General features: G+C 70.3%; 54 protein-coding genes and 1 pseudogene (1 of these 55 cut by a window edge). 21 read left to right on the plus strand and 34 right to left on the minus strand.

Features of this window, described 5'->3' with window-relative positions:
* Window positions 1-938 (plus strand): biotin/lipoyl-containing protein (locus tag AQJ27_RS12435; RefSeq protein WP_159064349.1); only part of this gene is annotated, 938 nt, incomplete at its 5' end.
* A gap of 174 nt (window positions 939-1,112) precedes the next feature.
* On the opposite strand, the gene AQJ27_RS12440 is transcribed toward AQJ27_RS12435, so the two are convergent.
* The 3 genes from AQJ27_RS12440 to AQJ27_RS12450 form a co-directional block, all read right to left on the minus strand.
* Window positions 1,113-2,279 (minus strand): AI-2E family transporter, encoded by a 1,167-nt coding sequence (locus tag AQJ27_RS12440; RefSeq protein ID WP_079064932.1) that lies wholly within the window; start codon window positions 2,277-2,279, stop codon window positions 1,113-1,115.
* Window positions 2,280-2,519: 240 nt separating this feature from the next.
* On the minus strand, window positions 2,520-3,482 hold the full coding sequence (locus tag AQJ27_RS12445; protein WP_079064933.1) for a DeoR/GlpR family DNA-binding transcription regulator: 963 nt from the start codon (window positions 3,480-3,482) through the stop codon (window positions 2,520-2,522).
* Window positions 3,483-3,649: 167 nt separating this feature from the next.
* A complete protein-coding gene (locus tag AQJ27_RS12450; RefSeq protein ID WP_067366501.1) occupies window positions 3,650-5,098 on the minus strand; it encodes an NAD(P)H-quinone dehydrogenase in 1,449 nt (482 codons plus the stop codon).
* A 143-nt stretch (window positions 5,099-5,241) separates the two neighbouring features.
* On the opposite strand from AQJ27_RS12450, the gene AQJ27_RS12455 reads away from it, so the two are divergent.
* The 4 genes from AQJ27_RS12455 (at window position 5,242) to AQJ27_RS12470 (ending at window position 10,106) form a co-directional block, all read left to right on the plus strand.
* A complete protein-coding gene (locus AQJ27_RS12455) occupies window positions 5,242-5,679 on the plus strand; it encodes a gamma-glutamylcyclotransferase family protein (RefSeq protein ID WP_054233631.1) in 438 nt (145 codons plus the stop codon).
* 163 nt (window positions 5,680-5,842) lie between these two features.
* A complete protein-coding gene (locus AQJ27_RS12460) occupies window positions 5,843-6,667 on the plus strand; it encodes a purine-nucleoside phosphorylase (protein ID WP_067367767.1) in 825 nt (274 codons plus the stop codon).
* Between the two features lie 387 nt (window positions 6,668-7,054).
* The gene (locus AQJ27_RS12465) at window positions 7,055-8,686 is read left to right on the plus strand and encodes a phospho-sugar mutase (protein ID WP_067366503.1); all 1,632 of its coding nucleotides are present in this window, start codon (window positions 7,055-7,057) and stop codon (window positions 8,684-8,686) included.
* 175 nt (window positions 8,687-8,861) lie between these two features.
* Complete coding sequence (locus AQJ27_RS12470) at window positions 8,862-10,106, plus strand: glycosyltransferase family 39 protein (RefSeq protein ID WP_067366506.1); 1,245 nt, start codon at window positions 8,862-8,864, stop codon at window positions 10,104-10,106.
* Window positions 10,107-10,346: 240 nt separating this feature from the next.
* On the opposite strand, the gene AQJ27_RS12475 is transcribed toward AQJ27_RS12470, so the two are convergent.
* Window positions 10,347-10,988: a PH domain-containing protein gene (locus tag AQJ27_RS12475; protein ID WP_067366509.1), complete on the minus strand. Its 642-nt coding sequence runs from the start codon at window positions 10,986-10,988 to the stop codon at window positions 10,347-10,349.
* Between the two features lie 171 nt (window positions 10,989-11,159).
* Here AQJ27_RS12475 and deoC point away from each other — a divergent pair, with 171 nt between their 5' ends.
* Genes deoC through AQJ27_RS12490 form a run of 3 tightly spaced genes read left to right on the plus strand, consistent with a single transcriptional unit; the run spans window position 11,160 to window position 14,459 of the window.
* Window positions 11,160-12,110 (plus strand): deoxyribose-phosphate aldolase, encoded by a 951-nt coding sequence (gene deoC, locus AQJ27_RS12480; RefSeq protein ID WP_067367770.1) that lies wholly within the window; start codon window positions 11,160-11,162, stop codon window positions 12,108-12,110.
* Window positions 12,111-12,115: 5 nt separating this feature from the next.
* Window positions 12,116-13,558, plus strand: a complete 1,443-nt coding sequence (locus AQJ27_RS12485) for an aldehyde dehydrogenase family protein (protein WP_054233636.1) — start codon at window positions 12,116-12,118, stop codon at window positions 13,556-13,558.
* Window positions 13,551-14,459 (plus strand): aldehyde dehydrogenase family protein, encoded by a 909-nt coding sequence (locus AQJ27_RS12490; RefSeq protein WP_067366512.1) that lies wholly within the window; start codon window positions 13,551-13,553, stop codon window positions 14,457-14,459. The genes AQJ27_RS12485 and AQJ27_RS12490 overlap by 8 nt, the downstream gene beginning before the upstream one ends.
* 55 nt (window positions 14,460-14,514) lie before the next feature.
* Here AQJ27_RS12490 and AQJ27_RS12495 read toward each other — a convergent pair whose 3' ends face one another.
* Window positions 14,515-14,931, minus strand: a complete 417-nt coding sequence (locus tag AQJ27_RS12495; protein ID WP_067366515.1) for a hypothetical protein — start codon at window positions 14,929-14,931, stop codon at window positions 14,515-14,517.
* A gap of 222 nt (window positions 14,932-15,153) precedes the next feature.
* Here AQJ27_RS12495 and AQJ27_RS12500 point away from each other — a divergent pair, with 222 nt between their 5' ends.
* Window positions 15,154-15,780 (plus strand): uridine kinase family protein, encoded by a 627-nt coding sequence (locus tag AQJ27_RS12500; protein ID WP_079064934.1) that lies wholly within the window; start codon window positions 15,154-15,156, stop codon window positions 15,778-15,780.
* Window positions 15,781-15,989: 209 nt separating this feature from the next.
* Here AQJ27_RS12500 and AQJ27_RS12505 read toward each other — a convergent pair whose 3' ends face one another.
* The gene (locus AQJ27_RS12505) at window positions 15,990-16,742 is read right to left on the minus strand and encodes a SigE family RNA polymerase sigma factor (RefSeq protein ID WP_075028321.1); all 753 of its coding nucleotides are present in this window, start codon (window positions 16,740-16,742) and stop codon (window positions 15,990-15,992) included.
* A 310-nt stretch (window positions 16,743-17,052) separates the two neighbouring features.
* Here AQJ27_RS12505 and afsQ1 point away from each other — a divergent pair, with 310 nt between their 5' ends.
* The 5 genes and pseudogenes from afsQ1 (at window position 17,053) to AQJ27_RS12530 (ending at window position 21,084) form a co-directional block, all read left to right on the plus strand.
* The gene (gene afsQ1 / locus AQJ27_RS12510; protein WP_054233761.1) at window positions 17,053-17,730 is read left to right on the plus strand and encodes a two-component system response regulator AfsQ1; all 678 of its coding nucleotides are present in this window, start codon (window positions 17,053-17,055) and stop codon (window positions 17,728-17,730) included.
* Window positions 17,727-19,308: pseudogene (locus AQJ27_RS12515) on the plus strand (ATP-binding protein). Before afsQ1 ends, AQJ27_RS12515 begins: the two are co-directional and overlap by 4 nt.
* Complete coding sequence (locus tag AQJ27_RS12520) at window positions 19,305-19,952, plus strand: hypothetical protein (protein WP_067366518.1); 648 nt, start codon at window positions 19,305-19,307, stop codon at window positions 19,950-19,952. Before AQJ27_RS12515 ends, AQJ27_RS12520 begins: the two are co-directional and overlap by 4 nt.
* A gap of 249 nt (window positions 19,953-20,201) precedes the next feature.
* Window positions 20,202-20,753: a VanZ family protein gene (locus AQJ27_RS12525; RefSeq protein WP_067366521.1), complete on the plus strand. Its 552-nt coding sequence runs from the start codon at window positions 20,202-20,204 to the stop codon at window positions 20,751-20,753.
* Between the two features lie 130 nt (window positions 20,754-20,883).
* Complete coding sequence (locus AQJ27_RS12530; RefSeq protein WP_054233643.1) at window positions 20,884-21,084, plus strand: PspC domain-containing protein; 201 nt, start codon at window positions 20,884-20,886, stop codon at window positions 21,082-21,084.
* Between the two features lie 103 nt (window positions 21,085-21,187).
* Here the strand turns inward: AQJ27_RS12530 and AQJ27_RS12535 are convergent, their stop codons facing one another.
* Entirely contained in the window at window positions 21,188-21,541 is a 354-nt protein-coding gene (locus tag AQJ27_RS12535) for an ATP-binding protein (RefSeq protein ID WP_067366524.1), read from the minus strand.
* Between the two features lie 141 nt (window positions 21,542-21,682).
* A complete protein-coding gene (locus AQJ27_RS12540) occupies window positions 21,683-22,837 on the minus strand; it encodes an adenosine deaminase (protein WP_067366528.1) in 1,155 nt (384 codons plus the stop codon).
* Window positions 22,838-22,949: 112 nt separating this feature from the next.
* On the opposite strand from AQJ27_RS12540, the gene AQJ27_RS12545 reads away from it, so the two are divergent.
* Complete coding sequence (locus tag AQJ27_RS12545; protein ID WP_067366531.1) at window positions 22,950-23,711, plus strand: dienelactone hydrolase family protein; 762 nt, start codon at window positions 22,950-22,952, stop codon at window positions 23,709-23,711.
* A gap of 99 nt (window positions 23,712-23,810) precedes the next feature.
* On the opposite strand, the gene AQJ27_RS12550 is transcribed toward AQJ27_RS12545, so the two are convergent.
* Window positions 23,811-24,773 carry a LysR family transcriptional regulator gene (locus AQJ27_RS12550; protein WP_067366534.1) on the minus strand — a complete coding sequence of 321 codons (963 nt, stop codon included), beginning with the start codon at window positions 24,771-24,773 and terminating at the stop codon, window positions 23,811-23,813.
* 62 nt (window positions 24,774-24,835) lie between these two features.
* Here AQJ27_RS12550 and AQJ27_RS12555 point away from each other — a divergent pair, with 62 nt between their 5' ends.
* The 3 genes from AQJ27_RS12555 (at window position 24,836) to AQJ27_RS12565 (ending at window position 28,519) form a co-directional block, all read left to right on the plus strand.
* Window positions 24,836-26,125 (plus strand): MFS transporter, encoded by a 1,290-nt coding sequence (locus AQJ27_RS12555; protein ID WP_067366538.1) that lies wholly within the window; start codon window positions 24,836-24,838, stop codon window positions 26,123-26,125.
* A gap of 98 nt (window positions 26,126-26,223) precedes the next feature.
* Window positions 26,224-27,417 carry a DNA polymerase III subunit beta gene (gene dnaN, locus AQJ27_RS12560; RefSeq protein ID WP_067366542.1) on the plus strand — a complete coding sequence of 398 codons (1,194 nt, stop codon included), beginning with the start codon at window positions 26,224-26,226 and terminating at the stop codon, window positions 27,415-27,417.
* A 112-nt stretch (window positions 27,418-27,529) separates the two neighbouring features.
* Window positions 27,530-28,519, plus strand: a complete 990-nt coding sequence (locus AQJ27_RS12565; RefSeq protein WP_067366545.1) for a sigma-70 family RNA polymerase sigma factor — start codon at window positions 27,530-27,532, stop codon at window positions 28,517-28,519.
* Here AQJ27_RS12565 and AQJ27_RS51990 read toward each other — a convergent pair.
* On the minus strand, window positions 28,421-28,807 hold the full coding sequence (locus AQJ27_RS51990) for an STAS domain-containing protein (protein WP_079064935.1): 387 nt from the start codon (window positions 28,805-28,807) through the stop codon (window positions 28,421-28,423). The two genes, AQJ27_RS12565 and AQJ27_RS51990, sit on opposite strands and share 99 nt — an antisense overlap.
* A 145-nt stretch (window positions 28,808-28,952) precedes the next feature.
* On the opposite strand from AQJ27_RS51990, the gene AQJ27_RS12570 reads away from it, so the two are divergent.
* On the plus strand, window positions 28,953-29,873 hold the full coding sequence (locus AQJ27_RS12570) for an AEC family transporter (protein ID WP_067366548.1): 921 nt from the start codon (window positions 28,953-28,955) through the stop codon (window positions 29,871-29,873).
* Window positions 29,874-29,990: 117 nt separating this feature from the next.
* Here the strand turns inward: AQJ27_RS12570 and AQJ27_RS12575 are convergent, their stop codons facing one another.
* The 6 genes from AQJ27_RS12575 to AQJ27_RS12600 all read right to left on the minus strand — a co-directional run bounded on the left by AQJ27_RS12575 (window position 29,991) and on the right by AQJ27_RS12600 (window position 37,206).
* Complete coding sequence (locus tag AQJ27_RS12575) at window positions 29,991-31,274, minus strand: thymidine phosphorylase (protein WP_067366551.1); 1,284 nt, start codon at window positions 31,272-31,274, stop codon at window positions 29,991-29,993.
* Window positions 31,275-31,358: 84 nt separating this feature from the next.
* Complete coding sequence (locus tag AQJ27_RS12580) at window positions 31,359-31,772, minus strand: cytidine deaminase (protein ID WP_079064936.1); 414 nt, start codon at window positions 31,770-31,772, stop codon at window positions 31,359-31,361.
* Window positions 31,769-33,031 carry an ABC transporter permease gene (locus AQJ27_RS12585; protein ID WP_067366554.1) on the minus strand — a complete coding sequence of 421 codons (1,263 nt, stop codon included), beginning with the start codon at window positions 33,029-33,031 and terminating at the stop codon, window positions 31,769-31,771. Before AQJ27_RS12585 ends, AQJ27_RS12580 begins: the two co-directional genes overlap by 4 nt.
* Window positions 33,028-34,155, minus strand: a complete 1,128-nt coding sequence (locus tag AQJ27_RS12590) for an ABC transporter permease (RefSeq protein WP_067366557.1) — start codon at window positions 34,153-34,155, stop codon at window positions 33,028-33,030. Before AQJ27_RS12590 ends, AQJ27_RS12585 begins: the two co-directional genes overlap by 4 nt.
* Window positions 34,152-35,813: an ABC transporter ATP-binding protein gene (locus AQJ27_RS12595; RefSeq protein WP_079064937.1), complete on the minus strand. Its 1,662-nt coding sequence runs from the start codon at window positions 35,811-35,813 to the stop codon at window positions 34,152-34,154. The genes AQJ27_RS12590 and AQJ27_RS12595 overlap by 4 nt, the downstream gene beginning before the upstream one ends.
* A gap of 337 nt (window positions 35,814-36,150) precedes the next feature.
* On the minus strand, window positions 36,151-37,206 hold the full coding sequence (locus AQJ27_RS12600) for a BMP family lipoprotein (protein ID WP_067366563.1): 1,056 nt from the start codon (window positions 37,204-37,206) through the stop codon (window positions 36,151-36,153).
* Between the two features lie 297 nt (window positions 37,207-37,503).
* On the opposite strand from AQJ27_RS12600, the gene AQJ27_RS56355 reads away from it, so the two are divergent.
* On the plus strand, window positions 37,504-38,004 hold the full coding sequence (locus tag AQJ27_RS56355; protein WP_159064350.1) for a sensor histidine kinase: 501 nt from the start codon (window positions 37,504-37,506) through the stop codon (window positions 38,002-38,004).
* Between the two features lie 173 nt (window positions 38,005-38,177).
* Here the strand turns inward: AQJ27_RS56355 and AQJ27_RS12610 are convergent, their stop codons facing one another.
* The 3 genes from AQJ27_RS12610 to AQJ27_RS12620 form a co-directional block, all read right to left on the minus strand.
* Entirely contained in the window at window positions 38,178-39,266 is a 1,089-nt protein-coding gene (locus tag AQJ27_RS12610; protein ID WP_067367778.1) for a BMP family lipoprotein, read from the minus strand.
* Between the two features lie 281 nt (window positions 39,267-39,547).
* Window positions 39,548-40,834, minus strand: a complete 1,287-nt coding sequence (locus AQJ27_RS12615; protein ID WP_067366569.1) for an amidohydrolase — start codon at window positions 40,832-40,834, stop codon at window positions 39,548-39,550.
* Window positions 40,835-41,370: 536 nt separating this feature from the next.
* Window positions 41,371-41,571: a hypothetical protein gene (locus AQJ27_RS12620; RefSeq protein ID WP_067366572.1), complete on the minus strand. Its 201-nt coding sequence runs from the start codon at window positions 41,569-41,571 to the stop codon at window positions 41,371-41,373.
* Between the two features lie 529 nt (window positions 41,572-42,100).
* Here AQJ27_RS12620 and AQJ27_RS12625 point away from each other — a divergent pair.
* Window positions 42,101-42,277 (plus strand): DUF397 domain-containing protein, encoded by a 177-nt coding sequence (locus AQJ27_RS12625; RefSeq protein ID WP_067366575.1) that lies wholly within the window; start codon window positions 42,101-42,103, stop codon window positions 42,275-42,277.
* A gap of 10 nt (window positions 42,278-42,287) precedes the next feature.
* Here AQJ27_RS12625 and AQJ27_RS12630 read toward each other — a convergent pair whose 3' ends face one another.
* From AQJ27_RS12630 to AQJ27_RS12700, 15 genes are all read right to left on the minus strand, one after another.
* Window positions 42,288-42,785: a hypothetical protein gene (locus tag AQJ27_RS12630; RefSeq protein WP_067366578.1), complete on the minus strand. Its 498-nt coding sequence runs from the start codon at window positions 42,783-42,785 to the stop codon at window positions 42,288-42,290.
* Window positions 42,782-43,477: a contact-dependent growth inhibition system immunity protein gene (locus AQJ27_RS12635; RefSeq protein WP_067366581.1), complete on the minus strand. Its 696-nt coding sequence runs from the start codon at window positions 43,475-43,477 to the stop codon at window positions 42,782-42,784. Before AQJ27_RS12635 ends, AQJ27_RS12630 begins: the two co-directional genes overlap by 4 nt.
* 32 nt (window positions 43,478-43,509) lie before the next feature.
* Window positions 43,510-43,809, minus strand: coding sequence for an RNase A-like domain-containing protein (locus AQJ27_RS12640; protein WP_067366584.1), 300 nt, complete (start codon window positions 43,807-43,809; stop codon window positions 43,510-43,512).
* Between the two features lie 27 nt (window positions 43,810-43,836).
* Window positions 43,837-44,571 (minus strand): hypothetical protein, encoded by a 735-nt coding sequence (locus AQJ27_RS12645; RefSeq protein ID WP_067366587.1) that lies wholly within the window; start codon window positions 44,569-44,571, stop codon window positions 43,837-43,839.
* A 70-nt stretch (window positions 44,572-44,641) separates the two neighbouring features.
* Window positions 44,642-45,316: a hypothetical protein gene (locus AQJ27_RS12650; protein WP_067366590.1), complete on the minus strand. Its 675-nt coding sequence runs from the start codon at window positions 45,314-45,316 to the stop codon at window positions 44,642-44,644.
* A gap of 132 nt (window positions 45,317-45,448) precedes the next feature.
* Window positions 45,449-45,997, minus strand: a complete 549-nt coding sequence (locus AQJ27_RS12655) for a hypothetical protein (RefSeq protein ID WP_159064351.1) — start codon at window positions 45,995-45,997, stop codon at window positions 45,449-45,451.
* A 45-nt stretch (window positions 45,998-46,042) separates the two neighbouring features.
* On the minus strand, window positions 46,043-47,932 hold the full coding sequence (locus tag AQJ27_RS56360) for an RNase A-like domain-containing protein (protein WP_067366596.1): 1,890 nt from the start codon (window positions 47,930-47,932) through the stop codon (window positions 46,043-46,045).
* Entirely contained in the window at window positions 47,932-48,246 is a 315-nt protein-coding gene (locus AQJ27_RS12665; RefSeq protein ID WP_067366598.1) for a WXG100 family type VII secretion target, read from the minus strand. The genes AQJ27_RS56360 and AQJ27_RS12665 overlap by 1 nt, the downstream gene beginning before the upstream one ends.
* 42 nt (window positions 48,247-48,288) lie before the next feature.
* Window positions 48,289-48,723, minus strand: coding sequence for a WXG100 family type VII secretion target (locus AQJ27_RS12670; RefSeq protein WP_067366600.1), 435 nt, complete (start codon window positions 48,721-48,723; stop codon window positions 48,289-48,291).
* A gap of 65 nt (window positions 48,724-48,788) precedes the next feature.
* Entirely contained in the window at window positions 48,789-49,388 is a 600-nt protein-coding gene (locus AQJ27_RS12675) for a hypothetical protein (protein WP_067366602.1), read from the minus strand.
* Window positions 49,389-49,428: 40 nt separating this feature from the next.
* Complete coding sequence (locus AQJ27_RS12680; RefSeq protein ID WP_067366604.1) at window positions 49,429-50,271, minus strand: poly-gamma-glutamate hydrolase family protein; 843 nt, start codon at window positions 50,269-50,271, stop codon at window positions 49,429-49,431.
* A gap of 29 nt (window positions 50,272-50,300) precedes the next feature.
* The gene (gene pstB, locus AQJ27_RS12685) at window positions 50,301-51,113 is read right to left on the minus strand and encodes a phosphate ABC transporter ATP-binding protein PstB (RefSeq protein ID WP_067367781.1); all 813 of its coding nucleotides are present in this window, start codon (window positions 51,111-51,113) and stop codon (window positions 50,301-50,303) included.
* Between the two features lie 137 nt (window positions 51,114-51,250).
* Window positions 51,251-52,159, minus strand: coding sequence for a sortase (locus AQJ27_RS12690; protein WP_079064938.1), 909 nt, complete (start codon window positions 52,157-52,159; stop codon window positions 51,251-51,253).
* Between the two features lie 80 nt (window positions 52,160-52,239).
* Window positions 52,240-54,231 carry an Ig-like domain repeat protein gene (locus tag AQJ27_RS12695; RefSeq protein ID WP_079064939.1) on the minus strand — a complete coding sequence of 664 codons (1,992 nt, stop codon included), beginning with the start codon at window positions 54,229-54,231 and terminating at the stop codon, window positions 52,240-52,242.
* A 377-nt stretch (window positions 54,232-54,608) separates the two neighbouring features.
* On the minus strand, window positions 54,609-56,050 hold the 3' portion of the coding sequence (locus tag AQJ27_RS12700; protein ID WP_067366610.1) for a hypothetical protein. 1,207 nt of this gene lie beyond the right edge of the window; 1,442 of the gene's 2,649 nt are visible here — the last part of the coding sequence; the start codon falls outside the window, past its right edge — the gene reads right to left on this strand; it ends in the stop codon at window positions 54,609-54,611.

The following is a 56,050-nucleotide window of genomic DNA, read 5'->3' on the forward strand; positions in this document are numbered from 1 at the left end:
CGGACGGCACGATCTCCTTCCTGGAGGTCAACACCCGCCTCCAGGTCGAACACCCGGTCACCGAGGAGGTCGCCGGCATCGACCTCGTCCGCGAGATGTTCCGCATCGCCGACGGCGAGGAACTCGGCTACGGCGACCCCGCCCTGCGCGGCCACTCCTTCGAGTTCCGCATCAACGGCGAAGACCCGGGACGCAACTTCCTGCCCGCCCCCGGCACGGTGACGCTGTTCGCCCCGCCGTCCGGTCCGGGCGTGCGCCTGGACGCGGGTGTCGAGTCCGGCAGCGTGATCGGGCCGGCCTGGGACTCCCTGCTCGCCAAGCTGATCGTCACCGGCGCCACCCGCGAGCAGGCGCTCCAGCGCGCCGCCCGAGCCCTGGAGGAGTTCCAGGTCGAGGGCATGGCGACGGCGATCCCGTTCCACCGCGCGGTGGTCCAGGACCCGGCCTTCGCCCCCGAACTCACCGGTTCCGCCGACCCGTTCACGGTCCACACCCGCTGGATCGAGACCGAGTTCGTCAACGAGATCCCCGCGTTCACGGCCCCCGCGGACACGGACACCGACGAGGAGCCGGGCCGCGAGACGGTTGTCGTCGAGGTCGGCGGCAAGCGCCTCGAGGTCTCGCTGCCGTCCTCGCTGGGCATGTCCCTGGCCCGCACCGGCCTCGCGGCCGGCGCCAAGCCGAAGCGCCGCGCGGCCAAGAAGTCCGGCCCGGTAGCCTCCGGTGACACCCTCGCCTCGCCCATGCAGGGCACGATCGTCAAGGTCGCGGTCGAGGAGGGCCAGGAGGTCAAGGAGGGCGACCTCGTCGTCGTCCTGGAGGCCATGAAGATGGAACAGCCCCTCAACGCCCACCGCTCCGGCACCATCAAGGGCCTGAGCGCGGAGGTCGGCGCGTCCATCACGTCCGGCGCCGCGATCTGCGAGATCAAGGACTGACGACACGGTCGTACGACATCCGAAGCGCCCGCCGAACCGAGCAATCGGTCCGCCGGGCGCTTCGGCGTCTGCGGCAGACGGCATCGCCTTCCCCACGCCGAGCCACAGCCCGTCCCTCCGGGCCGGGGACCGATGGCCGGGGACCGGGGACCGGGGGCCGGACAATTCGTCACCTCAGCCGGGTGAGCGGCCGGGATGTTCCGGGTCGGGGTGGGTTCGGATCTCGCTGATCACGGACCAGGCGACCGACACCATCGGGACGGCGACGACCGCGCCGATCACACCGGCGAGGATGCCGCCCGAGATGACGGACAGGGCCACGACCACCGGGTGCAGCCGGACCGCCCAGCTCAGCACGAGCGGGTGCAGGACATGGCCCTCGATCTGGCCGACGACCACGATCATGGCGAGCACCACGAGCGCGATGACCGGCCCCCGTGACGCCAGCGCGACGACCGTGGCCACGGCCAGCGCGATGGGCGAGCCCACCAGCGGGATGAACGCGGCGAAGAACTCCAGCAGGGTCAGCGGCAGGGCCAGCGGCACGCGCAGCGCGAACAGGGCGATCCCGACCAGTACGGCGTTGGTGGCGGCCACGATGATGATGCCGCGGGTGTACCCGGCGAACGTCCGCCACGCGGCCCGTCCCCCGCGGCCCCAGGGATCCCGGGCGCCCTCGGGCAGCAGGCCCTGGAACCAGTGCCAGAACCTGTCCCCGGAGTGGATGAAGAAGAGCGAACAGAACAGCGCGAGCACCGCTCCGGTCAGCACCTCCACCGCCCGCCCGACGCCGCTGAGGGCGCTGCTGATCAGCGTGGAGCGGTGCTCCTTGACGTACGTCGTCACCTTGCCCTGAAAGTTCGACAGCACAGTGTGGCGGACGCGGAAGGGAGGGCCCTCCAGCCACCGCTGGATCCGCCCGATGCCCCCGGCGAACTGCTGCCCCAACTGGTCCCACTCGCCCGCGACCAGGCCGCCGACCAGCGCCAGCAGCCCGAGCATCAGCACCAGACTGCCCATCACGCTCACCACGACGGCCAGGGACCGTGGCATGCGCCGCGCCAGCAGATCGGCCAGGGGACGCAGCACCGAGGTCACCACCAGCGCGAGGAACAGCGCCACGGCGACCAGTTGCAAGCGGCCCAGGATCTTGAAGGCCGCGTACACGGCCACCCCGAGCACCAGCAGCCGCCATGCGTACGCCGCGGCCACCCGCAGCCCCTGGTTCACCGGCACGTCGTCGCGCTCCGCGGCACGCCGGATCGCCGTCCTCGCCGTACGGGCCCGTGCCACCGACTTCACTCCACGGGCGGGCCGACTCCCCAGGGCGACGTACCGCATCCGTCGCCGGTGCGAACGGCGCGATCCGTCGTTCACCTGTGTGTCACCGCCTCCCGTCGCCGTGTCAGGGACAGGTTGCGGGTGGACGAGGAGTCATCGCAAGCCGGGATGCATGCGGACAAACCGCACCCGTACGCCGTGAGCTGCGCCGCTTCCCCGTAGCGCGGCCGGGGGACGGCCGAGTGGGGCGTGCCCGGCGTACGCCATACGGCCCATGGGGGTGCACGCCGGTCGAGTCGGTCAGCGGCGGCGCAAATCCGCCACTCGCGCCCGCTCTCCCGGGGACTGCTCGCCCAGGACGGTAGCGCTGCGCAACTGCGGTCCCGCACCGGGCACCTGGCCGCGGCGCGGACCGGGGAGGGGCATGTCCCGGCGCGGCTGGCGCCCCGCCGGGACGGTATCCCCTCCCGCGCCGCCGCCCGACTGTCCGGCCACCGCGATCTGTACGCCCTGGTCCGCCAGGGCCTGCAGTTCGGTGACCGCGCGGTCGTCGTGCGCGGGCGGCTCGTCCGTGACCAGGCGGGTGATCAGATCGGTCGGCACCGTCTGGAACATGGTGTCGGTGCCGAGCTTGGTGTGGTCGGCGAGGACGACGACCTCCGCGGCGGCCTGCACCAGCGCGCGGTCGACGGACGCCGACAGCATGTTGGAGGTGGAGAGCCCGCGCTCGGCGGTGAGCCCACTGCCGGAGAGGAAGGCCCGCGTGACCCGCAGCCCCTGGAGGGACTGCTCGGCGCCGCTGCCGACCAGAGCGTAGTTGGAACCGCGCAGGGTGCCGCCGGTCATCACGACCTCGACGCGGTTGGCATGGGCCAGCGCCTGCGCCACCAGCAGGGAGTTGGTGACGACGGTCAGCCCGGGCACCCGCGCGAGCCGGCGCGCCAGCTCCTGCGTAGTGGTGCCCGCGCCCACCACGATGGCCTCGCCCTCTTCGACGAGACCCGCGGCGAGATCGGCGATGGCCGTCTTCTCGGCGGTCGCGAGATGCGATTTCTGCGGAAAGCCGGACTCCCGCGTGAACCCGCCCGGCAATACCGCACCGCCATGCCGGCGGTCGAGGAGTCCTTCTGCCTCCAGTGCGCGCACGTCCCGCCGTACGGTCACTTCGGAGGTCTGGACGACGCGGGCGAGCTCACGGAGCGACACGGCCCCGTTCGCTCGCACCATTTCGAGGATCAATTGGCGACGTTCTGCAGCGAACACGAAACTGACAGTAACCCCAACGACCGTCTGCTTTCAGCAGTTTGCGCCGAATAACAGAAGTTGTTCGCATGGCAGTACGTGAAGTGGTATACGCGCCTAGTCGCGCCGCCTATGCCGTACGAATGGTCGACAACTCCCCGTGACCAGCGGGAAGTCGGGACGGGACGTCAGCCTTCGTCGCCCGCCTTGCGGGTGTGCAACTGCCGTGCCACCTCGGCGATCGAGCCCGAAAGGGAGGGGTACACGGTGAACGCGTTCGCGATCTGTTCGACCGTCAGATTGTTGTCGACCGCGATCGAGATGGGATGGATCAGTTCCGAGGCGCGCGGCGCGACGACCACGCCACCGACGATGATCCCGGTACCGGGGCGGCAGAAGATCTTGACGAAGCCGTCCCGGATGCCCTGCATCTTGGCGCGCGGGTTGCGCAGCAGGGGCAGCTTGACGACCCGGGCGTCGATCTTGCCCGCGTCCACGTCGGCCTGCGAGTAGCCGACGGTGGCGATCTCGGGGTCGGTGAAGACGTTGGACGAGACGGTCTTCAGGTTCAGCGGAGCGACCGCGTCACCCAGGAAGTGGTACACGGCGATACGTCCCTGCATCGCCGCGACGGAGGCGAGGGCGAAGACGCCCGTCACGTCACCGGCGGCGTACACGCCCGGGGCGGTGGTCCTGGAGACCTTGTCGGTCCAGATGTGCCCGGAGTCCCTGACCCTGACCCCGGCCTCCTCCAGACCCATGCCGCTGCTGTTCGGGATGGCGCCGACGGCCATCAGACAGTGCGAGCCGCTGATGACCCGGCCGTCGGAGAGCGTGACCTCGACCCGGTCGCCGACCCGCTTGACGGACTCGGCGCGGGAGCGGGCCATGACGTTCATGCCACGGCGCCGGAACACGTCCTCCAGTACGGCGGCGGCGTCCGGGTCCTCGCCCGGCAGCACGCGGTCGCGGCTGGAGACGAGCGTGACGCGTGACCCGAGCGCCTGGTAGGCACCGGCGAACTCGGCGCCGGTGACACCGGAACCGACGACGATGAGCTCCTCCGGGAGCTCGTCGAGGTCGTAGACCTGCGTCCAGTTCAGAATCCGCTCGCCGTCCGGCTGCGCGTCGGGCAGCTCACGCGGATGCCCGCCGGTGGCGATCAGCACCGCGTCGGCGACGAGCGTCTCCTCGGTCCCGTCCGCGGCCCGTACGACGACCTTGCGCGAGCCGTCCAGGGACTGCATGCCCTCCAGTCGCCCACGCCCGCGCAGCACCCGCGCGCCGGCCCGCGTCACGGAGGCCGTGATGTCGTGCGACTGGGCGAGCGCGAGCCGCTTCACACGCCGGTTGACCTTCCCGAGGTCGACGCCGACGACCCTGGCCGCCTGCTCCGCGGGAGGGGTGTCATCGGCGACGATGATCCCCAGCTCCTCGTACGACGAGTCGAAGGTGGTCATCACCTCGGCCGTCGCGATAAGGGTCTTCGACGGCACGCAGTCGGTGAGCACCGACGCCCCGCCCAGACCGTCGCAGTCGACGACGGTCACCTCCGCGCCGAGCTGGGCGGCAACCAGCGCCGCCTCATATCCGCCGGGTCCGCCACCGATGATCACGATCCGAGTCACGTACTCCATTGTCCCGCACGCTTCAAGATGCTTCCGCCCGGGGGCCGCGCCCGCCCGCATCCGAGCCCCATCCGTTATGCGCTCATCCGTTATGCGCTGATGCGTTCTGTTACGCAAGAGGCTCCTGTGTTCCCTGCCGTACCCTCGACCTCATGTCGCTCTACGCCGCCTACGCCGGCAATCTCGACCCGCGGCTCATGACGCGCCGCGCCCCGCACTCGCCGCTGCGCGCCACGGGCTGGCTGAACGGCTGGCGGCTGACGTTCGGGGGCGAGCACATGGGCTGGGAAGGCGCGCTGGTGACCCTCGTCGAGGCGCCCCGCTCGCAGGTCTTCGTGGCGCTGTACGACATCGCCCCCCTGGACGAGGACTCCATGGACCGCTGGGAGGGCGTGGGCCTCGACATATATCGCCGGATGCGCGTACGGGTGCACACGCTGGAGGGCGAGGAACCCGCGTGGGTGTACGTACTGAACGGATACGAGGGCGGACTCCCCTCCGCGCGCTACCTCGGTGAGATCGCCGACGCGGCGGAGTCGGCGGGCGCGCCCCACGACTATGTGATGGAGCTGCGCAAGCGTCCCTGCTGAGGGGCCCTTCCGCGCCCCGGGCGACCCTGCCGACGACGCCCCTCGTGGGAAACGCCGGTCCACCCCGTTCCCACCCCTTCGTTGGAAACGACAAGACAACGATCGCAAGACCGTGACCTCTGTCATCTACGCGCGTAGGCCCAGACCGGCTACCCTCATGCGCGTGAACGCATCTCTTCTTCCGGACGACATCCAGGGCGACCCCCACGCCGCCGCTGACGCCGCGGCCACCCGCCTGCGGGAGCTCACGGGCGCCGAGACCCACGACGTCGCGCTCGTGATGGGCTCCGGCTGGGCTCCGGCCGTGGACGCCCTCGGCACCCCCGAGGCCGAGTTCCCGGTCACCGAGCTGCCCGGGTTCCCCCCGCCGGCGGTCGAGGGGCACGGCGGCAAGATCCGCTCGTACAAGGTCGGTGACAAGCGGGCCCTGGTCTTCCTCGGCCGCACCCACTACTACGAGGGCCGCGGGGTCGCCGCCGTCGCGCACGGCGTGCGTACCGCCGTCGCCGCGGGCTGCAAGACCATCGTGCTCACCAACGGCTGCGGTGGTCTGCGCGCGGACATGCGCCCCGGCCAGCCGGTGCTGATCAGCGACCACATCAACCTGACGGCGACGTCCCCGATCGTCGGGGCGAACTTCGTCGACCTCACCGACCTGTACTCGCCGCGGCTGCGCACCCTCTGCAAGGAGGTCGACCCCACCCTGGAGGAGGGCGTCTACGCGCAGTTCACCGGGCCGCACTACGAGACGCCGGCCGAGATCCGGATGGCCCGTGTCCTCGGCGCGGACCTCGTCGGCATGTCGACGGTTCTCGAAGCGATCGCCGCGCGTGAGGCCGGTGCGGAGGTGCTCGGCATCTCCCTCGTCACCAACCTCGCCGCCGGTATGACGGGCGAGCCCCTCAACCACGAAGAGGTCCTCCAGGCCGGCCGCGACTCCGCGACCCGCATGGGCGCCCTCCTCACCCAGGTCCTGGACCGCCTGTAGGGGTCCCGTCCCCCACCTGGGGTGCGTTCTTCGACTGCGGGGCAGTGGGGGCCGGCCGCGCAGTTCCCCGCGCCCCTGGGGCACGGGGCTGCGCCCCGGCGCCCCATCGGCCTGGAGGCTTTTAGGGGCGCGGGGAACCGCGCGACCGGCCCCCACCGGCCGTCGGCCAAAAGACGACGGCGGACGGGGGATGCGGGGCGAAGCCCCCGCCCCAGGGGCGCGGGGAACTGCGCGCCCGGCCCCCACCCACCCGCAGCCGACGGTCGCACCCAGGGGGTCCGGGGGCGGAGCCCCCGGGGATGGGTCGGGTAGGGGCGGCGGGGGCGAGAGAAGGCACCCTGGCCGGGTACACAGCAAGGGCACCACAGACAGAGAGGTTCACCCGACGTGCAGGACGAACTCATCGCACGGGCCGAGACGTGGCTCGCCGAGGACCCCGACCCGGACACCCGCGAGGAGCTCGCCGAGCTCATCGCCGCCAAGGACGTCCCCGAGCTCACCGCACGCTTCAGCGGCACCCTCCAGTTCGGCACCGCCGGCCTGCGGGGCGAACTCGGCGCGGGCCCGATGCGCATGAACCGCGCGGTCGTCATCCGCGCCGCCGCCGGCCTCGCCGCGTACCTCAGGAAGCAGGGCGAGACGGACGGCCTCGTCGTCATCGGCTACGACGCCCGCCACAAGTCCGCCGACTTCGCCCGCGACACCGCCGCGGTGATGACGGGCGCGGGCCTGCGCGCCGCCGTCCTCCCCCGCCCCCTGCCCACGCCCGTCCTGGCGTACGCCATACGGCATCTCGGCGCCGTGGCCGGCGTGGAGGTCACCGCCAGCCACAACCCGCCCCGCGACAACGGCTACAAGGTCTACCTGGGCGACGGTTCGCAGATCGTCCCCCCGGCGGACGCCGAGATCGCCGCCGAGATCGCCGCAGTCGGCGGCCTCGCCGACGTCCCCCGCCCGGACTCCGGCTGGGAGACCCTCGACGAGGGCGTCCTGAACGCCTACCTGGCCCGTACGGACGCCGTCCTCGCCCAGGACTCCCCCCGCACCGCCCGCACGGTCTACACGGCGATGCACGGTGTCGGCAAGGACGTCCTGCTCGCCGCCTTCGCCCGGGCCGGCTTCCCGGAGCCCGTGCTCGTCGCCGAGCAGGCGGAACCGGACCCCGACTTTCCCACCGTCGCCTTCCCCAACCCGGAAGAGCCCGGCGCGATGGACCTGGCCTTCGCGAAGGCCCGCGAGACCGACCCCGACCTGATCATCGCCAACGACCCGGACGCGGACCGTTGCGCGGTGGCCGTCAGGGACGGTGCCGACTGGCGCATGCTGCGCGGCGACGAGGTCGGCGCGCTGCTCGCCCAGCACCTGGTGAACCGCGGCGCGCGCGGCACCTTCGCGGAGTCGATCGTCTCCTCCTCCCTCCTCGGCCGGATCGCCGAGAAGGCGGGCCTCCCCTACGAGGAGACCCTCACCGGCTTCAAGTGGATCGCCCGGGTGGAGGGCCTGCGCTACGGCTACGAGGAGGCGCTCGGTTACTGCGTCGACCCGGACGGCGTACGCGACAAGGACGGCATCACGGCGGCCCTGCTCATCACGGAACTCGCCGCCGAGCTGAAGGAAGCGGGCCGCACCCTCCTCGACCTCCTCGACGACATCGCCGTGGCGCACGGTCTGCACGCCACCGACCAGCTCTCGGTCCGCGTGGAGGACCTGTCGGTCATCGCGAACGCGATGGGCCGGCTGCGCGAGCAGCCCCCGACGGAGCTGGCTGGTCTGTCCATCACCAGGTCCGAGGACCTGACGAAGGGCACGGACACGCTGCCGCCGACCGACGGGCTGCGCTACACGCTGGACGGCGCCCGCGTCATCGTCCGCCCCAGCGGCACCGAGCCGAAGCTGAAGTGCTACCTGGAGGTCGTGGTCCCGGTCGGCTCGCACGCCGAGCTGCCCACGGCCCACGCGAAGGCCGCCGAGCTGCTCGCGGAGATCAAGCGGGACCTGTCGGCGGCGGCCGGCATCTGATCCCGCGGCCTCCGATCCCGCATCTCGGATCCCGCGCCCCCGCGAGGGCCCAAGTCCAGGACTCAGCCACGTACGGGTGATTTCCGCCCGGCAGTTGACGCAGCGCTCCGGTGCGCCACCATCCGACCGAGGAACGGTTGGCGGTAGCGCACCGCCGAGCCCCTGGAGCTGCCGCGTGTCCTCGACCGCTTCCCGGCCGACATCCTCCCCACCCCGGAACGCTCCCGGCGAACTCCCCGCGACCACGAACACGAACACGAGTACGGGCACGAGCACGGGTGCGGGGACGAGCAGGAGCACGGACATCCTGTGCTCCCTCCGCACCCAGCTGCGCCGGGCGGCCCCCGCCCTGCTCGCCTACGGGGCCGTACGCCTCGTGAGTCTGCTGGTCCTCACCCTGTGGGCGCACCATCAACACCACGGCGTGTGGCCCGTCCTGGCCACGCAGTGGGACGCGGACTGGTACCTGGGCATCGCCCAGCACGGCTACGCCCACCACCTGGGCACCCGGTACGACGCGAACAACCTCGCGTTCTTCCCGCTGTACCCGATCCTGGTCAAGGCGGCCGCGGTCCTGACCCCGGGTACGCGCGCCACGACGGGCCTGGCGATCTCGATCGTCGCCTCCTTCCTCGCCGCGTGGGGGATCTTCGCCGTCGGCCACCATCTCCATGGCCGGCGCGTGGCCCTGCTGCTGACCTTCCTGTGGGCGGCTCTCCCGGTCGGCCAGGTCCAGTGGATGGGTTACACGGAGTCCCTCTTCACAGCGTTCGCCGCCTGGTCGCTGTACGCGGTGCTCACCGGCCGCTGGCTCTGGGCGGGCGCCTTGGCGTCGTTGTCGGGCCTGACCCGCCCGACGGGCATCGCGACGGCGGCCGCGGTCACCGTCACGGCCCTGCTCTCCCTGCGGCGCCGCTTCTCGCCCCGCGTCCTCGCGGCCGCGGCCCTCGCCCCGGCGGGCTGGTTCGCCTACGTCGGCTGGGTGGGCGTGCGCCTGGGCCGATGGGACGGCTACTTCGCCGTGCAGCGGCTGTGGCACAACGACTGGGACGGCGGCGCGGAGACCCTGCGCCGTATGCGGGAGGTCCTCGCGCAGGACTCCAGACCGGAGCTGTTCCTGGTGATGGTCACGCTCACGCTGATCGTGTCGGTGGCCCTCTACACCCTGGGCGCCTGGGACCGGCAGCCGCTCCCTCTGCTGGTCTTCACCGGCGTCCTGCTGCTGATCGTGCTGGGCAGCGGCGGCGTCTACTTCCCCCGCGCCCGCTTCCTCCTGCCCGGCTTCCCGCTCCTGATCCCGCTGGCCCTCCATCTTTCCCGGGCCTCACCCCGCTTCCGGGCCCTCGCCGTGACCACGGCGCTACTGGGTTCGGCGTACTGGAGCGCGTACATGGCGCTGGTGTGGCCGAGCGCACCCTGAGCGGGCGTCCGTACAGCACCGCCCCTGGATTCGAACGTCTCTCGATTCACGGGGAATTGGGCTGTCGCATGCTCCTCGGCTGCCTGCTCCGTCCCCGCGCGTCTCACGCCGGAGGCAAGCGCGGATGTGCTCCTCACCCCGGGCGGCCTGATGCCGTACGGGGCGAGGGGGCGACGGGTCAGGGCCCGCAGGGCCCGCCCTGCGCGACGACGGACACCGGTCCGCCGCACCGCCCCGGTGTCACCCCACCGCCAGCAGGATCGCCAGGACCACGGCCCCCGCGACCGCGGGACCGATGACCTCGTACGCCCACCGCACGCTCACCTCGCCCTGCGCGCCCTCCGCGGCCGCCCGGGCCTCGGCGAGTTCGCGCAGGTCGTCCATGGCCTGGTCGGAGTGCGAACGGGTGGGCCCGCTCGCCACCGAGGAGGTGCGGCCGCTGCTGTCGGCGGCGGCGTTGCGCGCCTGCCGTCGGGCCGCGGCCTTGCGGCCGCGCAGGGAGACGGGGATCGCCCAGAGCTGGAACTTGGCGCCCTCGGCGTCGACCACCTCGTTGGAGTACCCGGAGCGCAGTGAGGCGACCTTGCTCCAGGGCAGCACGACGACACGGAACGGGTTACGGACGCGCAGCCGGTCCTCGTTGGCGTAGACGGCGGGGCGCAGCGTGAAGGCGGCCACCAGCGGAACCAGGAGGATCAGCGCGGCGAGTGCCAGCCAGGGGGTGCGGCCGTGGCCGGAGACCAGCGCGTCGATGCCGAGCCAGCCCGTGATGGCGAGCAGCAGTACGCCGCCCGCGATACCGGCGTGCGACCGGTAGATCCGGTCCTGCGACTCGGGTCGCGAGGCGTCCGGCACGGGTGGCTGGTCATCCGGGGTCGTCATGCCTCCGATTCTGCCCGACGCCCCCTGAACACTTCCTTCACCCCCGCCCCACGCCGCCGCTTCGTTACAGGCAGCGGGGGCCGCGCCCCGAATCCCCCGGCGTGGGCTCCCCCACACCCACCCCCGGGGCTGTACAGCCGCTACGCGCGTAGATATGCTCAGCTCGTGACCATGCCCACCACTGCACCCGCACTCGGCGACGTAACCGCGTCGGACAGCACGCTGCGCCGCTTCCTCCACGGGCTCCCCGGCGTCGACACGGTCGGCCTGGAGGCGCGCGCCGCCTCGCTCGGCACCCGTTCCATCAAGACGACCGCGAAGGCGTACGCCATCGACCTCGCCATCTCGATGGTCGACCTGACCACGCTGGAAGGCGCGGACACCCCGGGCAAGGTCCGGGCGCTCGGCGCCAAGGCGGTCCACCCCGACCCCACGGACCGTACAACACCCAGCACCGCGGCCGTCTGCGTGTACCCCGACATGGTGGCCACCGCCAAGGACGCCGTCGCCGGCTCCGGCGTGAAGGTCGCCTCGGTCGCCACCGCCTTCCCGGCCGGCCGCGCGGCCCTCGACGTGAAGCTCGCCGACGTACGCGACGCGGTCGCCGCCGGCGCCGACGAGATCGACATGGTCATCGACCGCGGGGCGTTCCTCGCGGGCAAGTACATGAAGGTGTACGACGAGATCACCGCCGTGAAGGAGGCCTGCGGGACCAGCGCCCGTCTGAAGGTCATCTTCGAGACCGGCGAGCTCTCGACGTACGACAACATCCGCCGCGCGAGCTGGCTCGGCATGCTGGCCGGCGCGGACTTCATCAAGACCTCGACCGGCAAGGTCGCCGTCAACGCGACCCCGGCGAACACGCTCCTCATGCTGGAGGCGGTCCGCGACTTCCGCGCCCAGACCGGCGTCCAGGTCGGCGTGAAGCCCGCCGGCGGCATCCGCACCACCAAGGACGCCATCAAGTTCCTGGTCCTGGTGAACGAGACCGCGGGCGCGGACTGGCTGGACAACCACTGGTTCCGCTTCGGCGCGTCCTCGCTCCTGAACGACCTGCTGATGCAGCGTCAGAAGCTGGCCACCGGCCGCTACTCCGGCCCCGACTACGTGACGGTGGACTGATCACCATGGCATCCGCATCCGCTTTCGAGTACGCACCGGCGCCCGAGTCCCGCTCCGTCGTCGACATCGCGCCCTCCTACGGCCTGTTCATCGACGGCGAGTTCACCGAGGCCGCGGACGGCAAGGTCTTCAAGACCGTCTCCCCCTCCACCGAAGAGGTCCTGTCCGAGGTCGCCCAGGCGGGCGCGGAGGACGTGGACCGCGCCGTGAAGGCCGCCCGCAGGGCCTTCGAGAAGTGGTCGGCGCTGCCGGGCTCCGAGCGCGCCAAGTACCTCTTCCGCATCGCCCGGATCATCCAGGAGCGCAGCCGCGAGCTCGCCGTCCTGGAGACCCTCGACAACGGCAAGCCGATCAAGGAGACCCGCGACGCCGACCTCCCCCTGGTCGCCGCGCACTTCTTCTACTACGCGGGCTGGGCCGACAAGCTCGACCACGCCGGTTTCGGCGCGAACCCCCGCCCCCTGGGCGTCGCGGGCCAGGTCATCCCCTGGAACTTCCCCCTCCTGATGCTGGCGTGGAAGATCGCCCCGGCGCTGGCGACCGGCAACACGGTCGTCCTCAAGCCCGCCGAGACGACCCCCCTGTCCGCCCTGTTCTTCGCGGACATCTGCCGCCAGGCGGGCCTGCCCAAGGGCGTCGTCAACATCCTTCCGGGATACGGCGACGCGGGCGCCGCGCTCGTCGAGCACCCCGACGTGAACAAGGTGGCCTTCACCGGCTCCACCGCCGTCGGCAAGGCGATCGCCCGCCAGGTCGCGGGCACGGACAAGAAGGTCACCCTCGAACTCGGCGGCAAGGGCGCGAACATCGTCTTCGACGACGCCCCCATCGACCAGGCCGTCGAGGGCGTCGTCACCGGCATCTTCTTCAACCAGGGCCAGGTCTGCTGCGCGGGCTCCCGTCTCCTCGTCCAGGAGTCGATCCACGACGAGCTGCTCGACTCGCTCAAGCGCCGTCTGTCCACCCTCCGCCTCGGCGACCCCCTGGACAAGAACACGGACATCGGCGCGATCAACTCCGCCGAGCAGCTGTCCCGCATCACCTCGCTCGTCGAGCAGGGCGAGGCCGAGGGCGCCGAGCGCTGGTCCCCGGCCTGCGAACTCCCCTCCTCCGGCTACTGGTTCGCCCCGACGCTCTTCACGAACGTCACCCAGGCGCACACCATCGCGCGCGACGAGATCTTCGGCCCGGTCCTGTCCGTCCTCACCTTCCGGACCCCCGACGAGGCCGTCGCCAAGGCCAACAACTCCCAGTACGGCCTCTCCGCCGGCATCTGGACCGAGAAGGGCTCCCGGATCCTGGCCGTCGCGAGCAAGCTGCGCGCGGGCGTCATCTGGTCCAACACGTTCAACAAGTTCGATCCGACCTCGCCGTTCGGCGGTTACAAGGAGTCGGGCTTCGGCCGCGAGGGCGGTCGCCACGGCCTGGAGGCGTACCTCGATGTCTGAGAAGACCGACAAGACCGAGCAGCAGCGACTGAGCGTCTTCAAGACCTACAAGCTGTACGTGGGCGGGAAGTTCCCGCGTTCCGAGAGCGGCCGGGTGTACGAGGTGACCGACTCCAAGGGCAAGTGGCTGGCCAACGCGCCCCTCTCCTCCCGCAAGGACGCCCGTGACGCCGTGGTCGCCGCCCGCAAGGCGTTCGGCGGCTGGTCCGGTGCGACGGCGTACAACCGCGGTCAGATCCTCTACCGCGTCGCGGAGATGCTGGAGGGCCGCAGGGACCAGTTCGTCCGTGAGGTCGCGGACGCGGAGGGCCTGTCGAAGTCCAAGGCCGCCGCGGTCGTCGACGCGGCCATCGACCGCTGGGTCTGGTACGCGGGCTGGACCGACAAGATCGCCCAGGTGGTGGGCGGCGGCAACCCGGTCGCGGGCCCCTTCTTCAACCTGTCCACCCCGGAGCCGACGGGCGTCGTCACCGTCCTCGCGCCCCAGGAGTCGTCCTTCCTGGGCCTGGTCTCGGTGATCGCCCCGGTGATCGCGACCGGCAACACGGTGGTCGTGATCGCGAGCGAGAAGTCCCCGCTCCCGGCGCTGTCGCTGGGCGAGGTGCTGGCCACCTCCGACCTTCCGGGCGGTGTCGTCAACGTCCTCTCCGGAAAGACGGCGGAGATCGCGGCGCCCCTCGCCGCGCACCAGGACGTCAACGCGATCGACCTCGCGGGCGCGGACGACGTACTGGCGAAGGAGCTGGAGATCGCCGCGGCCGACAACCTGAAGCGCGTCGTCCGTCCACAGGCTGTGGATTACTCGCGGACGCCCGGCATCGAGCGCCTGACGGCCTTCCTGGAGACGAAGACGGTCTGGCACCCGACGGGCGCGCTCGGCGCCTCCGGCTCGTCCTACTGAGCGGTTCCCCGCGCCCCGTCCGGGGCGCGGGGAAGCTCACGCACCTCCCGGCGACTCACGCGCCCCCCAGCAGCCCCAACGCCTGTCCCACCACCGGCACGCCCCCCAGCGACGACGCCTGCGCCAGCGGCCCCGTCAGGGCCTTCGAGGTCAGCGGCTTGAAGTCCGCGAGCTGGGTGCCCACCCCGTTGTCGAGCGGGTCGGCCCCCGTGCCGGCGAGCGGGTTGGGCTTGAGGCCCGCGATCGGACCGGTGGCATATCCCACCGTGCCGGTCAGGGCCCCCAGGCCCGCCTGCGGGTCGAGGTTGCCCAGCGAGGTGGGCCGGGCGCGCACCGGATCCACGACGGGGGCCGTGTCCGCGACGGCCGGACTCGCGGCGGCGGCCGCACCGGCGGCGACCACTCCGAGCGCGACGGCGACGCGCGCGGTGGTGCGGGCCAGGGGGGTCTGCTGGTGTGCGTGTCGCGCCATCGGATGTCCTCTTCGGTGAGCGTGAGCGAGTGCGGGCGGAGAGCAACGGGATTCGCACGCAGAGTAGTTGAACCAGATGCCGCCGCGGGCGGCGATGGCGGCGGATTCCCCTGTGCGGGTCAACAGACATACGGACGTAACCCCGATAATCCTTCGGGATAATGTTCCGGAGGCCTGCCGAAGCGCGGCGTGGCCCGGCCGAGTCACAGAAGGTACAGAGAATTGGGTTCCCATCCTCCGATACCCACCCGTGTGGTGCTGCTCTGCGGCCCCTCCGGCTCTGGAAAGTCCCTTCTCGCGGCCGACTCCGGACTCCCCGTGCTCCGCCTCGACGACTTCTACAAAGAGGGCACCGACCCGACGCTCCCCCAGGTCGAGGGCAGCTCCGACATCGACTGGGACCATCCGCAGTCGTGGGACGCGGACATCGCGGTCGCGGCGATCGAGGAGCTGTGCCGTACGGGACGTACGACCGTTCCCGTCTACGACATCTCGCTGAGCGCCCGTACCGGCGCGGAGGCGCTGCACATCGAGCGGACGCCGCTGTTCATCGCGGAGGGCATCTTCGCCGCCGAGATCGTCGAGCGCTGCCGGGAGCTGGGGATCCTGGCCGACGCGCTGTGTCTGTCGCGCGGCCCGCTGACCACGTTCCGCCGCCGCTTCCTGCGGGATCTGCGGGAGGGCCGCAAGTCGGTCCCGTTCCTGCTGCGCCGCGGCTGGCGCCTGATGCGATCCGAACGTTCGATCGTGGCCCGGCAGAGCGCGCTGGGCGCCCACCCCTGCGACAAGGCCGAGGCCCTGGGCCGACTGGCCGCGGCGGCCGCCGGACGCTGCACGACACCGGCGTAGTCAGGGGCCCTGCGCAAGGACACGCGAAGAGGCCACTCTCCGAAAAGTGCCACCACACGAAAAGAGGCCCAGGCGAACCCCCCGTCCGCCCGGACCTTTTCTCGTTTCCCCCGTGCTCCTCAGGGGTCCCCCGACCCCGTTGGTTTTCCCCCCGGTACCGCTCCCCCGTACCAACCGGTACTACCGGTTGCCCGCTCCCCCACAGACCTTCAGGCGACGAGCTCCCCGAAGGACTCCTCCTCGTCACGGCCGAAGCTGAGGACCTCGTCCTCACGCATCCGGCGCAGCGACCGCCAGATGCTCGACTTCACCGTGCCGACACTGATGTCGAGGATCTCCGCGATCTCCGGGTCCGTGCGGCCCTCGTAGTAACGAAGGACCAGCATGGTGCGCTGGAGTTCGGGCAGCCGGGCCAGCGCCTGCCACAGCACGGCGCGCAGCTCGGTGCCGCGCATCGCGTCCGTGTCACCGGCGGTCTCCGGCAGTTCCTCGGTCGGGTACTCGTTCAGCTTGCGGCGGCGCCACGCGCTGATGTGCAGATTGGTCATGGTGCGGCGGAGGTAGCCCCCGACCGCGGCCTTGTCACTGATCCGGTCCCAGGCCCGGTACGTCGAGAACAGCGCGCTCTGCAGCAGGTCCTCGGCCTCGAAGCGGTCCCCGGTCAGGTGGTAGGCGGTTGCGTACAGGGAGGCGCGGCGCTCCTGGACGTAGGCGGTGAACTCCGCCTCCGACACCGAGCGACGTTCCCCCGTGGCCTCCCTGTACGCGGCTCCCCCGTGAGCTCCCCCGTTACCGCCGTTCTCCCCCGTGAAGGCGTCAACCACCGTCATGTACGTGGTGTGCTGACGCCCGGTGCCGCGAGCGCACCCCCGCCCGCTCACGGCACCGGACTTCTCCGAACCCCTGACGTCGTGGAGCCGCGTGACAACTGCGCTAGTGCTGGTGCTGTGCAGCGTGTTCATCTCGCGCCCCCCGTCGTGGAGTTCCGGTTCTTCGGTTCGTTCCGTCGTGCTGTGCTGCCGTCTTGCCGTCGTGCTCTCTTGCTTGTGTCGAAAAGCTTGCCCGGGCCACTTCATGGCCGTGTCCGCCGACTGTCACAGACCTGTCACAGGGCCCCTCCCCAGGCGCGTCACGGCACGATCACAGCGCGGTCACAGAGGAGAGCGGTACGGCTACGCGGACGCCCTTCGGGCGCCCCTCTTCTGTGCGGGAGATGGGTGGGAGCGCTCCAACTGTCGAAAGAGTCCCTCACCATGGGCCAGAATGACGTTCGTGCCTTCCCTGTTGCTGATCGAGGACGACGACGCCATCCGGACGGCCCTGGAGCTCTCTTTGACGCGCCAGGGACACCGGGTGGCCACCGCTGCCACCGGCGAGGACGGTCTGAAACTGTTGCGTGAGCAGCGGCCGGATCTGATCGTGCTGGACGTGATGCTGCCCGGCATCGACGGGTTCGAGGTGTGCCGGCGCATCCGGCGCACGGACCAGCTGCCGATCATTCTGCTGACCGCGCGCAGCGACGACATCGACGTCGTGGTCGGACTCGAGTCCGGCGCCGATGACTATGTCGTCAAGCCCGTCCAGGGGCGGGTGCTCGACGCCCGTATCAGGGCCGTGCTGCGGCGCGGGGAGCGCGAGGCCAACGACTCGGCGACGTTCGGTTCCCTCGTCATCGACCGTGCCGCCATGACGGTCACCAAGAACGGCGAGGATCTGCAGCTGACACCCACCGAGCTGCGGCTGCTCCTGGAGCTGAGCCGCCGGCCCGGACAGGCGCTGTCCCGCCAGCAGTTGCTGCGACTGGTGTGGGAGCACGACTACCTGGGCGACTCGCGGCTGGTGGACGCGTGTGTCCAGCGGCTGCGCGCGAAGATCGAGGACGTTCCGTCCTCGCCCACCCTGATCCGTACGGTCCGCGGAGTCGGCTACCGACTGGACACTCCTCAGTGACCCCACCGCACGACGAGCTCCGCGGCTGGGCCGCGGCGCGCCGGGCGATCCTGGCGGGGTTGCGCTTCACGAGCCTGAGACTGCGGCTGGTCGTGGTGTTCGGACTCGTCGCGCTCACGGCCGCCGTGTCGGCGTCGGGCATCGCGTACTGGCTCAACCGCGAGGCCGTGCTGACGCGTACGCAGGACGCGGTGCTGCGCGACTTCCAGCAGGAGATGCGCAACCACGCGAGCATGCTGCCGGTGCACCCGGCGCAGGACGAACTGCAGCGCACGGCGGGCCAGATGGCCAACAGCAGCCAGCGCTTCAGCGTGCTCCTCGTCGCCCAGGACGGCGACGGCAGGACGGTCATCGGCAACTCCGCGCTGGACACCTTCACGCTGGACGACGTACCCAAGTCGCTCCAGAAGGCCGTGAACAAGGAGCAGCCGCTCTCCTCGAACAACAAGTCGGCCTATCACCTGTACTGGCAGCGCATCACCGACCACGACAAGCCGTACCTGGTGGGCGGCGCGAAGGTGATCGGCGGGACGACGACCGGCTACATGCTCAAGTCCCTGGAGCCCGAGGCCAAGGACCTCAACTCGCTGGCCTGGTCGCTGGGCATCGCGACCGGCCTGGCCCTGATCGGCTCGGCGCTGCTCGCGCAGGCCGCCGCGACGACGGTCCTCAAGCCGGTGCACCGCCTCGGTATCGCGGCCCGCCGCCTCGGTGAGGGCAAGCTCGACACCCGGCTGCGCGTCTCGGGTACGGACGAACTCGCGGACCTCTCCCGTACGTTCAACCACACCGCGGAGTCCCTCGAGAAGCGCGTGGACGACATGAGCGCCCGCGAGGAGGCGTCCCGCCGCTTCGTGGCGGACATGTCCCACGAACTCCGTACGCCGCTCACCGCCATCACCGCCGTGACGGAGATCCTGGAAGAGGAGCTCGACGCGGAGACCGGCAGCGTCGACCCGATGATCGAACCGGCCGTCCGGCTGGTCGTCAGCGAGACCCGCCGTCTCAACGACCTCGTCGAGAACCTCATGGAGGTCACCCGCTTCGACGCGGGCACCGCCCGGCTGGTCCTGGACGACGTGGACATCGCCGACCAGATCACCGCGTGCATAGACGCGCGCCTGGCTGGACGCCGTCGACCTGGACGCCGAGCGCGGCATCATGGCGCGCCTCGACCCGCGCCGCCTGGACGTGATCCTCGCGAACCTCATCGGCAACGCGCTCAAGCACGGCGGCAGCCCGGTCCGTGTCTCGGTCCGCGTAGAGGCCGACGACCTGCTCATCGAGGTCCAGGACCACGGGCCCGGCATCCCCGAGGACGTCCTCCCGCACGTCTTCGACCGCTTCTACAAGGCGAGCGCCTCCCGCCCCCGCTCCGAGGGCAGCGGTCTGGGTCTGTCCATCGCCCTGGAGAACGCGCACATCCACGGCGGCGAGATCACCGCGGCCAACGCGCCCAAGGGGGGCGCCGTCTTCACGCTCCGCCTCCCCCAGGACGCGTCGGAGCTGCTCGCCGACGACGAGCGCGAGCGGGAGCGCGGACGGCACGGGAACGGTACGGAGGGCAGCGCCGGATGACGACCTTGGTACGAGGCCGAGGCGGGCGCCGACGGACGCCTCTCGCCTCCCTCTCCCTGCTCTCCCTTCCCCTCCTCACCGTCCTGCTCGCGGGCTGCGGGATCCGCTCCACCCAGGTCCCGACGGACTTCGGCCCGGCGCCGTCCCGGGTCCCGTGCGCGCTGTCCGGCCAGGACATCACCACCCAGTCCTCCCGTGGCATCCCGGTCCAGGTCTTCCTGATCTGCTCCGGGCAACTGGTGACGGTCGACCGGTCCGTGCGGATTCCTGACGGTACGGCGGAGGGGGCGCGGCGGGTTCTGGTGGCGCAGGGGCTTCTCGACCAACTCGCCGAGACGCCCTCCACGCCCGAGCAGCAGGCCGGCTACACGACCGACGTGCGGGGCGGGATGACGGTGAGCGGGCCTCGGCCCAAGGACCCCGAGGACGCGCTCCGCCTCAGCACCCCTCCCCAGGACCTGACCTCGGCCGCCCTCGCCCAGATCATCTGCACCTTCTCCGACTCCGCCGCCGCGCAGGACGACGGTTCGGTCATCCTCGGCGGCCCCGACGCCACCCCGCTGCGCAGCTACGAGTGCCCCACCGACGTCCGCGCCAACCCCACCACCAAGTCCCCGCCGTCCACGACGGTCGCCGGCGCGTAGTCAGGGGCGCGGGGATCCGGGGCGAAGCCCCGGGCTCAGGGGCGCGGGGAACTGCGCGGCCCGCCCCCACCGGCCCGCGGCCGAACCCCTCCGCGCGCCGCCGAACCCGTGCGCGCGCCGCCGAACCCCTACGCGCGGCGCCGAACCGTTCCCGCTTCGCACCGCAGGTGTGGCGCATCCCTCACTCCTCATCCCCAAGCTCACCAACAACCCGGAACCGATCCTGCCGACCCCCGCGTCTTGGGAGGCGTGCAACGTCAAGGCGAAGGCGGCGGCAGCGCCGTGACCCGCGTCCGTGCGACAGGAGCTCTCCTCCTCGTCGCACATCTCGCGCTCGTCGCCTGGATCACCCTGCGTCCCCTGGACGTCCCCTGGGTGAGCCCCGCCAACCTCCGTCCGTTCGCCGGCATCAGAGCCGATCTCGCGCTGGGCCCGGCGGAAGCCGCCCGCCGGATGGGCGCGGGCCTCGGCCTGCTCGCCCCACTCGGCGTCCTGCTCCCCATGGCCGGCGGCAAGCTGACCGCGTCCCCGCTCGGCTCCCTCGTCCGCACGGTCGCCGCCGGCGCTCTGATCTCGCTGGGCATCGAACTGCTGCAGACCGGCGTCCCCGGTCAGGTCGTGGACGTCGACTCGCTGCTGCTCAACACGGTCGGCGTCGCCCTGGCCCATCTCGCGATCGTGCCGGCCGCCAGGGTCAGGCTCCGCCGCCGGGCCGAGACCCGGCGCCGCGCGGCCCTCCCCCGGGAGGACACGGCTCAGGGTCGGACCCCGACGATTCCCAGGGTCGGCATCGCCCCGTAGAGCGACGCTTCGCCCCCTTCGTCACCGTAGCGTTGAAGACATCGAAGCCGGAGACATCGCGGAAGACGCCGAAGAAGGCGTCGATGTCCCAACACCCCGGCATCCCGCCACGGTTCACGAAGGAGCCATCATGACCGCCCTTGCCCGCCCCACCAACGGCCGCATGATCGGCGGAGTGTGCGCAGCGCTGGCGCGGCGCTTCGGCACCTCCGCGACCACGATGCGCGTGATCTTCGTTCTCTCCTGCCTGCTCCCGGGCCCGCAGTTCCTGCTCTACATAGCGCTGTGGATCCTGTTCCCCTCCGAGGACAAGGCCCGCACGGCCTGGTGACCCCCGGCCCGGCTCACGGCACGAACGCCGGTGGGGCGCACCCCAATCAGGGTGCGCCCCACCGGCGTTCGTACAGGCGAAGGACCGAAACAGGCGGAAGGCGTCAGCCGAGCGGCAGCCCGTTCACCGGCAGACCGTGCGTCGGCAGGCCCTGGAGCGGCAGCCCCCCGAGGAGCCCTGCCACCGGCGCCGCCGGCCCGTCGGCAAGGACCTTCGCGACGGCGGGCTGGGCCGCGGCCACCCCCGCGCCGAGCGCGCCCTGCCCCTGGGTGAGCGCCTCTCCCGCACCCGGGAGCGCCGCCGCGGCGTTCTGCGCGGGCAGCGTCTGGGTAACGGTGTGCAGGGCCTGGGAGGTGTCCGGCACGGCCGGGGCGGCGTTCGCGGCGCCCGCGCCGACGGCGGCGAATGCGGCACCGAGAGCGGCGACGCCGAGGGTCTTGGCAGCAGACTGCTTCATATTGAATGCGTCCTTGGATCCGTGTGACGGGGATGTGAGCGGTCCAAAAACGTAAACACGCAGAGCCACCCTCCGCAAACATCAAAAAGCAGCCGAATCATGGAGAACAAGTGAAGACCCGGCTGCTTTTCGCTCCTTCGATCAGCCCTGTTCCCCCAAGGAACCGCTGGTGGAAGCGGTCTGCTGGAACAGCCATTCGGACTTGAGTTCTGCGTATCCAGGCTTGATCACGTCATTGATCATGGCCAGTCGTTCATCGAAAGGAATGAATGCTGACTTCATAGCATTGACGGAGAACCACTGCATATCATCGAGCGAATAACCGAACGCCTCGACCAGGTGCTCGAATTCGCGCGTCATGCTCGTCCCTGACATGAGCCGATTGTCCGTGTTCACGGTCGCCCGGAAGTGCAGGCGTCGCAGCAGACCGATCGGGTGCTCCGCATAGGAGTCGGCGGCGCCGGTCTGCAGGTTGGAGCTGGGGCACAGTTCCAGCGGGATGCGCTTGTCACGGACGTAGGAGGCCAGCCGTCCGAGCTTCACCGAGCCGTCCGCCGCGACCTGGATGTCGTCGATGATCCGCACACCGTGACCGAGCCGGTCCGCGCCGCACCACTGGAGCGCCTGCCAGATGGAGGGGAGCCCGAAGGCCTCGCCGGCGTGGATGGTGAAGTGGTTGTTCTCGCGCTTGAGGTACTCGAAGGCGTCGAGGTGACGGGTGGGCGGGAAGCCCGCCTCGGCGCCCGCGATGTCGAAGCCCACCACGCCCAGGTCGCGGTAGCGGTTGGCCAGTTCGGCGATCTCCAGGGCGCGGGCCGCGTGCCGCATGGCGGTGAGCAGGGCGCCGACCCGGATGCGGTGGCCGTTCTCCCGCGCACGCCGTTCGCCTTCACGGAAGCCCTCGTTGACGGCCTCGACGACCTCTTCGAGGGTGAGCCCGGTCTCCAGGTGCTGCTCGGGCGCGTAGCGCACCTCGGCGTAGACGACCCCGTCCTCGGCGAGATCCTCGGCGCACTCGGCGGCGACCCGCACGAGCGCCTCGCGCGTCTGCATGACGGCACAGGTGTGGGCGAAGGTCTCCAGGTACCGCTCCAGGGACCCGGAGTCGGCGGCCTCGCGGAACCAGACGCCGAGTTTGTCGGGGTCGGTCTCGGGGAGCCCGGAATAGCCGCTCTCCTGGGCGAGTTCCACGATCGTCCCGGGGCGCAGGCCCCCGTCGAGGTGATCGTGCAGCAGGACCTTGGGCGCCCGGCGGATCTGTTCCGAGCTCGGGGTGTTCTGGATCTGGCTCGTCATTTTCGCACTGTAGCCCCTACGCGCGTAGATCTCCTGTCACGCCGTCTGTCGATATGTAACGGTGACCAGGCGGACGGGTGGCGTACACCGTCACTTCTGACACTGTTCTGTCATGGCACAGCAAGCGACGCCGGTTCGCAGCGCCCGGCTGGGGAGGACGATCGGCCCGGAGCCGACGGCCGTCAGCGGAGTGGTTCTGCTGCTCCCGGGCGGTGACGAGGTCTCCGCGCGCAGACCGTCCCCGATGTTGGCGACCGCCTCCGTACGCGCGCTCGGCCGCCGGCTCATGCGCGCGGGACACGCGGAAGGCCTGGCCGCCCATGTCGTGCACTACCGCTTCCGCGGGTGGAACGGCAGCGAGGCGCGTCTCGCGAGCGACGCGTCCTGGGCCGCCGACGAGGTCGTACGCCGCTACGGGGACGTGCCGGTGTGCCTCGCCGGTGTGGGCATGGGAGGCCGGGCGGCGTTGCGTGCGGCCGGGCACACCGCCGTCAACTCCGTTCTGGCGCTCGCCCCCTGGCTGCCCGAGGACGACGTGGCGGCGCCACCCGAACCGGTGAAGCAGCTCGCCGGGCGGCGCGTGCTGATCGTGCACGGCACCAACGACGAGCGCACCGACCCGGAGTTGTCCTTCCGGCTCGCGGCGCGGGCGAAGAAGTCCAACCGGGAGATCTGCCGGTTCGAGGTCCACTCCGACGGGCACGGGTTGCACCAGTACCGGTCCGAAGTGCACGCGCTGTCGGAGGACTTCGTGATGGGGGCGTTGTTCGGGCGCGGGCTGGCGCGGCCGTTGGAGGATGCGTTGGCGGCTCCGCCGCCGTTGGGGTTGCGGATGCCGCTCGCCTCCGGCTTCGGGCGGGCGTTGCGTCGTTAGGTCGTGGGTTCACTGCGGGTCGGTGGGGGCTGGTCGCGCCCACGCGGCGGAGCCGCATATGTCACAGCCCCGCGCCCCTAAAAGCGGGGCGTCCGCCCCTCAGTCCGGTAGCAGGTGGCCCCTCCTCGACAGCAGGAACTTCTTGAAGGCCGCTACTGGTGGCGTGTCCGGGTGGCCGTCCAGCCATGCCACTCCGATCTCGCGGACCGCTCTCGGGGCCGTGACCGTCAGTTCGACCACCCCTGGGCGGGGCACGGCCGGTGGGGGCAGGAGGGCGACGCCGAGGCCGGCGGCGACCAGGCCCCGCAGGGTCTCGGCCTCCTCGCCCTCGAAGGCGATGCGGGGCTTGAAGCCGGCCTCCTGGCAGAGGTCGTCGGTGATGCGGCGCATGCCGTAGCCGGGTTCGAGGGTCACGAAGGTCTCGTCGGCGGCCTCGGCGAGGCGGATGCGTCTGCGGGCGGCGAGGCGGTGGTCGGCCGGCACGACGAGCCGGAGCTTCTGCTCGTCGAGGAGGCGGCCCACCAGGTCGGGCGCGTCCGGCACCGGCGAGGTGAGGCACAGGTCCAGCTCGCCCGAGCGCAGCCCCTCCAGCATCGCCTCGCCGTAGTTCTGGACGAGGCTGAAGCGGACCCGGGGGTGGTCGGCGCGGAAGGCGCGGATCAGGCCGGGGACGGTCTCCGAGCCCATGGTGTGCAGGAAGCCGAACGCGACCTTGCCGGTGGCCGGGTCGGCGTCCGCGCGCACCTCCTCGGCGGCGCGCTCGATCTCGGCGAGGGCCCGCTCCACGGAGGAGAGGAACGCACGGCCCGCGGGGGTGAGGGAGACCGTGCGGCCCCGGCGTGCGAACAGATCGACGCCCAGGTCCTGTTCGAGCCGGACCATGGCGCGCGACAGGGTCGACTGGGGGACCCCCATCTCCTGTGCGGCGCGGGTGACGTGCTCCGTGCGGGCGACCCCGGCGAAGTACGCGAGGCGTGGGGCGAGCAGCCTCGACATGCCCGCACTGTCTTCTGTGTCACTGGACGGTGACAGGTGAGGCCCTGACCTTTGCTGATGCGCCATGGGAACGATTATGGCGATTCCATGCATTGGACGGATGAACGGCGGCTCTTTAGTTTCGAAGTATGCCTTCCGCCAGTACCGGGGCGCCCACCACCGTGGGCGCCGCCTCCTCCGTCACGCCCTCCACCGCCGCCGTCGACTCCCGTCTCACCCCGGGTGGGCCCGGCTACCGCCGTATGAGCTTCGCGCTCTTCCTCGCGGGTGTGGCGACCTTCGCGCTCCTCTACTCCACGCAGGCCCTCCTCCCGCTCGTCTCCACGGACTTCGGGGTCAGCGCGAGCGAGGCGAGCTGGACGGTGTCCGCGGCGACGGGTGCGCTGGCACTGTTCGTCCTCCCCATGAGCGCGCTGTCGGAGCGGTTCGGACGGCGTACGTTGATGACGGCGTCGCTGGCGGTCGCGGTGACCGTCGGGCTCCTGGTCCCCTTCGCCCCGTCGATCGGCGCGCTGGTCGCGCTGCGGGCGGTGCAGGGCGCGGCGCTGGCGGGCCTTCCGGCCTCCGCGACGGCCTACCTGGCGGAGGAGGTCCGCCCCAAGGCCCTGATCACGGCGATCGGCCTCTTCGTGGCGGGCAACAGCGTGGGCGGGATGAGCGGCCGGGTCATCACCGGCTGGGTCGCGCAGGAGTGGGGCTGGCGGGTCGCCGTCGCCACGATCGGGATCATCGCGGTGGCCTGCGCGGTCGCCTTCCGTATGCTCCTGCCCGCGCCGAAGCACTTCACGCCCGGCTCGCTGCGGCCGCGGGTGCTGGCCCGTACGGTCCGTGACCACCTCGCGAACCCGCTGCTGCGCCGGCTGTACGCGATCGGCGCGCTGTTCATGATGGTCTTCGGCGGGGTCTACACGGTGATCGGCTACCGCCTGACCGAGGCCCCGTTCTCCCTCCCCCAGGGCATCATCGGCTCGATCTTCCTGGTGTACCTGGTCGGTACGGTGTCGGCGTCCACGGCGGGCAGGCTGGTCGCCCGCCTGGGCCGACGTGGCTCCCTGTATCTGGCGGGCGGCACCACGACCGCCGGCCTGCTCCTCTCCCTGGTCGACTCCCTGCCCCTCGTCCTGCTCGGCCTGGTGCTGATCACCGCGGGCTTCTTCGCGGGACACGCGGTGGCGTCCTCGTCGGTCAGCCACACCGCCAAGCAGGGCCGCGCCCAGGCCTCGGCCCTCTACCAGTCCGCGTACTACATCGGCTCCAGCGCGGGCAGCACGCTCGGCGCGGTCGCCTTCCACTCGGGCGGGTGGGCCGGGACGGTGACGCTCGGACTGTTCGCGGTCCTCGGCGTCGTCACGATCACGCTGTTCGGCTCCCACGCGGCCCGCACCCAGGCCCGCCGCGAACCGGCCCTGGCGCACTGAGTCCCCAGCCGCTCCTACGTTCCCCCTGGTCGGACCCCGTTGTCAGTGGCGGCACCTAGCCTCCATCCGGTCAACTGGCCCGAGCAGGGGGATCTTTCATGGAGTTCCGCGTCGATCGCGACGACCTCGCCGAGGCGGTGGCCTGGGCGGCCCGCACCCTGCCCACCCGCTCGCCGGTACCGGTGCTGGGCGGACTGCTGCTGGAGGCCGGTCCGGGACGGCTCGGCATCTCGGGGTTCGACTTCGAGGCGGCGGCGAGGACCGAGATCGATGCCGAGACGGGGGCGGACGGTCTGATCCTCGTGCTGGGGCGTCGGCTGCTGGACATCTGCCGGGTGCTGCCGCGGGGACAGGTGAGCTGCGCGCTGGAGGGAACACGGTTCACGGTGGAGGCGGGTGGCACCCGGTTCGGTCTCTCGACGCTGCCCAAGGACGAGTACCCGGCGCTGCCGGTGCCGCCCGAGCCGCGCGGCACGGTGGACGCCGCCGCGTTCGCGACCGCCGTGTCCCAGGTCGCCGTCGCGGCCGGGCGCGACGACACGCTGCCGGTCCTCACCGGCGTACAGCTGCGGCTGTCCGGCGAGGAAATGACACTCTCCGCGTCGGACCGCTACCGGTACGCCGTGCGCACCCTGGCCTGGAAACCCGAGGTCCCCCTCGACAGCGTCGTGGAGGCCCTGCTGCCCGCGCGTCGGCTGCACGAGATCGCCCGTTCGCTGGCCCGCTCCGGTGCCGTGCGCATCGGGCTCGACCCCGCGAGCGGCGGGATGATCGGCTTCGAGGGCGGTCCGATGCGGACGGCGGTGCGGCTGATGGAGGGGCGGCTGCCGCGGCACGGCTCGCTGTTCTCGGTGTCCGACGCCGCGGTCGCGGAGGTGGAGCGCGAGGCGCTGGCGGAGGCCGTACGGCGCGTCGCCGTCGTCGCGGAGGTGAACAGTCCGGTACGGCTGGACTTCACCGGTGACGGCGAGGGGTCCGTTCTGCTGCGCGCCGGATACGCCGACGACGTGGCCTCGCAGCGGCTGCCCGCGGCGCTGACCGGCACGGCGGAGATCACCGTCGCCTTCAACCCGGCGTATCTGCTGGACGCCCTGAACTCCTTCGAGCAGCCGCGGGTGCGGCTGGAGATGCTGGGGCCGGGGCAGCGGGCGCTGCTGAGCGGGGCCGAGGCGGGGGACGGAACCGGAGGCGAGGCGGGGGATGAAGCCGGGGGTGAAGCGGGGGACGGAACCGGGGGTGAAGCGGGCGGTGTGTACCGGCATTTGCTCATGTCCGTGAAGCAATTGGTCTGAGCTCCGCTTTTTCCCACTCCGGGGGCCATTGTCAGTGGGCTGCGGTAGCTTCCGAAGTGCCGGCGCAACGAGGCGACGGTGCGACGGGAACGGCCACAGGGGTGGGTTGGCTATGAGCGACGGTACGGCGACGACGGATCTGGACGTGCGGCTGGAGAAGCACCGGGTCGAGCTGACCGGGTACTGCTATCGGATGCTCGGCTCCTCCTTCGAGGCGGAGGACGCGGTGCAGGACACGATGGTCCGCGCCTGGCGGAGCTACGACAAGTTCGAGGGCCGTTCGTCGATGCGGTCCTGGCTGTACCGGATCGCCACCAACGTCTGCCTCGACATGCTGAACGCGGGCAACAGAAGGGCGCGTCCGATGGATCTGAGCGGTCCCTCACCCCTGGCTCAGGCGGCGCTCACCCCGCGCCCGGACAACACCTGGCTGGAGCCGATGCCCGACGCGCGCGTGCTGCCCACGGTCAGTGACCCGGCCGAGGCCGCGGTGGCCAAGGAGTCGGTGCGCCTCGCCTTCATGGCCACCCTGCAGCAACTGCCGCCCAAGCAGCGCGCCGTGCTCATCCTGCGCGAGGTCCTGGCCTGGAAGGCGTCGGAGGTCGCCGAGCTGCTCGGGACGACGGTCGCCTCGGTCAACAGCGCGTTGCAGCGGGCCCGCGCGACCCTCGCGGAGAGCGACAGCGCCGAGGCCGCCGTCTCCGACCCGCTCGACGAGGAGCAGCGAAAGCTCCTGGAGCGCTATGTCGCCGCGTTCGAGGGGTACGACATGACGGCGCTGACCGCGCTGCTCCACGAGGACGCGATCATGACGATGCCGCCGTTCGACCTGTGGCTGCGCGGCACGGGCGACATCACCGGTTTCATGACGACCCTCGGTGCCTCCTGCGCGGGTTCGCGCCTGCTGCCGGTCGCGGTCAACGGTCTGCCGGGGTTCGCGCACTACAAGCCGGATCCGGAGGAGGGCGGCTTCAGTGCCTGGGCGATCCAGGCGCTGGAGATCTCAGACGGCCGCATCACCGGGTTCCACTGCTTCCTGGACACCAAGCGCTGGTTCCCGCTCTTCGGCCTCCCCCTCCACCTCGAAGCGGAGTCCGACTAGATCGAGAAGCAGGAGGAGCGGCGGGGCCGGGGCGCGCAGACGGACGCGGCCCCCGGCCCGGCGGGCGGCGAGCTGCATCCTGGCCAGGGCGTCGACGGTGGCCAGGCCGGGCGGACCGAGGTCCGCGACATCGCAGACCACCACCCCGGCACCGGTCGCCGCCAGCCGCACGCGCACGTCGTCACAGAGCCCCGGCACCTGGTCACGGGTGACGGGGCCGGGCAGCACGAGTACGGCGGGTGTCGTGTGGTCCACAGTCAGTAGACCGGCCGGTGGCACGGAACTCATCGCGGAGAACCGACCCGTTCGAGGCGGGCGCCCGCAAAGGATCACATTGACCTGCGCCCCTCCCGCCGCAGAGGGTTGGGTGTATGCCCCATGAATCAGCGCCTCCCGTGATACCCGACGGCCTCCTCCGCTCGAAGGAGACACCGTGCAAGGCGTGCTGACGGGCTTCGCGGTCATCGCCGTCGTCATCGGGGTCGGTTACGTCATCGGGCGCCGCGGCTATCTCGGGGAGAACGGGCGGGAGGTGCTGACGAAGCTCGCCTTCCACGTGGCCTCCCCCGCGCTGCTGTTCACCACGCTCGCCCGGGCCGACCTGTCGGTGATCTTCTCCAGCCGGCTCCTGGTGACGGCGATGAGCACGGCCGCGGCGGCCGGTGTCTTCGTCGCGGTCGGGGTCGTACGCCGCTGGGGCGTGGGCCGGACGACGATCGGCGCGCTCTGCTCCAGTTACGTCAACTCGGGCAACCTCGGCATCCCGATCGCGGTGTACGTGCTGGGGGACGCCTCGCTCGTCGCTCCCGTACTGCTCTTCCAGCAGATCATGGTCACGCCCATCGCGCTCACCGTCCTCGACCTGTCGGGGGACGGCGAGAAGGGCCCCCTGTGGCAGCGGCTGATCACTCCGCTGCGCAACCCCATCGCGGTCGGCTCACTGAGCGGGGTCGCGGTGTCGGCGACGGGTCTGACGCTGCCGGGACCGGTCATGGACCCGCTCACGCTGATCGGCAACATGTCGGTGCCCGCGGTACTGCTGGCGTTCGGCATCTCGCTGTGCGGCAGCACGCTGCCCGGCCGGGGCGCGGACCGGCACCCGGTGCTGCTGTCCGTCGTCCTGAAGTCGGTGGGCCAGCCGCTGGCCGCCTGGGCCCTGGCCATGGGCCTGTTCGGGCTGCACGGCGCGCCACTGCTCGACGTCGTGGTCACCTCGGCGCTGCCCGCCGCCCAGAACCTCTTCACCTACGCCTCGCGTTACCGGGTCGGCGAGACGCTGGCCCGGGAGTCGATCCTGCTGTCGACGATCCTGTCGGTGCCGGTGCTGGTGGTGATCGCGGCCGTACTCGGCTGACGGACACTCGGCTGACAGCACCCGCACGGGGGCACGCGAAAGGGGCCGGCGCAGACACGCCGGCCCCTCCACCGCCGTACGGAATCAGCTGCCGGACGGGGCAACTGCCGTACGGAGTCAGGCGATACGTTCCAGCACGACCGGCGTGGCCTTGAACTCCGTGCCCGCGGCCGCGATGTCGTAGGAACCCTCGACCGACTCCAGGGCGTACTCGAAGCGCTCGGGGGTGTCGGTGTGGAGGGTCAGCAGGGGCTGGCCCGCGGTGACGGTGTCGCCGGGCTTGGCGTGCAGCTCGACGCCCGCGGCGGCCTGCACCGGGTCCTCCTTGCGGGCGCGGCCCGCGCCCAGGCGCCAGGCGGCGATGCCGATGTCGTAGGCGTCCAGGCGGGTCAGGACTCCGGAGGACGGGGCCGTCACCACGTGCTGCTCGCGGGAGGTGGGCAGCGCGGCGTCCGGGTCACCGCCCTGCGCGGCGATCATGCGGCGCCAGACGTCCATCGCGGAGCCGTCCGCGAGGGCCTTCGCCGGGTCGGCGTCCTTGATGCCCGCCGCGTCCAGCATCTCGCGCGCCAGGGCGATGGTGAGCTCGACGACGTCGGCCGGACCGCCGCCCGCCAGGACCTCCACCGACTCCCGTACTTCGAGCGCGTTGCCCGCCGTCAGGCCCAGCGGGGTCGACATGTCCGTGAGGAGCGCGACCGTCTTCACACCGTGGTCGGTGCCCAACCCGACCATCGTGGAGGCGAGTTCGCGGGCGTCCTCGATGGTCTTCATGAAGGCGCCGGTGCCGACCTTCACGTCCAGGACCAGCGAGCCCGTGCCCTCCGCGATCTTCTTCGACATGATGGAGGAGGCGATGAGGGGGATCGCCTCGACCGTGCCCGTGACGTCGCGCAGCGCGTACAGCTTCTTGTCGGCGGGGGCCAGGCCGTCGCCCGCCGCGCAGATGACCGCACCGGTCGTGTCGAGGACGTGCAGCATCTCCTCGTTCGACAGCAGGGCGCGCCAGCCGGGGATCGACTCCAGCTTGTCCAGCGTGCCGCCGGTGTGGCCGAGGCCGCGTCCGGACAGCTGCGGGACCGCCGCGCCGCAGGCGGCGACCAGCGGCGCCAGCGGAAGGGTGATCTTGTCGCCGACGCCTCCCGTGGAGTGCTTGTCGGCGGTCGGGCGGGAGAGGGAGGAGAACTCCATGCGCTCGCCGGAGGCGATCATCGCGGCGGTCCAGCGGGCGATCTCGCGACGGTTCATGCCGTTGAGCAGGATCGCCATGTTGAGCGCGGCCATCTGGTAGTCGGCGACCTCGCCGCGGGTGTACGCGTCGATGACCCAGTCGATCTGCGCGTCGCTGAGCTCGGCGCGGTCCCGCTTGGTGCGGATGACGGAGACGGCGTCCATGGCCATGGCTTTCCTTCCGAAGACTTCCGAAAATCCGCGGCCCCTCCCGATCGGCCGTTCATCGTCCGGTCGGGAGGGGCCGCGCAGGCGTTACTTGGTGAGATTCTCCGGCCCGAAGGCCTGCGGCAGCATCTCGGAGAGCGGCAGGATTCCGGCCGGGGTCTCCAGGAGCAGATCGGCCCCGCCGAACTCGTACAGCAGCTGGCGGCAGCGTCCGCACGGGACGAGGATCTCGCCCCGTCCGTCGACGCAGGTGAAGTGCGTCAGCCGACCGCCCCCGGTGTTCAGCAGCTGGGAGACCAGACCGCACTCGGCGCACAGTCCGAGCCCGTACGAGGCGTTCTCGACGTTGCAGCCGGTGACGGTCCGGCCGTCGTCGACCAGGGCCGCGACACCGACCGGGAAGCCCGAGTAGGGGGCGTAGGCCCGGGACATGGCGTCCCGCGCGTGCTCCCGCAGAGCCTCCCAGTCGACGGCCGTGGACCCGGCGTCGGCGGACGTCACTTGCCCTGTCCTCTCCGGTACGGCATGCCGTCCGCCTTCGGCATCCGCAGGTGCTGGGCGGACAGCGAGAGAACGAGCAGGGTCACGATGTACGGCGTCGCGGTCACGACCTGCTTGGGCACCTCGTTGGTGGAGGTGTACCAGACGAACATCAGCGCCGAGATCAGGGCGGTGATGACGGCGGGGGTGTACCGCTTCTTCCACACCAGGTAGGCCGCGCCGAAGACCAGCAGGATCGCCAGCAGCAGGATCAGCGCGTGGACGTTCGTACCGCCGCCGCGCAGGTTGAGGCTGTCGGTGTAGCCGAACAGGCCCGCGCCGAGGGCCAGGCCGCCCGGCATCCAGTTGCCGAAGATCATCGCGGCGAGACCGATGTAACCACGGCCGGCCGTCTGGCCGTCCAGGTACACGTTGGACGCCACGATCGACAGGAAGGCGCCGCCGAGGCCGGCGAAGCCGCCCGAGATGATCACGGCGATGTACTTGTACTTGTAGACGTTGACGCCGAGGGACTCGGCGGCCACCGGGTTCTCACCGCAGGAACGCAGCCGCAGGCCGAAGGCCGTGCGCCACAGCACCCACCAGGTGATCGGTACGAGGGCGACCGCGACGACGGTGAGCGGCGACAGGTCGGTGATCAGACCGGCGATCAGACCGGCGATGTCCGAGATCAGGAACCAGCCCTTGTGGTTGAGCGTGTCCAGACCGCTGGAGAGCCCTGGGATGGAGAACGTGCCGAGCGAGTCGACCGGGGGCGACTGCTTGGAGGAGCCCTGCGGGGCGCCCTCGAAGGTGAACTTCGACAGATAGCGGGTGGTGCCGAGCGCCAGGATGTTGACGGCCACACCGGAGACGATGTGGTTGACGTTGAAGGTCACCGTGGCGATGGCGTGCAGGATGCCGCCGAGGCAGCCGCCGATGATGCCGAAGGCGACACCGGTCCACGGGCCCCACTGGTAGCCGGCCCAGGCGCCGAACCAGGTGCCGAGGATCATCATGCCCTCGAGGCCGATGTTGACGACGCCCGCGCGCTCGGCCCACAGGCCGCCGAGGCCCGCGAGGCCGATCGGCACCGCGAGGCGCAGCGCCGTGGACATCTGTCCGGTCGAGGTGATGCCGTCCGCACCGGTGATCAGGCGGACGACCGAGGTCAGGATCAGTACGCCCGTGATGATCAACAGGAGTACGGGGAGCGAGAATCGGCGGCTGCCCTTGCCGGGCTGCTGCGCCTGCGGCTTGGCGACGGTCACGGTGCTCATCGGGCAGCCACCTCCTTCGGGGAGTTGTTGTTGGCGGCGGCCGCGGCCAGTTCCTCACCGACCTGCTTCTGCTGGCGGCGCAGGCCCCAGACACGTACGGCCTCGTAGGAGATGACGACCGCGAAGACGATCAGGCCCTGCATGATCGTGGCGATCTCCTTCTCGTACGCCACCGGGGTCGCGTAGTCGAGGGCGGGGGACGCCTTGTCGAGGAAGGCGATCAAGAGGGCGGCGAAGGCGATGCCGACGGGGCTGTTGCGGCCGAGCAGGGCGATGGTGATGGCGGTGAAGCCCAGTCCGGTCGGGAAGGTCAGGCTGTAGGTGTGGGCGTCGCCGAGCAGCAGCGGCAGACCGGACAGGCCCGCGACCGCGCCGGAGATCAGCATCGCGGTGAGCACCATCTTCTTGGCGTCGACACCGGAGGCCGCGGCGGCGGTCTCGGAGGCGCCGGTGGCACGCAGGTCGAAGCCGAAGCGGGTGCGGTTGAGGACGAGCCAGTACAGGACGCCCATGAGGATCGCGAGGAAGACGAGGCCGTAGATCTCGCCGACGTCCGAGCCGAGGTTGATGCCGGGGAACCAGCCGGACTTCTTCATGACGCCGGTCGTCATGTTGTTGCCGAGCTGCACACCGAACTTGTCGGAGAGGGTGAGGTAGCCGATGACGCTGGTGGCGATCGCGTTCAGCATGATCGTCGCGACGACCTCGCTCACCCCGCGGGTGACCTTCAGAACGCCCGCGATGCCGGCCCACATGGCGCCGGTGAGCATGGCGACCAGCATGAGCGCGGGGATCTGCAGGAAGGACGGCAGCGCGAGGTGCGCGCCGACCACCGCGGTCATCATCGCGGCGAGGCGGTACTGGCCGTCGACTCCGATGTTGAACAGGTTCATCCGGAAGCCGATGGCCACCGCCAGCGCGGCGATGTAGTACATCGACGCCTGGTTGATGATCAGGACCTGGATGTCGGAGTAGGTGGCCTGCTCCAGCATCAGGGAGTACGGCTCGAACGGGTTCTTACCCGAGGCGAGCAGCACGATCGACGTCAGGGCGACCGCCGCGACGAGCGCGATGACCGGGCCGGCCACCGCGAGGAGCACGCGCTCCTTGTCGAACTTCTTCATCGGGCCTCGTCCTCCGGGGCGGCGCTTTCCGCTACGTGCTCCAGGTGTCCGGAGGCGGCGCCGGTCATGGCCGAGCCGAGTTCCTCCGGGGTGACGGTCGCCGGGTCGGCGTCCGCCACGAGCCTGCCGTTGTAGATCACCCGCAGGGTGTCCGACAGGCCGATCAGCTCGTCCAGGTCGGCCGAGATCAGCAGCACGGCCAGGCCCTCGCGGCGGGCCTCGCGGATCTGGTCCCAGATCGCGGCCTGCGCGCCGACGTCCACACCGCGGGTGGGGTGGGCGGCGATCAGGAAGCGCGGCTTGTGGCTCATCTCGCGGCCGACGATCAGCTTCTGCTGGTTGCCGCCGGAGAGCGAGGCGGCGGTGACGTCGATGCCGGGGGTGCGGACGTCGTACTCCTTGACGATCCGCCTGGTGTCCTCCTGGGCGCCCTTGATGTCGAGCCAGAAGCCCTTCGCGTTGGGGGCCTCGGTGACATGGCCGAGGATGCGGTTCTCCCAGAGCGGGGACTCCAGCAGCAGGCCGTGACGGTGGCGGTCCTCGGGGATGTACCCGATGCCCTTCTCACGGCGCTTGCGGGTGGCCCACCCCGTGATCTCGTCGCCGAGGAAGGTGATGGCTCCCGAGTCCGCGTGCTTGAGGCCGATCAGCGCGTCGATGAGCTCGGTCTGACCGTTGCCCTCGACACCGGCGATGCCCATCACCTCACCCGCGTGGATGGTGAAGGTGACGTCGTCGAGGATGCGCCGCACCGCGGCGGCGGTCTCGGCGGTGTCCTCGCTGAGCAGACCGGCGCCCGTCGGCTCGGCGAGCTCGCCGAGCGAGGGGGCACCGCTGGCGAAGACCGTGAGGCCCGCCACCTGGATGACCGGCTTGTCCGTGACGGTGGACTCGGCGGTCTCCGGGGTCGGGAGTTCGCTGCCGACCATCATCTCGGCGAGCTGGCGGGGGGTCGTCTCGGCGGGGACGGCCGTGCCGACCGTCGTACCGCGTCGGATGACCGTGATCTCGTCGGCGACCGAGAGGACCTCGCCCAGCTTGTGCGAGATGAAGATGACGGCCAGGCCCTCGGACTTGAGCTCGCGCAGGTTGTCGAAGAGTGCGTCGACTTCCTGCGGCACCAGTACGGCGGTGGGCTCGTCCAGGATCAGGATGCGGGCGCCGCGGTAGAGGACCTTGAGGATCTCGATGCGCTGGCGCTCGGCGACACCGAGGCTCTCGACCAGGACGTCCGGGCGCACGTTCAGCCCGTACCGGTCGGAGATCTCCTTGATCTTCTTACGGGCACCGCCACCGATGCCGTACAGCTTCTCGCTGCCCAGGACGACGTTCTCCAGGACGGTGAGGTTGTCGGCGAGCATGAAGTGCTGGTGGACCATGCCGATGCCGCGCACGATGGCGTCGGCCGGCGACGAGAAACCGATCTGCTCACCGTCGACGGCGATCGTGCCCTCGTCCGGCTTCTGCATGCCGTAGAGGATCTTCATCAGCGTCGACTTGCCGGCACCGTTCTCGCCGACGAGGGCGTGGACCGTGCCCTTGCGGACCGTCAGGTGGATGTCGTGGTTGGCCACCACACCAGGGAAACGCTTGGTGATCCCCACCAGCTCGACCGCGATCGGCTGTGCGGTGAGCGGAGGGCTGCTGGACGCGTCGATGGCGCACTCTCCTTGAGAAAGGGGCCTATCTACGCGCGTAGCGCCCCTGCTTTAAATAGTGCTCGGACTGGCCGGGCCCGATTCGATCTCATTTTCGATCGAGTTCGATCTGGTTCGATCGGATTCAATCGGGGTCTCGATCTGATTCGGCTACGTCCGGTCCGAGCATTCTGCCGCGCGAACGGGGCGCGGGAAGGTCATCCTCCCCACACCCCGTTCCGTGGCCGTAACGCTTCCATTACAGCGTTGCCTTGGCCATGGTTTCGACGTCCGGTGATGGCGAGTGGTTATCGCCCGGTGATGACGTCTTGACCTTGGCCGGGGGTCATGAGCGCGTTCAGGAGGTCTTGACCGTGATCGAGCCGTCCTTGATGCCCGCCTCGGCCTTCTTCAGCGCGGCCTGCAGGTCGGCGTTGTTCTTGAACACCGGGTTCGAGTCGGCGAGGCTGACACCGCCGGTGGCGAGGCTGGCGCGGACGACGCCGGTCTCGGGCTTGCCGTCGTGGACCGACTTCGCGAGGTTGTACACGGCCCCGGCGACGTCCTTCATGGCCGAGGTCAGGATGGCGTCCTTGTACTTCGCCAGCGCGTCCTGCTTGTACTGGTCGGAGTCCACGCCGATCGCCCAGACCTTGTCCTTGGACGCGGTCTGGATGACGCCCTGACCGGACAGACCCGCGGCGGCGTAGACGACGTCGGCGCCGGCGTCGATCTGACCCTGCGCGGCGCTCGCGCCCTTGTCCGGGCTGGAGAAACCACCCTCGGCGGCGGTCTCGGTCAGGTACTGCGACTTGACCTTGACGCCCTTCTTGGTGTCCTCGACGCCCTGCTTGAAGCCCGCCTCGAACTTGTGGATCAGCGGGACGTCCACGCCGCCGATGAAGCCGACGGTGTTCGACTTGGTGGCCTTGGCGGCGGCGACACCGGCGAGGTAGGAGGCCTGCTCCTCGTGGAAGACCAGGTCGGCGATGTTGGCCGCCTTGTCCTGCTCGTCGTCGATGATGCCGAAGGTGGTCTTCGGGTACTTCGCCGCGACCTCCTTGACGGCCGGCGCGTAGGCGAAGCCGACGCCGATCACCGGGTTGAAGCCCTGCTTGGCGAGCTGCTCGAGGCGCTGCGTCTTGTCGGCGTCCGACTCACCGTCGGTCGGCTCGACGGCCTGCGAGGTGTAGCCGAACTCCTTGTCGGCCTTCGTCATGCCCACGGTGGCGGCATCATTGAAGGACTGGTCGCCCTTGCCGCCCACGTCGTACGCGAGGGCGAGACCCTTGGTCTTGCCGCCGCTGGAGCTGGAGCTGGTGGCGTCGCTGGACGTTCCGCCACAGGCGGAGAGAGCAACGGCGAGGGTAGCGGTCGCAACGCCCGCAACTGTGATTCGGGACACCCGGCGCATGGAACTTGACTCCTTTGTGCAAGCGCCCATACCAGGCGCTGGTTCCGCCGCAGCGTAACGCGCGTAGACCAGACGGAAAACCCCTTCTGTCCGGTCCGTTACCGAGCTGTGGCCGCAGATGCCGCCCAGATTACGGAACGCGGCGGGGCGCTTGCGGGAGGCAAAGATTGGGGGCCGTCGAGGGTGCGGGGTGTCTTCCAGGTCCTGTCGTCAAACTCCCGTGGTCGGCCGGGGGGCGGCCGTGCGGGGTCGGGTGCGTGCCCTCGCCCCGGGGGGCGGCCCTGCGGGGTCGGGTGCGTGCCCTCGCCCCAGAGGGTGACTTCGGGGTCGGGTGCGGGCTCTCGGCGCGCGACGACCGAACTGCCCTACGTTCCGGGCCTGCCGGCGCCGTCACCCGACGGCGACGACGATAGCCATGACGACCGGGCCGAGCGGTACGGCGAAGGAGACCTCTCCGGGCTCACACCGCAGCCGAGTCTGAGTCGACGGAGCACCCTCGTCGACCGGATCGCCTTCGTCGGCCTCCCGGTCGAGGTGCGGATCTCCGGTGAACCGCGCCCTCTGCCGCCCGGCGTCGATGTCACCGCCTGCCGGATCGTCCAAGAGGTGCCGGCCAACGCGCTCGAGTACAGCGACGACGGCAAGGCGTCCGTGACGGTGCGCCGTGCCGGCCGCAGTCTGCGGGTCGGCGAGCCGCCAGGGCGGTACGCCGGTGATAAACGAACGCCCCGGCGGCACACAGCGTGCCGCCGGGGGCAGAACCGGACAGGATCCCGCCGGGTGCCCTCGGCGACCTGACCCGGGCAGGCCTCCCGCAGAGGAGTCGTGGGCCCGACCCTCAAAGCCCGCCAGGACCGCGGGACCGGGACCGTGGCACGTCGCGCACCGGCGACATCACGCCGTCGCCCCCGGCGTACCCGTGAGGGTGCGTCGGGGGCGACGGCGCGGTTGTTCCGGCTTGGCCTGCGGAGTTACTTCGTGTTGACGGTGACCTTGCCGTCGACGATGTCCTGCTTGGCCTTCTCGACCGCCGCGACGGCGTCCGTCATGGCCTTGTACTTCGGGTTGGTGTCCGCGAAGCCGACACCGCCGGACTTCAGGTCGCCGCGCACGACGCCCGAGAGGGGCTTGCCGTCCACGACCGACTTCACCAGGTCGTAGACCGCGCCGCCGACGTTCTTCAGCGCCGAGCCAAGGATGTAGTCCTTGTACTTGGCGAGGGCCGACTGCGAGTACTGGTCGGAGTCGACGCCGATGGCCCACACCTTCTTGGCGGCGGCCTCGGAGATCACGCCCTGACCGGACAGACCGGCGGCGTGGTAAAGCACGTCGGCGCCCTTCTCGATCTGGCCGGCCGCCGCGTCCTTGCCCTTGTCGGGGCTGGAGAAGCCGCCCTCGGCGGGGGTCTGCGTCAGGTACTGCGACTCGATCTTGATCTTCGGGTTGACCGACTTGGCGCCCTGGTCGAAGCCCGCCTCGAACTTGTGGATGAGGGGGATGTCCACGCCGCCGATGAAGCCGATGTGGTTCTTCTTGGTCGCCTTGGCCGCGGCCACGCCCGCGAGGTAGGAGGACTGCTCCTCGGAGAAGACCATGTCGGCGACGTTGGCCGCCTTGTCCTGCTCGTCGTCGATGATGCCGAAGGTGGTCTTCGGGTACTTCGCGGCGACCTCCTTGATGGCCGGCGCGTAGGCGAAGCCGACGCCGATCACCGGGTTGTAGCCGGACTTGGCGAGCTGCTCCAGGCGCTGCACCTTGTCGGCGTCCGACTCGCCGTCGGTCGGCTCGAGGTCCCGGCCGGTGATCTTGAACTCGGTCTCGGCCTTCTGGAACCCGGCGTACGCGGCGTCGTTGAAGGACTGGTCGCCCTTGCCGCCGATGTCGTACGCGAGACCGATGCCCTTCCCGGTGTAGCCCGACGAACTCTTGCTCGAGTCACCACTCGAGTCGCTGCTCGAGTCGGTGCTCGAGTCGGTGCTCGACTTGCCACAACCGACCGCCGCGAGGGCGATGACCGAGACAGCCACCGCTGCTTGGGAGAACCTGGTCCTCCGAGACATCAGACGCACAGCAAGCACCCTTCATCCCCACGGCCGTCGCCGGTCCGCTTCCCCAACACGCCGCCGACGCAGCGATTTCGGCGCACAGTAACGCGCGTAGAAGGGGAGGGGAACGGGGTTTCTCCGGGCCGTTATCGAACCGTGCCGCCACCGGGTTACGTTTGCGCGCCACCCGTTACGGCGGGGTGACGCAAGCGGACGAAGGGGTGCCGATCGGGGCACCGGGCGGACCGGCGGCCCGGGTACCCCTACGTCACTTGTGCGCCACCTCTGAGGGTGGGCTAGCGGATCGCGTCCAGCAGGGCCGCCGCGGTGAAGAGCTCGACTCCGACCGTGATGGCCGACTCGTCGGCGTCGAAGTCGCCGCGATGCAGGTCACGGGTGGTGCGCTCGCCCGGCGTACGGACGCCGAGGCGCGCCATGGCGCCGGGCACGTGCTCCAGGTACCAGGAGAAGTCCTCGCCGCCGAGGCTCTGCTCGGTGTCCTCGACGGAGTGCGAGCCGCGCCGCGAGGTCATGGCGTCATGGAGGAGTTCCGTGACCGCCGGGTCGTTGACGACCGGCGGGACGCCCCGGATGTAGTTGATCTCGGACTTGGCGCGGTACAGGTTCGCGATCTCGTCGATGGCCGCGTGCACCAGGTCGGGCGCCTGTCGCCAGGCCTCGAGGTCGAGGCAGCGTACGGTCCCGGAGAGCTCGGCGTGCTGCGGGATGACGTTGCAGGCGTGCCCGGACTCGACCCGTCCCCAGGTCACCGCGAGCCCGCTGCGGGCGTCCACGCGCCGGGCGACGAGGGACGGCACGTCGGTGACGACGCGCGCGGCGGCGGTGACGAGGTCGGTGGTGAGGTGGGGGCGCGCGGTGTGGCCGCCGGCGCCGTCGAGTGAGACTTCCAGCCGGTCGCAGGCGGAGGTGATGGGACCGTGGCGCAGTCCGATCCGTCCGGCGTCGACCTTCGGGTCGCAGTGCACGCCGATGATCCGCCCCACGCCGTCCAGCACTCCGGACTCGATGGCGTCGGGGGCGCCCCCGGGCAGGACCTCTTCGGCGGGCTGGAAGATCAGCCGTACGGGATGCGGCAGGAGCCCCTGGCGATGCAGCTCGGCGAGGACGAGCCCGGCGCCGAGGACGACGGTCGTGTGCACGTCGTGGCCGCAGGCGTGGGCGCGGTCGGGCACGGTCGAGCGGTACGCGCAGTCACTCTTCGTGTCCGGGATGGGCAGCGCGTCGATGTCGGCGCGCAGGGCGAGCATGCCGCGTCCGCCGTCGACCGCGCGATCCCGTACGCGGGCGCGCGCCCCGTCCCCTTCACCCTCCCCTGCGCCTTCACCGGCGTCGATCCCGATGTCACAGATGAGCCCGGTCCCGATGTCGAGCACGCGGGGCTTGAGGCCCGCCTGCTCCAGGCGTGCCTTGAGCGCCGCGGTGGTGCGGAACTCCTGGTTGCCGAGCTCCGGGTGCATGTGCATGTCGCGTCGGAAGGCGATCAGCTCGGCACGCAGGGCGTCGGGCAGGGTGCCGGGGAGCGCTGCTCCCCCGGGGACATCGGCCTCGTACTCTCGGGACATCAATTGGTTCACCCTTTGAAGGGTAGGGCGGCGGGGCGGCCAACTGACCCACGATCAACAAAACTTCAGCCCGTTAGGGGAAGAAACTTGGCCACGCGCCGCATAGGTTTCCGGTGGGATGGGTAAGCTCGCCCGTCTTTCCGGACGATGGGATCGTGAGCCAGACGGTATGCGCGCCGTGCCCGGACCGCATCCGGGCCGAAGGCCGACTGTCGCGTCCGGGACGATGGCCGACTGCCATGTCCGCCACGATGGCCGACTGCGGTGACGGCCCGTGACCACAGGGTGACGCGGGCCCTTGATGCGGGCCGCCGCCCCTCTCTCGATCCAGTCCGCCGGGGCTGCCGGCGAACTCCCATAGGGGAACGCTCGGGGTGACCGAGCCCATTCCCGTCCCCTACGGTCCCACAGACCCGACCAAGATCATGCGCACGGATGCCTGAACACCACTCCCTGTCGACCCGGGCGCGAGGGGCCGCCGGGGTCCGCGCCGGAGGGCGTGGGGACGACTGGGGGCTCCTGATCAGTCGCCGGCGTCAGACGGCCGTAGTGCCGGCCATGAGGATCTTGCTCCGCCGCAGGTTGGTGTTGCCGAGCTTGCTGCTGGCGGCGGGTTCGGGGTTCCCGGCCGGCGCGTTGATCGCGTCGACCAGGGGTTTCACCGCGTCGCCGTCGCGAGCGCGGAGTCGTTCGAGGCCTTCGGCGGCCGCTCGCTCCCAGATGATCGTGTGGCTCAAGAGGCTTCCGCTCCGGCGACGAGGGCGTCGATCTCGGCCTGGGTGGACGTCGGGCCGCCGGCGGTCTGCGCATAGAAGGACACGGTCGCGTCGGCGAAGTCGATGGCCTCCCCGCGCGCCTCTTCGTTCGGAGCCGAGTCGGCGAGCGCCTGGGTCCACCACGGCGACGCGCGGTGCGTTGCCGGTCAGCGACGTTTCGACGCGGAACAGGCGGTCCCGTAAACACCCGTGGAGCAGGGCGTTCGTGCACAATTCGCTCGCCAGCAGGGCCGCGTCGCCTGCGACGTCGGGGTGACCCCAGTCGACGGCGAGTTGGGCGACGTGTCTGCGGGCGCGGGGGATGTTGCTCGGGTAGGGGGTGTAGTCCACGGAGTCGTAGCGGTCGTCGCCCTTGGGGAAGCGAGGGGGAGGGCGGAGTTGGTCACGGGGTGCGTCTCCTTGCGCCACATTCGAGCGGATTGCCCGGAGCGGACTCGCTCTTCGCGATTCCACCGCCCTGATCGGACGTATCCGCAAGGAGTTCTGAGCCGTGCCGCAGTTCGAGTTCGCCAAGTCCAGCCACAGCAGCGGCAACGGCGAGTGCGTCGAAGTCGCCCGCAACATACCCGGCACCGTCGCGGTCCGTGACTCAAAGGACGTGGACGGGCCCATCCTCCGGGTCGTCTCCTCGGCCTGGGCGGTGTTCGCGGTGCACATGGGCCGGTGAGCGAGCCGCGTCAGTCGTCGCCGACCTGGATCAGCAGGGCGAAACGGTCGCCGTCGCTGCCGATGACGAACGTGTCGTACGAGCAGCTGGTGACAGTGTCCACGCTGAGGTCGTCCCTGTTGGACCACCAGCGCGCGCCAGGACCGAGCAACCCCACCACACGTGCGGCGATCGATGTGGCCTCGGCACGGTCCATGAAGGCGAATTCGGGGAACATGAGGTTCGCCGAGGCGAGTTCACCCAAGAGTGCGGTGGCCTCTGCCAGAGACTTGGGGTACAGCGACAGTTCGATCTGCGGCGCAGACGCCGGTCCGTCCGTGCCGTAGGCGTACTGGTGCCAGTAGCCCTCGTACAACTCGGCGACAAGAGCCTGTACTTGCTCGGCGACGGCCTTCGTGAGACCGCCCGACCCGCCGGCGGGCCGAAGTGTGCCCGCGCTGACGTACACGCGCAGATCGTACGAGAGGCTCTTGAGCAGGACCGCCAACTCGTCCACGGGCGCGGTCACTTCGCGTCTCCCTGCGGCGGGGGCCCGTACTGGGCCCGCGTCCCACTGAGCCGCTCGGCGACCAGCGCGAGCCAGCCGCTCGGTGCGTACGGGGCCGGGGGGTCCACCTCCATGCCCAGCTCGGCGACGGCGAGAGCGTAGTCGGACTCCTCCAGGCTGAGGGTGAGCAGCTCGTGAAGCTCCCCCACGAGGCGGGCCACGAGCTGCGGGGCGGTGGAGGACCGGTAGTCGTCGACGGCGGCGTCGTGGTCTTCGAACTCGTCCGGCATGTCCTGGGTGAACCAGCCGCCGAGGAACTGGGCGAGTTCGGGGAAGCGGGCGTGCCATTCCCAGTGGGTGGCGGGGGCGGCCGGGGGCGGGGCCTCGCCGGTCTCGACGCTGTGCTTGATGTGGTCGGCGAGGCAGGTCAGCCACTGCTCGATGTCCGACTCGGGTAGCCCGACGTCCGGGATCGCGTAGAACTCGCCGAGGCGCAGGCGGAGTCGGCCGGGCGGGTTGCGGGCGTACTCGCGCAGCTGGGCCTCTGCCGTGGCCAGTGTCCAGGGGCGGGTGTGCCAGGTGTGGCGGATGTAGGCGGTCAGGGCCTGGCTGGGCCTGTCCGGGGTGTCGTCGGCGGGCTGCCCGGCGTAGGCGCGGATCACCTGGTCCAGTTCGCCGTACCGGCGGTCGTGTTCGAGGGGGCTCAGGGGCACGGTGATCAGCCTCTACTGGTCTCTACGGGGCTCTACAGATAGACGGGGAAGGTGGCCTGGACGACGAAGCCATGGGGGCGGGTCGCGTCACGCTTGAGCACCACGCGGGCCGCGCGCACGCCCACGGGATCGCGGCCCGCCAGCATCATCGCCTGGATCAGCACCCGGCCGACCGGCTCGGTACGCGAGGGCCACGACGCCTCGATCGTCAGACGGGGGCGGGTGGACTGGGCGAGCCAGCGGTGGATGAGCTGCTCGTTGGCGGTGACGACCTGCTGGGTGGCCCATTGGGCGGTTTCGCGGTCGGGGTAGGTGGCGGAACGGGTACGCATGGTGTGCGATTGTCCCTCGTCGTGAATCTACCTGGGTTCCCACATCGGTGAGTGGAACTCTCTCATGTGCTCGCTGCAGAGGCGGGCGAAGAGGGGGAGGAACTCGGTGAAGTCGTCGCTACCCGAACCGCCGTGCATTCCAGCCCCGCAGAAGAATCTGTCCAGTTGATCCTCGGTGTGAAAAAGCGCCAGAGCTTCGTGGCATTCGGCGACAGCAGCCGGAAGATTCCACGGGCATTCAGGGTGCGTCTCGTCGATGTACATGCGGACCCCCTCCTCCGTGCTCGCGTCCTGCATGTCGTCACTTACGGCCGCACCATCCTGTCCGAAATAAAGGGGCAGGATATTACTCAGACGCGGGAAGCGCATGATCAGTTCTCGAGCGGTTACCGGGGTGTCGCTGATGGCTTCCCTGTCCAGTGGGGAAGCCCACTGTTCCACATAGTCGGCGATTTCCCGAAAAATGGCAGCTGTACGCTCCTCGGGGTACCCCATGGGAAAATTATCCAAGGCGTGGTGCGAGCCATCTGGATGGGTTTCAAACAAATCGGCGGCAGTACGGAGTTGCGCTCCGATCTCGTACCGGTTCCTACCGCCGTCCATTTCCGAGTTCCAAATGCCACGAACGACAGGAAAGAGCTCCTTCTTCCACTCCGAAGCGTCGTCCGGGATATTATCCTGATAGCGCCCGTAGAGCTTGAGAAGGTTTCTTGCTCCTTCGAGGCAAAAATACTCGATCACATCCTGGCGCGTAATTGCCATTCAGGACTCCTGGCTCTTCTCGACCGGCATGGACGTCATGACGGCAGTGCTCTGTTGGCGGTCGGCCTTGTCATCGCCCTGGGAATCCATGCAACTCTGCGAGGTGTTCATTTCCCTTCCGGACGATCTCCAGCAGAACATTGCGAGACACCCAAGGGATGCTCTGCGAAAGCGTCGAGCGCAGAACGTCCGGATCCGGAAAGAGGATCAGGGCTTCCTGTGCCTGCGCCACGAGAGCCGTTGCGCTGCTCGCGCATTCTCCGGGATGCATGCTGTCGAACCCGGCCCACAGACACTCGTCGAGCGTCTCGAACTCGTCGGTCTCCACCCAGTATTTGAAGTCGATCACTTGCGGAAAAGCGAGGGAGACCTCCCAGGGAGCCATGGGAAGCTCCCCATATCCGGGGACAACCTCACTGTCGAGCTTGCGGATGGCCGAGGCGGTGTCCGACAGGTACTCCTCCACCGAACCACCGTCCGCCGCAAGGGCCAGCCTCTCCTCGAAACCTGCCGGAAGTCGGGTTCGCAAGGAGCTCGCCAACACCTCCGCGACAAGGTCCACCGTGGCCGCGGCAGTGGCCAGCGGCAGCGCCCAAGAAGCACTCCCCGTACTCCGCATGCTCCGGCAGAGGCGGGCAATCTCGTTCTCGAAATCCTCGTCCTCCGAGGTGTTCGCGCGAAGGGACAGGTCGAGCAACCGCGCAACAAATCCGTTGTTGAACACTGCCCCGATGTATGTGGTCAACGCTGGTGACACCTTTCATGCTTCTTCTTTCACGCTCACGGAACCGGCAGTGTCGGCTCACGGCGTCGTGGGCATGGAGGCGAGGACCACGAACTTCGGTTCCACGGCTTGTTTGAAGCGCAGCACTACTCGTCAAATGGGGTTGAACGACCAGAAGACACCGACCTCTTCCGGCGAGACGACGACGAATCCGAAGTCGCCGTCGTACTGAGTGAGAGACACCCAGCCGTCGACTCCGTCGGTGAGATCGGGCGACGGAGTCGCGCGGGCACGGGTGATGTTGCTGTAGCAGGAGATCTGCTCCCCGTACCGGCTCAACAAGGTCCGGGCATCGGCGTAGGCGTCCGCTGCCGCCTCCTCGTCCTGGGGGACCGGGCCCCAGTCGTAGGTCATCGTCACCAGCAGGCGCTCGGCCGTCGCCGGCGTGACGGGGAACAGCCGCTCTTCCAGGAGCTCGCGGGAGGGCGGGCGGAAGGGGAAGGACGGACCGGCCGTCGCACGCTCCTCCTTGTCCGTCTCCCAGTCGAGGACGTTCCAGCCGCGCGGGTCGTCCACTTCGTGGTTCATCACGGCCAGCACATCGTCCCGCCAGTCGGAGTGGGCCCTCGGGCCGGTCGCCGCGAACGCGTAGACGTCGTCGAGCAGGCGCAGGGAGGCTTCCTCCCATGCAGTTCGGTTCACCGTTTCCATTCTCGTTCCGGATCTCATTCTTCCCGACGCAATTGGTCAGCGCGCCGGCATGGAAGTCATGACGACGAAGGGGGGATCGAGGCTGGAGTCATACTTCAGGCGGGTATCGATGTTCTTCACCTCCAGGGGCTTGGCGTTCATACCACCCTGCTTGAAACCGGTCGTCGGATCGTTCGGGTCGTACGGTTGCTTCGTGACGCTCGTACCCGTGACTTCCCCGTCGGGTCCCGGGCCGACCAGCTTCTTCACTTCCCCGTCCTGAGGCGGTGGCGGCCCGTCGAGCCATGCCTTGATGTCGCCGGAGTACTGGTCGATGTTGTACTGCGTGTACCGCTGCGCGCTCTCCAGGGTGTCGAAGCTGGAGGCCGCACTGACCATGGGCTTACCGTGCGGCCATGCGTCGGTGGCCGGATCACCCTGATCACGCAGGCGTTGGGCGAGTTGCTCAGACGTCTTTCCGACATGCTTGTCCAGGGTGTGGCCGTCGTTCAACCATTCACTACTGGCCAGGTCAATCTTGTAGACGCCGTTCTTGGTGTCCTCCGGATTGGTCCACGGGTGCTCTTTCTTGAATTCGTCGAGCGCCCTCACACCGAAGGCCTCGGCGCGTGCCTCTTCCGCGGAATATCTGGGAACGCTGCGCTCCGCCTCTTCCAGCGCGTGCTTGAGTTCGGTCAAGTCGCCGGCAAGGGTGTGGATTTCGCGGTTGTACGTTTCGACGGCATGGTTAAGGCGACCCGTGTCGATGTTCGAGACGAACTCCAGGGCCAGCTCAGGAATTTTGAGGGCCAGTTCCAGAGCGGCCTCGATACTCTTCGCGACGAAGGTCTTCTCGGCCGCGTGCTTGTAGACATCGGTGATCGTGGACCTGATCTTCGTCACTTCCGCACTCAGCGCGTCGCACGCCGTCGCGACGTCGCGTGCGGTGTCCTGGAGGACTTCCAAGGCGGGGCGCCGGCCGTCTTTCTGGTTCCACTGGTAACGGCCGTTGTGACTCGCTTTGCCCCAGGCCGTACTCCCCCAGATCGCGGAACAGAACTGCTTCATCGCGCTCTGCCACTCGTCGTGGCCCGGCGCGGGGTTGGTGAGATACGCGACGGCGTCGTCGAAGGTGTCCGCGGACGTCTTGGCGTCCTTGGCCGCCGTCCGCCACGCCAGCGCGATCTTGGGAAGGTCGACGTCGTCGCCGCCCGGCGTGATGTCGGCGACCTTCCCGTGCCGCAGCGCGTACTCCAGGATCGGGCGCAGGACGTAGTCGCCGACCCCGCTCAGGCCCCCGGCGACGTCGTCGATGATCTCGTTGCCCCAGCCCGCCTCCGCAGGGGCGTTGCCCCAGCCGAGTTCGGCCACGGGTCCGCCCGCGCCGGCCTTCTTCAGGACGTCGGGGAGGTTTTTCCTCACCACAGCCGGGCTCAGCGGATTGGTCGCGTGCTCCGCCTGCGCGTAGTTGTTCGCCGTCACCGTGAGGCCCACCGCAGCGCCGCCGACACCCTCCGTCGCTCTGCTCCACACTTGCAAGAAGAGATCGGCGACTTCGGCGTACGCCTTCGCGAAGGCCTCAGGGCCGGTCCCACAGCCCGCCGCGTGCGCGTACCCGTCCAGAGTGTCGACGAGACTCTTGGCCCGGTCCGCGAAGTCGTACTGGGCGTTCCGCAGCACGTACGACGCGTAGTACACGTGCCTCGGCTGGATGTCGAAGCCGACGGCGTTGCCCGGCGCGGCGGGCTTCATCGCCGCCAGTTCGTCGGAGCGTCGGCGCCGTGCCGAGCCTGTGTCCTGTTGTGAAATGTCCTTGCCCTGGGGGTCCTTGAGGGAACCGGGAGAGGGGGCAGGGGTCGCGCCCGAGCCGGACGACGGGGCGGCGAGCGCGCCGTTGCCCGTGGTGACCGGGGGCGTGGTCGAGGGCGAGGGTGAGGGCGTTGCCATCAGGCACCTCCCCAGCCCCGCAGCACCGCCCGGTGCGCCGCCGCATAGTTGGCGTGGCCCGTCGTGACGTATTCGTGCAGCCACTTCTGTGCGGCCTGGAGGTCCTGGGCCGAGTGGTCCCACTCGTCGAGTTTGTCGACGAAGACCTCGCGGGCCTCGCCTTCCCAGGAGAGGACGACAGGGACGACCCGGTCGTAGAGGTCGTCCAGTTTGCCGTTGAGCTTCTTGAGGATGTCCTCCAGTTCGACGGCGAGGTCGCGAAGGGTGGTGAAGGAGACGGCTATGTGGTCGTCGGCGGCATCTCCTGGCTGCATCTTTCCCCCGGTACGTGAAATTGCCTCGTGGTCTGTGGGAGGTCAGAGGGCGTCGAGGCCGCTACTCGGGCGCGCGGGTGGGGTCGCCGACGCGGCGTCCGGGTTCGGCGTGGAGAGCCGGTCGACCTCGCTGCCCACGTCCACCCGAATCTGGCGCATCTGCTCGACCACGGCCAGTTCCTGCTCCGTGAAGCCGTCCCGGCTCAACCGCACGGCCTGCTCCAGATGCTTCATCACTTCGCGGATGCGTACGGCGTCCTCGGCTGCGGCCCGGTGGAACTCGCGGTACGCCGTCGCCGCCGGGCCACGCCAGTCAGCCTCGATACGGTCGACGATCGAGTCCATCCGCCTGACCTGCTTGTCGAGGTGATCCTGCATGTCGTCGAGGTCATCGGCGAGCTTGGTGAGGTCCTGCCCTGACACCCTCAGGTCGGGGCCCCCGCCTCCTTGTCCCCCGCCTGCTCCGTGCACTCTCATGCCGTACCTCCGCCCCCGTCACATCGGCATCGCACGTCACGTACGCCCAAGAACCTTACGAGGTTTCAGGTGGCGTCGAAGGACCAGAAGAGGCCGAGTTCGGTCCCGGAGACCGCGATCAGGCCGAGGTCCCAGTCGTACTGGGAGAGAGGGGTGCAGCCGGTGGTCGCTTCGTAGAAGTCCGGGGCGTCGGTGCGGCTGTCAGGACTCGCTGTCGGGTACCCGGTGTTCGTGTGGAAGGACGTCTCCTCCGGGAAGCGGGAGAGGATCACCCGGGCCTTCCGCTCCAGTTCGGGACGACGGGTCTCGAAGTCATTGCGGGCGCGTTCGCGCGGGACGTCCAGCCATGTGGTGGACAGCATGACCAGCAGTCTTTCCACCGATGTCCGGGGCACCGTCCGCAGCCCGCGCCGCCACGCGGCCGCGCCTTCTGGAGCGGAGGTCGGCAGGACGAAGGGAAAGAACGGCTCCTCCAGCCGTTCCTCCTCGCCTTCGTCGACGTCGAGCCACCTCCAGGATCGGGGATCCGTCACCTCCCGGCGCATGACTGCCGCGACGTCCCGCACCCAGTCCTGGTGGGCACGGGGCCCCACCAACACGTACGAGTACCGCCGCTCGTACATGCTGAGCGCCTCTGCCCAGGACCGAGCATCCGGCGTCGGCATCGCGGCTCCCTTTCGACAGTCGTGTTCGGTGAGGGGACGGTCACAGCACCGCCTGCCCCGCCTCCACCCGATCGATCGCCCTGCGGGTCGCGGTGGTGAAGGTCCAGAAGGGGGGGAGGAGGTTGGTGGCGCGGTCGGCGACCGTGTTCTTGCCGGGGGCGAACATCGCGGTGCGCAGGGCCGTGGTCATCTCCAGCTGGGCGCCCATGCCGAGGAGGGTGCGGTTGCAGATGTTGTCCGGGTCGATGCCCGCGATCTCCTCCTCCCCCGAGGCCGTCACCGCGCGGATGCCGGCCGCGGTGAACTCCTCCATCAGGTACTGGCGGAAGGTGGAGTTGAGGCCGCCGACGAGGACGGCCGCGGCGCCTGGTTCCAGGCCCGCCTGCTCCGGCTGGCAGCCGTGGAGGGAGACGACGTTGAGGCTGCCCGCGCACAGGGAGCGGGCGATCGTGTCGTCGCAGTGGGTGGAGGTGACGTGCAGCGCCCCGTTCCCGCCGCTCATCAGGCCCTCGAACATCCAGAAGTCGTGCACCGGGCCGGCCGCCGGGGTGGGTGCGAGGTCGGCGGGGTGGTAACCGGCTATCGCCAGGCAGAGTTCCGAGGTGCCCCCTTCGATGCCGCCGCCGTGCGGGGCGATGACCGTGGAGCGGAGGAAGGGGGCGCGGCCGGTCCTGCTCTGGTCGTCGACCAGGTGGCGTCTGGAGCGGCGGCCCCAGTCCGTGCCCTCCGTCCAGGCGGGGTTGGCGTACAGGGCCGTGTTCGAGGCCTGTTCGGCGGCTGCCGCGGGCGTGGCGGTCACCGTCGCGGTCGCGGCGGCCGTGACCGTGCTCAGGACGGGTGTCGCCGCGAGCGCGGTGAGGAGGGTACGGCGTCTGATCTTCATGACAGCCGAGGATGTCAGAGCGGAGGACGTCAGCCGAAGCGGCCCGCCACGTAGTCCGCCGTGCGCTGGTCCTCCGGGGTGCCGAAGATGTGCTCCGTGGGGCCGTGTTCGACGATGCCGCCCGGAGTGCCCTGTTCGGCGAGGAAGAACGCGCACTGCTGGGAGACGCGGGCCGCCTGCTGCATGTTGTGGGTGACGATCACGACGGTCACCTGGCCCGCGAGTTCGTGGATCGTCTCCTCGACCCGGCGGGTGGACGTGGGGTCGAGCGCCGAGCACGGTTCGTCCATCAGCAGCACCCGGGGACGTACGGCCAGGGCGCGGGCGATGCACAGGCGCTGCTGCTGGCCGCCGGAGAGCGCGCCGCCGGGCTGGCGGAGTCGGTCCCGTACCTCCTTCCACAGGCCGGCCCTGGTCAGGCTCTCCTCGACCAGCTCGTCCTTCTCGCGACGGCCGACGCGCGTGCCCGTCAGGCGCAGACCCGCCACCACGTTGTCGTAGATCGACATGGCGGGGAACGGGTTGGGCTTCTGGAAGACCATGCCGATCCTGCGGCGGGCGTCGGTCAGGCGGCGCTCGGGGGCGTAGATGTCCTCGCCGTCGAAGAGCACCTCGCCGCCCATCGCGGCCGTGGGGATCAGCTCGTGCATCCGGTTGAGCGTGCGCAGGAAGGTCGACTTGCCGCAGCCGGAGGGGCCGATCAGGGCGGTGACCTGCCCGGCGGGCATCGTGAGGGAGACCTGTTGCAGCACCTGGTGGCTGCCGAACCAGGCCGAGACGGCGCGGGCTTCGAGGGTCGCGGGAGCGACGGCCCCCTTCGCGGTCCCCGTCGCGGCTCCCATCGCGGTCCTGACGGGCGCGACGGGAGCGACGGGCGGCAGGACGACGGTGTCGGTCGCCGTCGTATCGAGGGAAGCGGTCGCATCGGTCACGTCGGGCACCTCGTGGTGATCGTGGGTCTCGGGAAGGTTCACAGGATTCACATCAGGTTCGGCAGCAGTTCGGTGGTGCGGACGGCCACCTGGAGGCCCAGGACCGCGACCACGGGGGCGAACACGATCCATGTCTGGTGCCGGCCCCAGCGGTGCCAGGTCCACACCGCGGCGACGGCGGCGGCCACCAGCGCCTGGAGCCACATGACCAGCGGCCACGGCACGCCGGAGGGGTGCGCGAGGGGCTGTTCGGACTCCGGGAGCGTGCCGGAGCGGATGACTGCCGCCGGGGTCTGGGCGGGGGTGGAGATCAGGTCGGCGTCGACGCGCAGCACCCCGCCGGGCATGAAGTGCGGGCCGGTGGCCGTGACGAGGACCAGGCGGCCCTTGCCGGAGGCCACGGCGGCGGGCGCCGGATCGCCGGCCCGTCGTACGCCGAGGACCTGGTACTTCGCCTTGCCCTGGCCGGTGGTCACGGTGAACGTGTCGCCCGCGGCGAGCTGGTCGAGACGGCCGAAGGGACCCCCGTAGGCGGCCGCCCGGCCCATCAGCACGCTGGTGCCGGTCTGTCCGGGCAGCGGGGTGTCCCGGCGGTGGCCGGGGCCGTCGGTCAGGACGGCGGAGTCGGTGCCCTCCAGGACGACCTGGTGGACGTGGACGGCGGGGATGTCGACGAGCGCGACCGGGGTGCCGGGCGCCAGCAGTCTGCCCTCCTGGTCGATCTGGGCCACCGGGGCGGTGCCGAGGGCGAGTTGGGTGCGCAGCGCGTCGTACGAGGCGTGCTGCGCGGCCCGTTCCTGGATGCCGCTGACGAGCAGCAGCTGGGCGGTGAGGCCGAGCAGCAGGGCGGCCAGGGTGAGCAGACCGCCCCGGGCAAGGTGCCGGACGGCGGTGACTCCCCGAACGCCCAGCCGCGGTACGGGCCTGGTGAGCGTGGTCTGTACGGCGACCGTCACGGCGACGCGTCTCCTTCCATGGCTTCACTGGTGGGGCCGTCGGGGAGACCGCGGTCGCGGTCTCCCCGACGGGTGGTGCGTCAGGTGGACTTGATGGTGAAGTTCGCGCCGTTCTTCGAGTTCACCGTCGTGGAGCCCGTGTAGTACACGTGCATGGTGTGCTTGCCACGGCCCATCTTGGGCAGGGTGATGGTCACCCTGCCGCCGCTCAGCGTGCCGGTGGCGAGCACGCGGGAGCCCTCGTAGACACGGACCGTGCCGGTCGGCGTGGTGCCGGTCGCCGTGACCTTCACGCCGACCTTGGCGCGGCCGGTGTGGCTGACCGAGGCGGGCGCGGTGCTGCCGACGGACGGGGTCGCCTTGGTGATCGTCAGCTTGGCGGTCGTGGCGGAGGCGTTGAGCTTGGTGCTGCCGCCGTAGGACACCGACAGGGTGTGCGTGGCGACCTTGAGGTGGTTGGACAGGCCGATGGTGACCTTGCCGGAGCTGTCCAGGGTGCCGGTGCCGAGCGTGGTGGTGCCGTCCTTGACGGTCACCTTGCCGCTCGGGACGACGCCGTGCGAGCCGGTGACCGTGACGGCGACCTTCGGCGTCTTGCCGTACGCGGTCGTGGCGGCGGTGGCCTTCACGGCGCTGGTGTACTTGACGGCGCCGGTCCAGGAGGCGGCGGAGCCCGTGCCGTTGAGGTTGGCGGCGGAGACCGAGGCGGTGTAGGTGCCGAGGGCCAGGCCGGTGAAGCTGTACGACGTGGTGGTGGCCGGGACGTCCTTGACGGCCACGACGGCGCCGTCCGAACCGGTCAGCGTGACGCGGTAGTCGGTGACCGGGAGCGCGGGCGCGGGGGTCGGGGCGGTCCAGGTCAGCTTGAGGCTCGCGTCACCGGGGGTGGCCTTCAGGGCAGGCGCGTTGGGCGCCTTGATGTCGATGCCGGACTCCTCCAGGCCGCCGAGCTTGGCGTGCTTGGCAGGGTTGACCGAGCCGTTGTACGACTCGTTCAGGAAGCCGAAGTCGGCGATGACCTTCTCGGCGGTGTCGGTGGCGAGGGCCGCCTCGTGGGTGCCGCTGGTGACGAAGACGTCGTACAGCGCCTTGTCGAAGAAGACGCTGGAGGGGTCGATCGCCCGGCTCGGGACGACGTTGTAGACGTCGCGGCCGAAGGTGGCGTTCTCGAAGTAGCCGCTGACCGGGGTGAGCTTGCCGTTCACCGTGGTCACCGGGCTGGTGGCGCCGGTGTCGCCAGGCAGCTGGATGCTGGCCAGGCGCGCGCCGGCGGCGACCGCGGTCTTGCTGTAGTCGGGCGCGATGCCGTTGTTCTGGGCGATCCAGCTGCCCACGGAGAACGGCACCAGCGCGCCGTCCTGGGTGAGCGCGGCGTTCGCCTGGTTCTCCTGGACGGTCGGGATGTTCGGGGAGACCGTGAGCTCGTTGAGGCCGATCGCCGCGAGGAAGAACTTGCGGGTGCCGGAGTCGACCTGCGGGATGACCGGGTGCACGACCTGGCCGTTCACCGTGGACGTCCCGCCGTTGGCGTAGATGTCGTGCAGCTGGTCGACCGTCAGCGTGTCGAGACCCGAGCCGCGGACCGCGACGCCGACCGCGTCCCGGGCGAACGGGACGTAGGTGAGGGCGGTGCCGGAGACGCTCGGGCCGCCGGAGGAGCGGGCGAAGTCGACCTGGCCCTTGATGGCGACGCCGTCGCTGCTGGGGAACTTGTCACCGGTCAGCGACTCGCTGAGGGCGAGCTTGCCCTTGCCGGAGCCGTTGGGGCGCAGGAAGGACGGGCCGCCCGCGCGGGTCTGGATGGTGGTGGTGGCGGTGCCGGAGGGGATCGCGTCGTACGAGGCGATGCCCGCGTCGCCCGCCTTCACGGCGGTCTCGGCGTAGCTCTTGCCGTTGACGGTGTCACCGGCGAGGGCGTTGAGCACGTCCTGGGTGGTGTCGGAACCCACGCCGACGAGCTGGCGGAAGGTCCCGGCGGGGGTGGGGTCGGCGGACGCCGGGCTCGCGAGAGCCAGCGTGCCGGACACCGCTGCGGCGGCGACCATGGCCGCCGTGAGGCGCATTCTGCGCATCGAGGGTCTCCTGAGGTTGTGCGTCGGTTCTGCGACGGGTGGACCTGGTGGATCCGGTGGATCTGGCAGGGTGGGGGGTCAAGCCGTCCGCCCCGACTGCCTTTCGGGGCGGACGGCCGTCTGTGGGGAGCCCCGGCCCGGGTGGACCTGGCTCCGTCGTTCGAGAGCCTCGGCCCAGCGGGCTGAACTCCCTTGTCGGAGAGCCTCAGCCCGGATGGACCTGACTCCGTCGTTCGAGAGCCTCGGCCCAGCGGGCCGGACTCCCCTGCCCGAGGGCCTCAGTCCAGTGGGCCGGACTCCCCTGGCCGGGGCCCAGGTCCTTACGGGCCTGGCTCTCCTGGTCCGGAGCCCCGGGGCGGTGCGGCCGTGGCACGGGGTCAGTGCCGGCCGGGCGGCAGCAGTTTGCGCAGCCGTTCCGGGAGGGTGGGGGCAGGGATGGTCAGGACGCGGCCGCCGGGGAGGGGGACGCGGAGTGGGAAGCGGAGCCGGCTGCCGCCCGCGAAGGGCGCGCCCACACCGGCCACGGCGCCGAGCGCCGCGCCGAGCGGGACGGCGTAGCGGAGCGCGTTCGCCGGGTCGGCCGGCGTGGTGCCCGCGGCCGTGGTCGCGACGGCCTTGCCACCGTCGTAGGAGGGCGCGCCGCTGGGCGTGGGGCTCGCGCTCCCGCCGCCACCCGATGCCGCATCGCCGCCGCCCGTACCACCGCCGCCCGTACCGCCGCCGGAGGCGCCCCCGTCCGACGTACCGCCGGAGCCGCCATCCGTACCACCGGTGCCGCCGCCGCTCGATCCGCCGGAGGAACCGCCGTGCGTGGCGGACGGACCGGTGTAGTCGGCGAGGGTGGTGGCGGCGTGGGTGGCCTTCGCGCGCAGCGTCTTCGACAGCGGGGCGTAGCCGATCGGGAGCCGGCCCGGGTCCGCGCCGGGGACCTGCCCGCTGCCTGCCGCGTACGTCAGCAGCGCCGCGTAGTCCTTGCGGGCGGCCGCGTCGAGCTTGGCGGGACGTACGGCCGCGTACACCAGCTGCGCGAGCGGGTACGCGCCCTGCGCGGTGGCCTTGGCCGGGCTGATCTCGGCGGCGTGGGCGCCGGACGCGCTCGCCGCGGCGGCGGTGAGGGACGCGGTGGTGGGCGCGACGAACTTACCTGCCGTGTTGCGCAGCCGCGCGGTCTGCAGGCCGAACCGGGCGGCGGAGGCCGCGTCCGTGACCGTGATCACGAACCGGGAGCCCACCGTCTGCGGGCCGGGGTTCTTGTACGCGGGCGGGCTGGCCAGCGGGTCCCAGGTCGCCTTCCACAGGCTGTCGGCGCGCCGGGTGTGCAGGGCGCCGGCGTGCATGTCCGTCACGTACGGATGGAAGTCGATCATGCACTGCTTCTCGGTGGCGCCGCTGTTCGCCGGGATCGTGCACCAGGGGTCGCTCTTGGGGTACGTGTCGGTGTCGGCCGGGTCGAAGGCGAATCCGGTCGGGTTCAGGTCCGCGTTGGTGCTGAAGTACGGGTTGACGCGCATCCCCCAGTCGTCGGACACGCCCGCGAGGAAGCTGCGGGCCTCCTTGTCGGAGACGATCCACTGCCAGACCGCGCGAGCCGAGTCGCTGTGGCCGAGCGAGGTCAGCAGGTCGGTGTCGGTGGCCGGGGTCTCGGGAATCGACAGCTCCGCGAACTCAGGGTTGAGCGCGATGAACTCGGGGTCGGTCGCCAGGCCCGCCGGATTGTTCTTCGCCCAGCCGTAGCCGCTCGCGACGGTGGAGCCGAGGACCGCTCCCCAAGGGGAGTTGCGGTAGGACTCGGTGAGCAGCTTGGCGACCAGCCGGGGCG

Origin of the sequence: Streptomyces olivochromogenes (assembly GCF_001514115.1) — a bacterium.
Classification (GTDB): Bacteria; Actinomycetota; Actinomycetes; order Streptomycetales; family Streptomycetaceae; genus Streptomyces; species Streptomyces olivochromogenes.

What these genes read in the sequence shown, in the direction of transcription:
- AQJ27_RS56360 (WP_067366596.1), bottom strand. Translation starts at nt 47,932, where the DNA reads ATGGCAACGCCCTCACCCTCGCCCTCGACCACGCCCCCGGTCACCACG.
- AQJ27_RS12545 (WP_067366531.1), top strand. Translation starts at nt 22,950, where the DNA reads ATGGCACAGCAAGCGACGCCGGTTCGCAGCGCCCGGCTGGGGAGGACG.
- AQJ27_RS12665 (WP_067366598.1), bottom strand. Translation starts at nt 48,246, where the DNA reads ATGCAGCCAGGAGATGCCGCCGACGACCACATAGCCGTCTCCTTCACC.
- pstB (WP_067367781.1), bottom strand. Translation starts at nt 51,113, where the DNA reads ATGGGAGCCGCGACGGGGACCGCGAAGGGGGCCGTCGCTCCCGCGACC.
- AQJ27_RS12485 (WP_054233636.1), top strand. Translation starts at nt 12,116, where the DNA reads ATGGCATCCGCATCCGCTTTCGAGTACGCACCGGCGCCCGAGTCCCGC.
- AQJ27_RS12475 (WP_067366509.1), bottom strand. Translation starts at nt 10,988, where the DNA reads ATGACGACCCCGGATGACCAGCCACCCGTGCCGGACGCCTCGCGACCC.
- AQJ27_RS12645 (WP_067366587.1), bottom strand. Translation starts at nt 44,571, where the DNA reads ATGGCAATTACGCGCCAGGATGTGATCGAGTATTTTTGCCTCGAAGGA.
- AQJ27_RS12535 (WP_067366524.1), bottom strand. Translation starts at nt 21,541, where the DNA reads ATGAAGCAGTCTGCTGCCAAGACCCTCGGCGTCGCCGCTCTCGGTGCC.
- dnaN (WP_067366542.1), top strand. Translation starts at nt 26,224, where the DNA reads ATGGAGTTCCGCGTCGATCGCGACGACCTCGCCGAGGCGGTGGCCTGG.
- AQJ27_RS12530 (WP_054233643.1), top strand. Translation starts at nt 20,884, where the DNA reads ATGACCGCCCTTGCCCGCCCCACCAACGGCCGCATGATCGGCGGAGTG.
- AQJ27_RS12450 (WP_067366501.1), bottom strand. Translation starts at nt 5,098, where the DNA reads ATGGAGTACGTGACTCGGATCGTGATCATCGGTGGCGGACCCGGCGGA.
- AQJ27_RS51990 (WP_079064935.1), bottom strand. Translation starts at nt 28,807, where the DNA reads ATGAGTTCCGTGCCACCGGCCGGTCTACTGACTGTGGACCACACGACA.
- AQJ27_RS12575 (WP_067366551.1), bottom strand. Translation starts at nt 31,274, where the DNA reads ATGGCCATGGACGCCGTCTCCGTCATCCGCACCAAGCGGGACCGCGCC.
- AQJ27_RS12615 (WP_067366569.1), bottom strand. Translation starts at nt 40,834, where the DNA reads ATGTCCCGAGAGTACGAGGCCGATGTCCCCGGGGGAGCAGCGCTCCCC.
- AQJ27_RS12555 (WP_067366538.1), top strand. Translation starts at nt 24,836, where the DNA reads ATGCCTTCCGCCAGTACCGGGGCGCCCACCACCGTGGGCGCCGCCTCC.
- AQJ27_RS12440 (WP_079064932.1), bottom strand. Translation starts at nt 2,279, where the DNA reads ATGCGGTACGTCGCCCTGGGGAGTCGGCCCGCCCGTGGAGTGAAGTCG.
- AQJ27_RS12675 (WP_067366602.1), bottom strand. Translation starts at nt 49,388, where the DNA reads ATGCCGACGCCGGATGCTCGGTCCTGGGCAGAGGCGCTCAGCATGTAC.
- AQJ27_RS12565 (WP_067366545.1), top strand. Translation starts at nt 27,530, where the DNA reads ATGAGCGACGGTACGGCGACGACGGATCTGGACGTGCGGCTGGAGAAG.
- AQJ27_RS12455 (WP_054233631.1), top strand. Translation starts at nt 5,242, where the DNA reads ATGTCGCTCTACGCCGCCTACGCCGGCAATCTCGACCCGCGGCTCATG.
- AQJ27_RS12550 (WP_067366534.1), bottom strand. Translation starts at nt 24,773, where the DNA reads ATGGCGCATCAGCAAAGGTCAGGGCCTCACCTGTCACCGTCCAGTGAC.
- AQJ27_RS12520 (WP_067366518.1), top strand. Translation starts at nt 19,305, where the DNA reads ATGACGACCTTGGTACGAGGCCGAGGCGGGCGCCGACGGACGCCTCTC.
- AQJ27_RS12495 (WP_067366515.1), bottom strand. Translation starts at nt 14,931, where the DNA reads ATGGCGCGACACGCACACCAGCAGACCCCCCTGGCCCGCACCACCGCG.
- AQJ27_RS12600 (WP_067366563.1), bottom strand. Translation starts at nt 37,206, where the DNA reads ATGCGCCGGGTGTCCCGAATCACAGTTGCGGGCGTTGCGACCGCTACC.
- AQJ27_RS12670 (WP_067366600.1), bottom strand. Translation starts at nt 48,723, where the DNA reads ATGAGAGTGCACGGAGCAGGCGGGGGACAAGGAGGCGGGGGCCCCGAC.
- AQJ27_RS12695 (WP_079064939.1), bottom strand. Translation starts at nt 54,231, where the DNA reads ATGCGCAGAATGCGCCTCACGGCGGCCATGGTCGCCGCCGCAGCGGTG.
- AQJ27_RS12540 (WP_067366528.1), bottom strand. Translation starts at nt 22,837, where the DNA reads ATGACGAGCCAGATCCAGAACACCCCGAGCTCGGAACAGATCCGCCGG.
- AQJ27_RS12640 (WP_067366584.1), bottom strand. Translation starts at nt 43,809, where the DNA reads ATGCGTACCCGTTCCGCCACCTACCCCGACCGCGAAACCGCCCAATGG.
- AQJ27_RS12585 (WP_067366554.1), bottom strand. Translation starts at nt 33,031, where the DNA reads ATGAGCACCGTGACCGTCGCCAAGCCGCAGGCGCAGCAGCCCGGCAAG.
- AQJ27_RS12490 (WP_067366512.1), top strand. Translation starts at nt 13,551, where the DNA reads ATGTCTGAGAAGACCGACAAGACCGAGCAGCAGCGACTGAGCGTCTTC.
- deoC (WP_067367770.1), top strand. Translation starts at nt 11,160, where the DNA reads ATGCCCACCACTGCACCCGCACTCGGCGACGTAACCGCGTCGGACAGC.
- AQJ27_RS12610 (WP_067367778.1), bottom strand. Translation starts at nt 39,266, where the DNA reads ATGTCTCGGAGGACCAGGTTCTCCCAAGCAGCGGTGGCTGTCTCGGTC.
- AQJ27_RS12590 (WP_067366557.1), bottom strand. Translation starts at nt 34,155, where the DNA reads ATGAAGAAGTTCGACAAGGAGCGCGTGCTCCTCGCGGTGGCCGGCCCG.
- AQJ27_RS12680 (WP_067366604.1), bottom strand. Translation starts at nt 50,271, where the DNA reads ATGAAGATCAGACGCCGTACCCTCCTCACCGCGCTCGCGGCGACACCC.
- AQJ27_RS12505 (WP_075028321.1), bottom strand. Translation starts at nt 16,742, where the DNA reads ATGAACACGCTGCACAGCACCAGCACTAGCGCAGTTGTCACGCGGCTC.